The organism is Paenibacillus gorillae (assembly GCF_000513275.1).
In the GTDB taxonomy this organism is placed as follows: Bacteria; Bacillota; Bacilli; order Paenibacillales; family Paenibacillaceae; genus Pristimantibacillus; species Pristimantibacillus gorillae.
The window spans coordinates 57,672-100,704 of sequence record NZ_CBVJ010000110.1 but is presented as its reverse complement, the minus strand read 5'-3'; the positions used below and the strand labels follow the sequence as shown (position 1 = coordinate 100,704).

Genomic DNA, 43,033 nt, shown 5'->3' with positions numbered 1-43,033 from the left:
ATTGTTACAGATTACCAGTTATTCCCCGAAACTCTGTTTACAGTGAAGTTCGGGCTGCCGCTTTCGCCATAGATGGCTGCAACGCCAGGGTTGTTTACTTTTACATTCGTAAAGCTTGCTGAACCGCGAGCCGGTCCTTGACCGCTCTCGGCGCTGACGACGAGCTTAATGCCATAGCGGGTCGGGTTGTTGATGTTGACGTTCTCAACGCGAACGTTTTGCATCGACAGATTTTCCGGCGATTTGGTTTGGAACATCAATCCGAAGTAAACAGGGTTGTTGATATCCACGTTTTTAACCAAAATGTTCTTGAACGTTCTGTCTCCTCCGAAGAACCAGATCGCGCCAAAGTTTTGGTATTCGTTGATTTTATCGTCTGCACCGACGCTGGTCCAGAAATCTCCGCCAGTCCGGTCCAGCGTGACGCCGTCGATGACGGTATCCTTATCGCCGAATCCTAATGTGTTATAACCAAAGCTCAAGCTGCTGATTGTGATGCCCGGATAAGTCAGCGTATCTGCTCCGTACAGGTTCTGGTACAGGTTATCGGAACCGCCGTATACTGCAAAAGCGGCTGCACGTCTGACGTTGGTAGCTGTCAGGTTGGTGAACTTATTGCCGACATTGTACGAGCCGCCAGAATCGATTGCGCTGAACAAAGCGAATGCGTCATCTCCAGCTCCTCTGGAATAGTTGTTGTCGATGACGTTATAGGAAGAACCGTTTGTCATATTGATGCCGTCTGCAAACGTATTTTTAATCCGGTTGTCTTTGAACGTATTGTAGGAAGAGTTTACACCCCAGTACAAGCAGATGAAGTGCTCAACCCAAACGTTCTGAACTGTTACATTTTGCATACCGTTGCCGTCGATGAATTTACCAGGTCCGTCAGTACGGTATACATAGTTGCCCCATGCGGACAGATCTTTAATTGTGGAACCATTAGCAGCCGAACTAATGTTGAAGCCTACGTCTGTATTGCTTTGATTTTGCGGCGCTACCAGCTTGGTGTGCCATGGGCCAGCACCAATGATTTCAGTTGCACGGCCATAGAGGAAGATTTTATTGTTAATCGTCCATTCGCCGGCTGGGATGAAGATCCCTTTTTTCGTTGCATCCTGTCTGAATTCATTAAGTGCTTGCTCGATCGATTTCGTAGCGGAAACCTGGACGTATTTGCTAGGGTCCGGATTCGTCGCAGCAGGAGCGACATTCTCCGTCTCGATCATATCGACGTAGATCCAAGGCACGTCTCCAGCATCCTTCTGGATTTTAATCTTCGTTCCGGCAGGGTAGACTTGGTCAAGCAGCAGCTGGGAATCCTCATACAGCCAGTAAGCTGTAAGCCCTGCTCCTGGTGAGTTGTCATAGCCAAGACGGCCAAGCGTGCTAGGTGTAGCATATACATAAGAGAATTTGGATGTTACGTTGAACTTGCCTTTGCTCACTCCGTCTGCATAAATACTGATTGTTCCCGACGTATTGTCAGCGATCGCATTCCGCAGGACAAATGCGTTGGCAGCGGATGTGAGTGTGAACTCTACATATTGACCTGTTGCATCGAGTTTAACTGCCGAACGGCCGGAAGCTTCGCCTGCAAAGTCGCCAGGCTTGAAGTTAGGAGCCAGCTTCGTTCCGTTAGTCGTATTGGAGGATGCTTCAGCCTCCAGAATTGTGAATGGCATATTAGCGCCGCGACCGGAGTACAGGTTGGTTGTACTTGTATTATTCGCTTGCTTAATGACGACTTCGTTGGCGTCAGCTGCAACGCTTGTCGTTACCGTGTAGCTGCCATTAACTGCCGTCCAAGTTCCAAGTACGACATTAGCGGAAGCTCCGGCTGCAAGGGAGCCGCTGTAGGAGCCGTTCAATGTTGTAATGGTTGCGCCAGCACCATTCTTGAGTACGAGCGTAATAGGATGAGCGCCGCCCGCAGATGCGATGTTTCCTTCATTTTTCAAATTGACAGTGAAGGTAACAGTATTGCCTGCGCTTGGATTGCTTGGATTCCAAGAAGCCGCAGTAACCAAGTCAGAGCTGGATACCGCAGCCACTGTGAGCGATGTTGCACTTGTGTAGCTGTTGTTGCTCTCGTTCTGCTCAACTACCACATTGCTTTCGTCGACTTTAGCGCTTACTGCATAGGTCGCAGCATTTTTAGGGCCGATATTCAGCGATACTGTGGACGTTGCGCCAGCTGCCAATGCGCCTACTGGAGCAGAGCCGGCAAGCTGTGTGCCGAGATAGAAATTAACGGTCGTTGCAGCAGAGCTTGCAGTACCGATGTTGGCTACCGTTGCACTCAGCGTAATCGGATCGGTCTCAATCGGAGAGGCTGGTGTCCAGGACAAGCCAGTAATCGTCAAATCCGGATTCGGAGCAGGAGTTCCGTAGATTTGGAATTCAGCTACTTGGCCTGCAGGAGCGCCGGAGTTCGTTGTAATGTTCAGCCTTACTTGCTTAGCTGTTGCTGTAACCGGAATTGTTACCGAGTTTCCAGTTGCCGGATTGAACGTATACGATTGAGCGGAAACGATGTTATTGAAGGTGGATGAGTTCTGATCGCTACCCAGCACTTGAATCGTTTGTGTGCGAGTGCTCCAATCATTCCCCGGATTCAGCTTGAGAACGATGGAAGTCAGATTGTGGTTGGAGCCCAGATCAACAGTGAGTGTGCTTGGATTGCTTCCGCCTTCCCAGTATGTAGCCGTGCTGCCGTCATTGGCATTAGTGGCTACGAATGTGAAGGTAGAGGAAGATGCGGTAATAGCTTTGCCAATCGCCAGATTGCTGCCAGTTGGAGGTGTAGCTGTTGGTGTGGCGGTTGGTGTAGGAGTCGGTGTAGGTGTAGCTGTTGGAGTAGGTGTTGGAGTAGGTGTTGGTGTAGCTGTTGGTGTAGCTGTTGGAGTAGGCGTTGGAGTAGGTGTAGGAGTAGGTGTTGGTGTTGGTGTTGGCGTAGGTGTTACTGTAGCGCCGTAGATTTCGAACTCGGAAATCTGACCGGCTGGCCAGCCATTGTTAGCCGTAAAGTTCAGACGAACATAGCGGGTATTCGTGGCGGCGAAGTTGATCGTCACCGAGTTGCTGCTGATCGACGGATTAAATACGTAGTTTGCAGAGCCTACAATATCAGAAAACGTCGAGCCGTTAGTGCTGCCTTGTACAGACAATGTTTGCGTACGTGTTCCCCAGCCTGTAGGCAGCTTCAGTACGATTTGATCAATATTTGTGCTTGCGCCAAGATCGATTTGAAGCCATTGCGGAAAAGCATTGTTCGTACTTTCCCAATAGGTACCCTGGTTGCTGTCATTTACATTGCTTGCTACATAGACATCTGCATGTCCGCTGGCTGTCACCGTTTTGCCTGTTGCGAGGTTAGGTCCGCCTGCCGCAGAAGAGTGCGAAGGGTACAGCGTGAGCTGTGACAGCAGAATCACCGCCGCCAGAAACCAAATAACGATTGGATTGCGTTTGGATTGCCTCATTAAAAACATAAACATCCTCCTAGTCATTGTTTTAACCAAGAATTAATGCGCTTACATTATGAGCAAGCCTGTGATGCTTTTTTCTAACGCCTCCTCTCTTTAAGGGTAACAGTCTCATTCAATCGATATCGCCATATCGCACAATGCAACAAAACCAATATTTAGCAAATATTGGTTTACGGATTCACGCTTCATCATGGCGCTATCTTGTAGTTGTGAACGGACTTATGAACTCAGTATAAAACGCTTACATTTTTACCTAAAGATGTAATGCTACGATGATTATGTGTATTATTATGAATGGAGAAAACTTATGATCGCATGCAATGTTTCGTCAGGTTCATGCTATAATAGATCGCATCAGTACGAAATTCAATTCATCATTTGCCGGGTGCGGCAATGATTAAGGAGATTAAATGTTGAGTAACCATAATGTTGAAGACGTTAATGAACAACAACCGGACATTTTCGAGGAGCTGAAAAAAGCAGTTAATCGCAAAGGAAGCTGGCGCGACCGATTGAACGCTGTAAATGAGCTCAGCCAGATGGATACTGATCCATCCATTAAGCTGCTGCAGCACGCATTGTCCGGCGATCCTGTATTTCAAGTACGGGAAGCTGCTTACCGCAGTCTGAAGAAGCTTGGTGAAGCGGTGCAAATGCCTGCCAAAACGAAAGGCGAGCTGTTCAAAGGGACAAACAAAATTTTGCTGCGGATTAAGAAAAGCTTGCCGGAGGGCCACACCTTCGAAGAGTTTAAGGAAAAACTGCAAAAGACGCGTTCGGATATTTACGATACGTATGAGGGCGACAAAGGCGACGAATTCGATGCTTGGCTGAAAGCGATTTGGGAAGCGCCGTCCAGAAAATAGCAGCAGACTAACAACAAAGAGAGCGCAGCATAGGCCTGCGCTCTCTTTGTTTTATACTTGTTCCATTTACTTTTTGCTTTCAAAAGCTTTCACAATATCGTCAATGGCATAGGTATCCGCTAATGGAGACATGCCTAGACTAAACCATTCCTTGCCTCCTACGACGTACACATGGTCGTTCTGAACCGCGGTCATGTTTTTCCACAAGGAGCTGTTCACCATTTCTTTGTACCGGTTCTGAACCGCTTCACTTGATTCATCATCCAACTGCAGGATCAAATGATCCGGGTTGTATTCCGGTATTTTCTCCAATGAAATGGAAAGGCTAAGCTCGGTTTGCGGAAAATCTTCTATCGGCTGCAAATCTAATGCTTTGTGGATGAAGATACCGCGATCGCTGTTAATCCCATAGATGACAATTTCCTTATCCATAACCATCATATATAGGACGGTCTCATCTCCAACGATGGAGTGGAGCTTCTCTTTCGCTTCTTTTTCCTTCGTCTGCAAATCTTGAATTACTTTTTCCGCTTGCTCTTTTTTGCCGAGGACATCGCTAATATCCCGCAGCTCATCACGCCAATTATCCCGCTGGGGCAACAGCACGGTTGGTGCGATTTTGGACAGCTGGTCGTAATCTTTATCGGCCCACCAAGTAGGGGCAATAATAAGGTCCGGCTGAGAGTCGAGAATCGCTTCGAAATCTGGCGTTTGAGCAAGGCCCATCTTTAACGTATCTTTAAATGCTTCCTGCAAGTAGGAAGGGAAATCGTCGTGATAGTTTTGTACAGCTACGGGCGTTACGCCAAGCGCATACAAAAATTCCGGATAAACGACCGATAACCCGATAACCCTTTGAGGCTCTACAGGGATGGTGAGATCTCCCTTTAGGCTTGAAAAGACACGTTCTTCTTTTTCCTTAGCCCCCGCATTCGTTCCGCCGTCATTCTCCTTTGCGGCATTAGGTTCTGTATTATTAGCTGCGCAAGCAGTGCTTAGCATGACTAACAGTACGATCACGATACTTGTAATCCAGCTTTTGTTACGTTTCATTCCCAGATGCTCCTCCTGAAATACTATTTTAATAATGAATACTTGAACTGATAATCATTATCACATATGAGGAGTATAGTTGAATTCGCTATTTTGGAATATACACGATAGGGACAATATTTTATGCACGATACCGCCATAGCTTCAACACTTCTTCGAGCAGAAGCTCATAAGTAAAAGCCGTGTATTCTACCCAGGGATACGCGGGAAGGAAGTCGATCCGATTGTTGATGACGGCCGTTAGACCACGCCAAATCTCGGAGTTAAGCAGTGCACGCCAGTTGGATTGCGAGAGAGCATCATTACCTACGATAATCAAAAGCCGATCTGCCTCAAATTCGGGCAATTGATTCAAGCTTATCTCTTGAGCAGGATTCAAGCGGTCAATTCCAGCAGCAGCCCTGATTCGTAAATCTTCGTAAAAAATCGGCACCCAAGCTTCTGTCACCCAGAACCTGATACAGATTCCCGGAAATTTGCAGAATGAGCAGACGGTCATCCTTCAACGTCTGTTTTACTTCTTCGCTTACAAATTTCGCTTTCCGCTCGTAACTGCCGAGCCATGCTTCTGCAGAAGCTGACTTGTCCAAAAACTTAGCGATGAGACGCAGATGTTCGCGCCAATCATGCTCCAGCCAAGGTACAAAAAATACGGGTGCGATTTCCCGGAGACGATTTTGCTCCTCTGCAGACACAAGAATATCGACACCGATAATAAAATCTGGTTTGGCGAGCTGAAGCTGCTGGTGCCGTTCCGCTTCATCGGCACTTAGCGCCAAAACGGTATTCAATTGATATTTTCTTTTGTAATAATCGGTCCAGGGATGATCGGCAGGCGCGGCGCAAGGCGTAATCTCAAGAGCGAGCAGCTGTCCAATATTGGGAAAATGATAGGCAGCGATTTTTTGTCTGCTGTTTTTCATAAACGCTGCCGGTGGAACCCCTGTAATTTGCTTGAATTTACGCCGGAAATAAATGTCATCTTGATAACCGACATGTCTGGCAATATCCTGAAGACGATTAGGGCCACCCGTGCTCATTAAACGCTGAGCTTCCTTAATCCGGTAGATAGCCAAATAATCAATGGCCCCGCAGCCATACCCTTTTTTTAAATAAACGCATGAAATGCCGGGAGCTTACTCCTGCCACTTTGGCCAAATGCTCAATCGTCAGGTCTTGGTGGTAGTGCTGCTCAATATAGGATTTAATGTGATCCAGCGAGGCTTCAGCATCGTTATCATATTCATGCAAGGACTCTTGCAGGATGGTATGCAGCAGTTCATGAAACGAGATCTGAGTGCGGAATCGCTTTAATGGATCTTCATCTTGAAAGCTGTGGAATATGTTCTCACATAAAGCATTAACGGATATCGGAGAGGCGAGAATGACTTCTCCTTGAACCGGAAAAAGGCTTTTGTGTTTTAAAGCGGTTGTGGTGTCATCAGAGGCAGGGTTGTCCTCTATCACATCGAAGCGCAGAATGTATAATCCGCGTTCATCCAATGAATAGGCAGCGGCTTCGATAAGCTGACCGGATCTGCATAGGTATACATGGCCTTGCCGCAGTTCGGTAAACTGGCCGTCAATTGTCAGCCATCCATGGCCGCTCGTTGTTGCTAGAATGATGTGAGATTCGATAAACTGCAGCCTTAATTCCCACTCTTTCGTATGGGGTTTAATAAATTCCATCTCCCGAAGTTTGAAAAACATGCCGTCGAGCGAGTGATATTTATCATATTTAGGTTTGTTTCCGTTAGACATGCAGCAAGCTCACCGCCTTTAGGTCTGGTAAGGAACATTCTAGCCCAACATCATTGTCATCGCAATTTCATGATGCAGCAATCCGAAGGAAGGATAGTCAGGGTCTCCTGTGAAATTATATAATTAATGATTAAAGGGAAAATCACCAGCTTTTGATTAGGGGGCTCTTATGAACCGTAAGCGTTGGATCTCAAATATGTTTTTTGTGCTCATGCTCCTATTAACAGCATGCAGCAGACCTGTTGAAGAGACGCCGAGCCTTGTTCAGGAAACGGAGCATGGTTTATTCTACAGTCCGGATTCTCAAGAGAATACAGAGCCTGCTATTTCGATTTTGGCGGCAGCGTTTGAAGAGAATTATAAGAGAATTGCTGAAATGTTCCAATTCCAGCCCTCGAATAAGACCGTGATTCATGTATATACCGATAAACCAGAATTCCAGAGAGTAATGGGCAGAGAAACAGAAGGAACCTATGATGCTTCCGACAAAATCATTAAAGTATTTACGCCTTCGAATCTGAATGAGCCAATCGTTCAGGCCCACTATACAGACCAAATTGTCCACGAGTTTGTCCATGCCGTTATTCAGCAGATTAATTCAGATATTGGTAAGGTGAAGTGGCTGGATGAAGGGCTTGCCTATTATGCCTCCAAACAGCTCGAGCAGGAGCTTCAGCAGAAGCGCACCTTCGGTGACCTTCCAACATGGGAACAATTTGCCGCTTCCGATTATTTTGACCAAGCGGGCGGGGATGCTTATTTCTACAGCGGGATGCTGGTTCAATATATAATTGAAGTCTATGGCATGGAGACCATGAACGAAGTGATTCGGAATCCTAAGAAAAAACGAATAGAAGGCGTGTCCATTCAGGAGCTGTATGAGCAATGGAGAACCAATTTGCTTAATAGAGATTGATAGTTAAAGAAAATTGTTCCTGCTTCGACAAAAACCGCGAGGGCTTGATGCCACGCGGTTTTTTGCTGTTTTCGCATGCCTGTCTTTCACTATTCTTTTATTGGCCGTTGCTACAATGATAGGCGGTGGATTAACCATTTTTGAGAGGAGATCAAGATGAGAAAAACTGCTCTATGTCTATTAGTCGTTCTAATCACCGTCTGTACTTCATTTTCACAAACTCCCCGCATGTATGCGCTTGGAGATACTGATTATACGTACACGATTGCCAACAATGAAGCAACCATAACGGATTTCGTTAGAGGAGCGGGTGTCGATATTACGATCCCAGCCGTCTTAGGAGGGGTGCCGGTAACTGCAATTGGAGACTCTGCTTTTTATGTCACTGATCTTACGAGCGTGGTGATTCCTAACGGGGTAAAGTCAATCGGCAGTGATGCGTTTGGCTACAATTTTCTTACAAGCTTGAACCTCCCCGGCAGCGTGACGAGTCTCGGGCAAAGGGCTTTCACCAGCAACAAGCTGACAAACATCTATTTACCGGATAGCCTGACAAACATGGAACAGGAGGCTTTTTCGAATAATTTACTGACCAGTGTCCGGATATCGGAGAACTTGACGGAAATCAGTGATTTTGCATTCAGAGGCAATCAGTTGACAAGTGTTGTGATACCGGCAAACATAAGGAGCATCGGCGGTTATACCTTTCGCTATAATCAGCTGTCCAGCATCGTTGTGATGGGCAAGACCGTAACGATCGAATCTAATTCCTTCAATAACAATCAAGCCGTTGCAGCGGATTTGAAAATATTCGGTTATGCGGGCTCAGCCGTACAAACCTATGCGAGAAATAAAGGATATACGTTCGTAGACGGGAAGCCGTTGTTTGAAACGATCGCTTCGGCCAAACAGCTGCTGAAGGACCATAGTCCAGGCCCAATGGTAGGCCAAGTGCCTCTCCATGCTCATGTGGCTTTGACGAGTGCAGTTGGAGATGCCAGATCATTCATTGAAGCTATCCGGAATACCAGTACGGCTGCGGATTTGAATGGGGCGGGGGCTTTATTGCAAACCGCTATTCAAACGTTTAACGCGGCGATCATACAGCCTGACGCAACGGCTTTGCAAGCTGCGCTGACGGATGCCAATCAGGCGCTTACGGATCACCCGGCAGGAACCGGCGTCGGTGAGACGACGACAGCGGCGCGTTCGACCTTGCAGGCGGCTATAACAACGGCACAGCTTGTTGCCAATAATACGGGCAGTCATACGCAAGGGCAGATTGATACGGCGGCTGCCGTGTTGCGAGCAGCAATTACTGCTTTTGAAGGTACGCTGATCCAAGCGGGGGACGCATCCGATCTGGATGCGGTACTGGCTGACGCGTATCAAATGCTGGCGGATCATCCGGAGGGTACAGGCGTTGGTGAAACTACTGGAGCCGCACGCGCTGCCCTGCAAGCGGCAATCGATACGGCGCAGGCTGTCTCCGATGATGCCGGGCATCAGACGCAGGTTCAGCTTGATGGTGCCTCTGCTGTACTGCAATATGCGATAACTGCATTCGAAGATACGCTGGTTCAAGCGGGTGATGCCGCAGCACTGGAGGCTTTGCTGCTCGAAGCGCTTCAAATACTGGCAGCCCACCCGGAAGGTACAGACGTAGGCGGAACGACGGGTGCTGCCCGGGCTGCAATGCAGACAGCAATCGACGCGGCGCAAGTCATTGCTGACGACGCTGCTAATCAAAGTGAAGCGCAGTTCATTGCGGCTATTGCTGCTTTAAATCAAGCGTTGGATCAATTTGAAGCGACATGGGTTCAACTGGTGCTGCAGGCTCCAGCTAGCGGGCTCTACGGGAAAAATGCGGCCCTCACACTTACCGTTCATTATGGATACATGGTTACCGTAAGCGGAACGCCAACGATTCCGCTTATGATTGGCTCCGGCGGGACGACCAAAACTGTCTATGCTGCCTATATCGGAATGCAGGATGTGCCGTTGAACAAACTTACTTTTGTATACATTCTGGAGGAAGGACTTGAGGATGATATTACCGCTTCCTCTGAGCTCGTGCTTCCGGCCGGTGCAAGCATTACCCGGTTAAACGGAGCACCAGCCGCGATTGATTATGTTGTACCGGATATGAGCGGGGTCATTATTGCCTCAAAGCCTCCTGTTCTTACTCTGAGTGCGGGCAATGTGAGCAGCTCTGGCGCAGACGTGACGGTGACAACAGGCGTATCCGGGGGCTCGAAAGGCAATACATTGTCTGCGCTGCTGTGGCTGCCGGACAGCCGAAATGCTGCTGAATTTGCTAGAGGTGCAGGAGCGGGGAATGATATTATCGCCTCGGAGAAATTCCATGTCACTTCAAACGGTATTTATACCGTTTATGCCATTGACGTATTAGGCAATGAAGCAGTTCAGGAGATTACTGTCTCCGGCATCGGGACATCTTCACCTGGTACTGGCGGGGAAGGCTCAGGCTCAGGCGGATCAGGTGGCGCAGGAAATGCTGGCACGCCTCTCCTGAGTACAGCGAAGATCACCATTGGCGGTGTCTTGACGGAGGTGCGTGCAGTGAAAGAAACATCTGCGGATGGTGTATCTGCCATAAGACTCTTCCTAACCTCGGAGCAAATGATTCAGGCCTTCTCTAAAGGGCAGCAACAATCGGTTATTGCAGTTGAGGGATTGGGTTCTGCGGTGAAAATCGATATGCCAGTGGATTCGTTGCGCAAAGTATGGGGGAGCCAGAAGGATGCCGGTATTATAGTGACGCTGGACGGCAACAGCCTGCACATTCCGCTTCAATCTGCTGCGGGCTTGCGGGAAGGCTCAACGCTAACGGTAACAATTGCGCAGCCAACCGCTAAGGCAGGCGGCAGCTTACAGGAAGCGATCAACAAACAGGGCTCGGCTGCTGTTCTTAAGCATCCAATTGTCGTTGCCCTTGATGCAAATGGTCAGACCCTTAATAACTGGCAAGGTGTTTACTTGCAGCGAATGTTAGATGTGACAGCCGCTAAGCTTGATCCGAACAAAGCGACTGCCGTATGGCTGGATGCCAATAACCGGTTGCATTTTGTACCTTCGGTATTCGAGAGCGATGGGAAAGCAACGATACAATTGCATCGTGCTGGTGTCTATACAATCATTCAATCCAATCGTAGCTTTACAGATTTACAAGGGCACTGGGCGCAAGCAGATATTGAACTGCTCGCAAACAAATGGATTGTAGGCGGCTTGCCGGATGGCAGCTTTGCACCCAATCATACGATTACCCGTGCGGAATTCGCCGCATTGCTGGTTAGAGCGCTTGGATTGCCTGAAATTAGTGCAGATGCAGCATTTGGTGATGTGAAGGCTTCCGACTGGTATGCCGGAGCGGTTGGAGCAGCTCAACAAGCGGGCTTAATAGGAGGCTATGAGGATGGCTCATTCCGTCCAAATGCGAATATTACCCGCGAGCAAATGGCTGTTATGATCGCAAGAGCGCTTGCTTATGCGGGGAATACGCCACAGGCGGAAAGCGGTGCGAATGCGCTGAAACCATTCGCTGATGGCGAGGCTGTTGCGGCTTGGGCAGTTGATGCAACGGAACAACTGGTCGGCTTAGGCATCATCCAAGGGATGACCGATACGGCATTCGTTCCTCAAGCTAATGCGTCCAGAGCGCAAAGCGCCGTCATGCTGAGGCGTATGCTGCAATACTTGCACTACATTAATTAATGACGTGAAAAAACCTTCGCCTTCCTCAAATAAGGGGGCGAAGGTTTTTGTTTGCTTTTACAAACTGTCCGAGCTTGCTGTTTGCTTGAATGCGACGAAACGAGCCGTTAGATCGGGGTCCCATTGGGTGCCGCGGCCATCTTCCAGAATGGAGAGCGCCCGCTCGCGGGACATTCCCTTCCGGTAGGGGCGGTCGGAGGTCATCGCGTCGTAGGCGTCTGCAATGGCAATAACACGGCCAATTAGAGGAATGATTTCACCAGACAGGCCGTCCGGATAACCCTTGCCATCATAGCGCTCATGGTGGGAGCGGATACCAGGAAGCAGCTCGGCCATCGCATCGGCAGGCTCGATTTGCTTCAATATTTTTTCTCCCAGCACAGGATGCTGCTTGATCTGATCGAACTCTTCATCCGTCAGCTTGCCTTCTTTGAGCAGGACGGCGTCTCTAACGCCGATCTTGCCGATATCATGCAGCAAAGCGGATCTATACAGAATCTGAAGGGAAGCTTCATCCCAGCCCGCCAGTTCGCCGATCTGCATGGAGTAGCGCGCGACGCGCTCGGAATGACCAGCCGTGTAAGCGTCTCTGGCGTCCAGCGCGGCAGCGAGTGTGAAGAAATAGCTTTGCAGCAGCTGATTGTTGCGCTCTTCGCGTTCTTTTAACCCCGTGACCATATGATTGAAGCCTGCAACAAGCTTGGAGAATTCATCCGAGTAAATATCGTCAGCGCGGGTATTTAAATTGCCGGCCTGTACGCTGCTCATAGCAGACTGAATCGTATGTATCGGGTCTTGAATGTTACGGGACAGCAGTGAAGCGCCCAGGATGGAGAAGGATATGCCGATTATCAAAATAATGACGGCCCATTGCCAGTACGTTCCGCTGCCTGCACCTATCGTTCCGTCAAGACGGATTTGGGAGGCCAAGGTGAACAGGATCAATGGAAGTGTCCCGATCAGAAACGCGCTTAGCTGGAACTTGGTTCGTATAGATACTAGCATCTCGCCGCCCAGCGATAGATCTTGTCCATACAGCTCCACATGGCGGCTGCGGATAAAAGAAACGACAGGACGAATGGCGGTCGTCGTCAGAAAAAACTCAATCATCGCATGCATGCTGGCGACCATTAACGCTCCGGCTCCTGCGATCAGCAGGTAGTGGTAGGGGATAGACACTAGCCCCAACCGAATGAACAGCATGCACAAAATAATGGCGGGGAAGGACATTCCCAGAAAATGAGGCCCAAACGTTCGTTTGACGGAAAGCGTGGGGAAACGATGGGTTTGCCGGTAAGCGGCTTTCAGCTGCTCAGAAGTTGGCGTACCCGTTTGGAAAATCGCACGAATCGGCTGCAGATGCCGATTGAACACGTAGATTTCACACAGGAGCATAATGGCGAGTGATGCAAACAGTACACCGCTGAGCAGCCCTATTTCCCGTATTGGTATGTTTAATGTGTTAAATAGAATGACGCCTCCGAAGCCCAGCACGGCTACTGTCGAGCCAAATAAATAGTTGCGCAGCAGCTGCTTGAAGAAGGAAACATACAAGGGATGTGATTTAACGGCACGGTGCCGAATAGGATTCATAGCGTTCATGACAGGCGTCCTCTTTTCAGGGCTAATACTGAGATATTATGGTTATCTACAGTGTACTGTGCATGCTAGGGGAAGTACATTAAAACTATGGAATAATTTATAAAACTGCCATTAAGGAGAAAGAGCCTTCGGAATGTTCAAGTTCCGAGGCTCTTTCTTGGTAGAGGTGTGGTCCTCTATTTGGTATAAGGGATAGGAGATTAACCAGCAGCCCATACATCCAGCTCGATTTTCAGCTCAGGCAGGCCCAGTGCTGTAATATAAGCAACTGTCATGGATGGCGGGGTGGGGCCGAATACACGGTTCCAAATTTCATAGAAGTGGTCCCAGTCGATCTCTTGCGTAGCCCAAATATTAACTTTAACGACATGATCGGGAGTCAAATTTTGCGAAGCCAGAATGTGAACAATATTGTCCATCGTATGAGTGACCTGCTGATTGAAATCATCGGGTATTACATTATTTTGATCGATGCCGATTTGACCGGAAAAAACGTACATCTCGGCGTCTCTGCTTATTTTGGTAACATGGCTGTAGCTGCCTACAGGTTTGGCAAGGCTTTCTGGATTATATCTTTGAACGATCGTATTGGCTGAGTTTGTCATATGAGAACGTCTCCTTATCGATTAGGAAGTTCATAACGGAATGCCGTTATGATTCCGCTGTATTTTTGTAGTTTCATTCTTTTGGACAGACCTGCCCCGTCGAAATGGATTCTAGAAAAAAACAGCGGTAGAGTACCCGATGCCAGCAGATAAAAACGCGATGGATCTCTTTTTCATCAGGTAATCCTCCTTCGTAAGATAAGTAACGTACATCAAAAGGGTAGCATCCCTAGAGGGGGATGTCCAATTTAGCAGCCGTTTTGTTCGTTATTTATTGATTTTATGCAAGTTTTCTTTTAATGGCTAGTGCTGATGATCTAGGGCTTGTCCATTGGATTATAAGCATAGTAAGCAGTGGATGCGAATATGAATTTGACAGCAAGGCTGTCTTCGTCGAATGAAAAAGAAAGAACATACTTGTTTTCAAAGCCCGAATACCGGTTCGTAGAGGAGTAATTGTTAATTGGCGTAAACGATCCGTCTACATTTTTCGAATAATAATAGCTCGCTATTCCTTTCCCGATATACCCGACTGTCCCGTATTGCTCTAAAACGTCAATTAACGTGCTCTCCTCTACAATAATTCCTTTATTTGTACGCAATCGTGGATTTGTACGTGAGACGTCCCCGTCTTCATCCTCAAAGTATCTGACAGTCCATGCATCCAATTGTCCCTTTTTATTGAAGTGGGCAGAGAAATCCGGGTAACTGTACTGTGAGAACATATCTTTTTCCTTAGAATATCCGAAAAGATCATCGATGGATTGCTTGGATGCTCCCCATTTCACTGCCGGAAATGGATCGGCTCCCAGCAGATTGAAATCTTCGCTTCCAAGTGGGATTTCACTGAAATCCGGCAATGTACCGATTGCTGAAGCAGGCAGGGAAGGAAGCAAGAGAGGATCACTAGGAACCTTCGGCCTTACTTGGATGGACAGCATGCCTCTAAGCGCGAGCTGTCTAATCCACTGAAGGGCCTCTGCTCGGGTAAAGGTATCGTTGCCATGAAAGTCGCTTGGGGTTTTGGCGCTGCTGTTGGCCATTCCGTATCCGATCAAGTAGGCAACAGCATCTTCACCGTTATAATGAACCCCGTTGGCAGCGCTAATGATCTCTGCTGCGTGCAGCTTGGTAATGGGCTCCGATCTAAGCTTTTGATTTACTACACCTTGGGGAGCATGATTGAAGTAAGTTGCCATTGAATAAGGGCCTTCAGTCCAATCAGTGCCGGGCCTCGGTCTGGTTGCCGTTGGAATAGCGATACCAAAGGCTCTATACAGCATTTTAAGAAATTCAGCTTCAATAACGAGTTGATCGGGTTTATAGCTGAAGTCGGGATATCCATCAATGATATGTTCCAGTTCAGCCCATTGGAACAGACGCTCTGCAGGGTGGTTCGTGATATCCGTTTCGGGAACATACATAAATACTCCATCATCTTCATCTTCGTCCTCTTCCTCAATCACGCTTTGATTGAGGGGGGCGGCATAAGCGGCCGTAGCGCTTAACAAACAAGAAATTACAATTAGAAATGCGGCAACACGCAGATGGTTCACCATGAGATTACCTTCATCCTTTCAAATAGCGGAATATATCTCCTATTTATTGAATCACTACCAATTCTATATCGGCTGAGGGCTGTCCTTAATGGATAGCGGAATACATCAACAAAAAAACAGCCACTCCTTGATATATGTGTGGCTGATTTTTTTTGGAGCGCGTCAATCTTGGGCAGCTACTAGTTGTTTGGAGTGAGTAACCCGGTCCCGGCCGCTGCTCTTGGAGGCATATAGCGCCGTATCTGCTTGATGAAGAAGTGTCTCATCAGTGTCTCCATGGCATACAGTCGAAGCTCCGATACTAACGGTTATCGTATGCTCGCCGCAAGAAGAACTGGCGATAGCGGACCTGTATTTCTCTGCCGTTAAGATGGCATCGTCCTGATCGGTGCCCGGAAGAATGACGACAAATTCTTCGCCTCCGAAGCGGGCGATTATGTCGGGTTCACGCGCCATCGACTCCAGCAGTCTCGCTAAATGGACAAGCACGGCATCGCCAGCCGGATGTCCGAATGTATCATTAATGCGCTTAAAATGATCTATATCAATAATTAGCAGGGAGAAGGGTTCCCCCGTTTCCCGGAAGGAAAGCAGCTGGGTCAACAGACTAACTTGGAAAAAACGGCGGTTATGCAGTCCGGTCAACGGATCGGTGGCGGCCATCGTTTCCAGCTGCAAGTTGATTCGTATCAGCTCTTGCTGCTTAAGCTCATATTCTTCATGCAAAATCTCAAGCTTCTGATTCGCTTCGTTCGTAGCCTGATACAGTTCTTCGAGCTTTGTTTTGGAATGGAGAATATCGCGTTCATGCTCGATTCGTTTGCGCATCACAACGGCTACGCAGTCAATGACAGTTTCTCCATCGCGTTGCTGGCGAACCCCGTTCAGAAGAACAGGCAGATCCTGCTGAGCATTTGTTCGAAGCGAGATATACATCTCGTTAACATGGCCATGCATCTGAATGTACGGATAAAAATAGGTATGGAAAAAAAGCTTGTTCGTAACCGACATGACGGACTCAATATGCCGGCCCAGTAATTCATGGCGTTCGTAAAGGAGCATATCCAATAACGTTTGATTTATGGTCAAGATGCTGCCGCTGTCTGATATGGAGAAGTACCCGCAGGGTGCTTTATCTAATTGAATGTCCATATGCCGATCCTCCAGATGCTACTTGCTTGCCAAATAAGCTTTAATGAGCCGGGTCGTCTCGTCAGGATGACTCAACTGCGGGTAATGGCCTTTTGCCGCCATTTGTTGAAGGGTACTGTTCTTAAGATGAGCATGCAGATATTGACCGACTTCAACCGGAGCGATGCTATCCTGCGAGCATTGCAGGATAAGTGTCGGGACCGTTGCTTCCGAAAGACTGCTTCTGCAATCGGACAAGAAGGTGACTTCCGCAAATTGGCGGGCTATACGAGGATCTCTGGAGCAGAAGCTTTGCTCTAGTTCCTCTGTGAGCTCCTGTCGTTCGGGATTTTGCATGACGATAGGTGCCAGATAGCTAGCCCAGCCAATAAAATTCAGCTGCATCATTGTAAGCAACTCGTCAATATCGCTTTTTTCGAAGCCCCCATAGTAGTCGGGGAGGTCGTTCATATAACGTGGTGAAGGTCCAATCATGACGATTCGCTCGAAATATTCCGAGCCGCCGCGCAGTGACGCAAGCAGGCCGATCATGCTGCTGACGGAATGCCCGACGAAAATCACATTTTTCAGGGCCAACGCATCCAAAATCTCCAATACGTCTTGAGCATAGCCTTGCAAATTACTATATTTTACAGGGTCATAATCGTTAATCTGAGATTGTCCGGAGCCTACATAATCGAATAGTACAACCTGGTAGTCTGATATGAAGTTGGGAACGACATGGCGCCACATCGTTTGATCGCATCCGAAGCCATGTGCGAAGACAATCGTTTGTGTACCTGTTCCTATCACGTTTACGTTATTGCGTACGAGGATGTTGTCGGTCATATGTATCTCCTTTTTAACTATGTGAATGTAGTAGATGAATTAATAATAAAATCATATTTCTTATTTGTATTATATCGGAAATGCTCGAAATTGGGAGAATCATCTTGTCGATTTGCTGGAAAATCATAAAAATAAATACGCATTCATGCCAGAACGTTACAATTTTCTGTTGGTGACGACAAAAACTCTTCTTGCTTAGCATACTATTCTCTAGTTCGAATTGTTTCTTAATGAAAACTCAGATTTCTATCATTTCAATTTGTTTACAAATATAATAGAATGTAATATTCTATAATTTGACAGTGTTATAGGTCGATTGGATTATTTCGTAGGCCAATTATCCTATTATAAAAACTGAAAAATACGGAGGTAACAACATGAGACTGAAGTTCAAAAAAACTTCAAAAAAAGTGTTTGTTTCTATGCTCACTTTAGTGGCTCTGCTAGTTTCTTTACTAGGCAGCAGCGCGGTATCGGCAGATCCGGCTCCTGATACGGGGACGGTTACGGGGGTTATTAATGATCTGGAAACCAATGGTCCCTTGAGCGGTGTGTCGGTCAAACTATTTGCTGGTGCGGATGGTGCAGGGGGAGAAGAAGTAGGTTCGATTATTACCGGAACTGACGGTGTATATACGTTTGACAATGTTCCTACGGGCAAGTTTTACTTGAATATTGTGAAGGAAGGGTATCTATCTTCAAATTTTATTCCTAATGGCAATACGGCAGTTGCAGGCGAAGTTGTTACAGTGATGCCGTATTTTATGGAAATTACTCTTGTTCACGGTATAGTGAAAAACACGCAAGGGGCTGAAATTGGTGGTGTTGAGGTTCAAATAATTGGTCAGCCATATTATGTTGTTACTCCGGAAACTTCAGGTTATTTTCAATTTTCAAATGTGCCTCATGGAGTGTATACATTACTCATCTTAAAACCTGGATACCAGGATCTGATAGAAAGTTTTACGGTACTTCCAGGTGAAAGAGCAAGGGTCTCTTTAGGGGATATTACACTTCTTGCTGATGGTGAGACACCACCACCACCCAAAACAGTTATCGGGTTAAGTTCGAATCGACAATCAGTTGAGGTTGAGGCTGGTCAAATGGCAGTGGCATTCATCACTGCTCATTATAGCAATGGTTCCTCGGCTGATGTGACGTCGCGGGTAAGATGGACTGCTTCTAATCCTGAAATCGTACATGTAGCTAGTACTGGTGCAATTATTGGGTTGAAAGAAGGAAGCACAACGATAACCGCTGCGCTTGAGGATAAGGAAGTTGCGATTCCCGTTGTGGTGACTGCAAGACCTAAACCTATCGGAACAGGAACCGTAACAGGGGTTGTTAATGACTTAGCAACCAATGCCCCATTAAGTGGAGTTGAAGTGAGATTGTTTTATATTCCTGGCGGTGGGGGAATTGAAGTCGGTTCAATTGTCACTGATTCAGATGGTACATATACGTTCAAGAATGTACCAGAAGGGGGGATTTTTTTATTGTTTAGAAAAGATAATTATGTTCCGGGCAATTGGATGACTGACAAGAAGTCCATAAACGATGAGACCGTAACTATAGAGCCGTATAACATGGCATTTTCACAAATCTCTGGTTCAATCAGGGATACACGAGGCTTTGAAATCGGAGGCGCTACGGTAACAGTGACAGGTACTGAATATCAAGTAACTACACCAGAACAATCAGGGTTTTTTCGACTAGATAATGTGCCCCTTGGTATGCATACCCTGACTATTACCAAGGAAGGATATGAACCTTTGGTTACCGAAAGTTTTTCAGTTGTCCGAGGTGAGTCTGTTTATCCGAGCAGACTCGTTCTTGTAGAAGAGGGGGAGTCGAATCCCATGACAGTTCTCTTTTTGACGGCTGATCCGAGTCAACTGGAGCTCCAAGTAGGTAAAACAACAAAGGCAACGATTAGGGCTTTCTATATTAACGCAACCTATGGTGATGTGACTTCAAAGGTTAGCTGGACCTCTTCGAATCCCTCGATTGTGGATGTCTCCAGTACTGGTGAAATCATTGGCGTGAGTGAAGGAGAAGGAGTGACAGTAACAGCAAAACTGGGTGATAAAACGGTCTCTATTCCAGTTATGGTAACGACGGCACCTGGCTCGCAGAAGACAGGCACCGTAAAAGGGAAGATTAGAGATTTGGCAACGGGAGAGGAATTATCCGGTGCTTCAGTAGGTATATATACCGGTGAATATCCTGGTACTTTGTTCGAAACGGTAGTAACTGATGATAATGGCTTATTTGTAAGCGAGAACGTACCTGCGGGATTATTCCATCTATCTGTAGAGAAAGCGGGTTATGTTTCATTTCACACTACAACATTTAGCATTGTGGTTAAAGAGAATGAGGTGACGTTAGTACCAGACATCTCTGCTTTTTATTCACAAGTATTAGGAACAGTAGAGAACGAGAGTAACGAGGCAATCGGTGATGCCATTGTTAAAGTTAACGGAACAGATATCGTGTCAGCAACCTTTCCGGGTATCGGTATTTTCTCGATCTTTAATATCCCGGACGGTACGTATACGTTAACAATCTCAAAACCAGGCTATAAAGATCTGACTACGGATCAATTCACCGTGGAGAAAGGCAATTTGTACAATTTGAACACACTTCGCATGGTTGCAACAGGAAACGGCGGCGGTAACAATGGTGGAGGCATCGGCGGTGGCCCTGGTGGCGGTACGCCGCCAGTAGCAACACCAAGTCCAAGCCCGACACCAACTGCGAGCCCATCGCCAACACCATCGCAGAAGCCAGAAAAGCCTGCTCTAGACGAGAAGCTTGTCAAAGCAGAAGCAGTGAGGGAAAAGGTCCAAAAAGCTGCTGATGCCGACACCACGGTTTCATTCTCAGACGTTAAGGCAAATAGCTGGAGTTCCTCTGCCATTGAGCTGGCTGCTAAAATCGGTTTTGTCAGCGGCTATGAAGACGGCTCCTTCCACGCAGATGCTAGTGTTACAAGAGCTGAGTTTGCGAGTATGCTAGTTAAGGCACTGGGCATCGAGTCCGCAGGAGATGCTTCTTTTGCCGACACTCAAGGTCACTGGGCTGCTAATGCGATAAATGCTTTGAAGGCGAATGGTATTATTGGCGGGTACAAAGATGGTTCATTCAAACCAAATAATGAGATCACCCGGGCAGAAATGGTTGCCATTCTCTCTAAGCTATTGAAACTAGGCGAAGCCTCAGGCGATTCCAAGTTTAAAGATGTGACGGGAAGCTGGGCGGAAGCTCAAATTAACCAACTTGCAGAAGCCGGCGTCATTAGCGGTAAAAGCGAGGGCAAGTTTGATCCAAACGCAACAGCCACTCGTGCAGAGTCAGTTGTTATGATCCTCCGCTTGTTGAATATTACGCTGGATTTGGGTCTCAAGCTGTATTAACTATAGATAGATTAAAACTCGAAAGGCTGACTTAGTGGATGCTGAACGCCTTTCGATATGGTGGTCTTTTTGAATGATTTTACAACAACAATTAGTTAGAGAAATTAGTCATAACATCATCATTTTTGTATAAGTAATTTTAGAAAGCGGAGGATTTCAAAATGAGAGAGAAGTTTAACATAGTTTCAACAAAAGTAGCTTTATCTATTTTTACTGTCGTTGCTCTTCTATTTTTTTTAGTAGGCAGCACGGTATCGGCAGCACCAAATACGGGAAGCGTTACAGGTTCAGTAATTGATCGTGAAACAAATGGTCCTATGAGCGGGGTTAAGGTGACGTTGTATACTGGCGGAGAATGGGGTGCTGGTGGAGAGGAGGCAGGTTCGACTTTTACTGGCAACGATGGGGTTTACACGTTCAACACGGCACCTGAAGGCGATTTTTATTTACAGTTATCGAAACCGGGTTATCTTTCTTCAATAATAATTCCTAATAACAATACAGTAACTGCGAACCAAACAGTGACAGTGATTCCGTATATTATGGATTTTTCTTATATCTATGGAACAGTGAGAAATACACAGGGGGCTGAAGTGGGCGGTGTTACTATTCAAGTAACAGGCCAACCGCACTCTATAACGACAAGTCAGAACTATGGACATTTTATTATATCAAATGTTCCTTATGGTACGTATACGCTAACCCTCTCAAAAACAGGATACCAGACTCAAGTTACAGAAAGCTTTGCTATTGTTCCGGGTGAACGGGTTCCTTTTGGTGATATTACACTTCTCGCTGATGGAGAGAGCACTCCCCCTCCTAAAACGCTTGTAGAGCTAACTGCGAATCCACATTCTCTCGAATTAGAAGTTGGTCAATTTACAGGTACAAATATTACTGCTAACTATAGCGATGGTTCTTCAGCTAGCGTGTCGCCGCTTATAAGATGGAATTCTTCCAACTCTTCTATTGTATCTGTTTCTAATAATGGCTTTATTTTTGGGGTACAAGAAGGCAACGGGCTGATAACGGCTACGCTGCAAGACAAAGAAGTAACGATTCCTGTCGTTGTTACTGCGGCAACCCAGCCTCACGGAACAGGAACTGTTAAAGGCAAAATTGAAAATCTCGCTACGAGTGAGGGGCTATCTGGTACTTCTGTAAGCATCTATCTTGGTGCGTATAATGGCACATTATTCGATACGGTTAACACAGATGTAAACGGTAACTATCTCTTCGAGAATGTACCTGTTGGACTCTTTCATTTAGTTATAGGGAAGACCGGTTATGTGACGATTAATACGACGCCAAACCAAAATATCGTCATGAAAGATTCAACGACGGATGTTCCCGTAATTACTGCTTATAACTCTCAAGTATTTGGTACAGTTCAAAATCAGAATAACGAAGGAATCGGCTATGCCAGCGTGACCATTAACGGAACAGACTTCGTTACGACAACCTACGCAGGCAGCGGTATGTTCTCTATTTTTAATATTCCGGACGGCACATACACAATAACGGTATCAAAACCAGGCTATAACGATTTTACGACAGAAAGCTTTATCGTAGAGCAGGGCAATTACTACGATCTAAATACGCTTCGCATGGTTGTCATCGGAAGTAATGGAGGCAACGGCGGTACAGGTGGAGGCAACGGCGGTACAGGTGGAGGCAACGGCGGCGGTACTGGCGGAGGCGGTGGCACCGGAGGCGGTATGCCGCCAGTAGCAACACCAAGTCCAAGCCCGACACCAACTGCGAGCCCATCGCCAACACCATCGCAGAAGCCTGAAAAGCCTGCTCTAGACGAGAAGCTTGTCAAAGCAGAAGCAGTGAAGGAAAAGGTGAAAACTGCGGTTGATGCCGATACCACGGTTTCATTCTCAGACGTTAAGGCAAATAGCTGGAGTTCCTCTGCCATTGAGCTGGCTGCTAAAATCGGTTTTGTCAGCGGCTATGAAGACGGCTCCTTCCACGCAGATGCTAGTGTTACAAGAGCTGAGTTTGCAAGTATGTTAGTTAAGGCACTGGGAATTGAGTCCACAGGAGATGCTTCTTTTGCCGACACTCAAGGTCACTGGGCAGCTAATGCGATAAATGCTTTGAAGGCGAATGGTATTATTGGCGGGTACAAAGATGGTTCATTCAAACCAAATAATGAGATCACCCGGGCAGAAATGGTTGCCATTCTCTCTAAGCTATTGAAACTAGGCGAAGCCTCAGGCGATTCCAAGTTTAAAGATGTAACGGGAAGCTGGGCGGAAGCTCAAATTAATCAACTTGCAGAAGCCGGCGTCATTAGCGGTAAAAGCGAAGGAAAGTTTGATCCAAACGCAACAGCTACTCGTGCAGAGTCGGTCGTTATGATCCTCCGCTTGTTGAATATTACGCTGGGTTTGGGTCTCAAGCTGTAACTTAGAGGGTTATTGTCAAGCTGACTTCTATCCCGCGAATTTCCCAGAGCACAGCAACCAACCGGATGCGAAACAACTCCACAGGCTGTCTCTCCGGGCCAAATGAGAAACAAAATGTAAAAGTGCATGCTGATTAGTCCCAAAAGGTCCAAAATAGCGTTCAAAATGCAAAAGTGCATTTGAAATCATCGTAATTCGCGCTATTTCCGCTTTTTAGGACAATCAAACTGCTACTTTTGCATTTTGATGGGGAAAATCGTCGGAAAAGCGGCTGACAACCTGCAGATTTACATTTTGATTGGGTAGCAGCCACTCCACCATAGGAGGTGAAAGAGTCTTGTTGAACCTGGTCGTTTCGTTTGTTATGCGCCTTTTATTTTACCGGATGCCTCCGGCTTCATTTACAGAAGATGAAGTCCATACATTCGAGCGGATCTATGCCGATGCGATTTTTCATGAAAGAGAGATCAGGTATGAAGGTCCGTATTCCAAACACCGGTTCTGCCAGTATATTGCAATAAACAAGCCCGTCATTCTGCATGGCTCTAACGATAAAGAGATTAGCGAATTCGAGACGAGAAGGCAGACGCGCTATAACGGGCAGTATGTGGAAGCTGTATTCGGAACCAAAGATGGCATCTGGCCTCTATTTTATGCTGTGTTTGACCGGAGCAAGCTGTCGGGAAATTTTCGTAATGCCTGCTTCAAGGTAAAAGGAAATCGGCGTTACTATTTTTTCTCTTTAACGCCTGAGACGATAGCCGCAGATCCTTGGACGGACGGGATGATCTACTTTCTCCCCCGGCAATCCTTTGATAGCCCCTCCAACTCACTCGTTTCTTTTGATGAATGGATCAGCACGACGCCAGTTGCGCCCATCGCGAAACTAGAGGTCACATCTCAGGATTTTCCTCTCAAGGACAAGGTGGCACGCCACCGGCAAAATGAACCAATTGTTGTCTCATGGCTGCTCTATAAACTAAGGATAAAGCGAAAGTAATACGGCCATTACTCGTGCTTACTGCTCCAGCATCGATTCCAGCCTGATTCTAACATCAGGCCATTCATCATTCGTAATGCTGTACATGACGGTGTCACGCACATAGCCGTCGTGAAGAATGCGGTGTTTGCGCAAAATGCCTTCTTTGACGGCACCAATGCGTTCAATGGCTGCTTGGGATTGAAGGTTGCGCAGATCGGTCTTTATCTGCACACGCAGCATATCGAGATGTTCAAATGCCTCGCGCAGCAATAAATATTTGCATTCCGTATTAACCCGGGTACGCCAGACAGATGGGTTCAGCCATGTGCTGCCGATCTCCAGGCCGCGGTGCTCCGCGGATAGATCGAATAGGCGGGTGCTGCCGACGATTTTTTTTCCCTGCATGATCCCAAATAACATAAGGAATGCATGTACCAGCGGCCTCGTCTTGTTTGGATTTGCTGATGAAATACTGCACGTCGGCAAGCGTTTGAAGTGGCTTCATGTATAGGGACCAGTCTGCCATACCCTGTGCCGCTTCAAGCAAAGGTTCGGCATGATGCTCGTCCATTCGAAGCAAATCGACTCGTTTTCCTTGCAGTCTCAGCGTATCTGTCGTCATTCTTATACACCTCTTGTTTCATATCGTTAATGAACAGTATAGAAGTGAATGACTGGCTGAAAAAGATCCAATTTCTTTTGTTTTTAGTAAACCAGTTTGAGAATAGACCAAGACTGAAATGGAGGCATATATCCGATGATAATAGAGAAGGCCACAATGGCGGACTATGATTATATTTTGGATAGAGATCAACATCTGCTCCAGCACTTAATCGTTTCCAAAATCAATGAACAAGAAATTTATATGCTGCGCAGCGAGGAAGGCAGCAGCTTCGGATGGCTGAGGTACGGTTATTTCTGGGACAATACGCCGTTTATGAATTTGCTTTGGCTCGACGATGAGTACCGGGGAAAAGGGCTTGGTAAGCAAGCAGTTCTGTTCTGGGAAGAGGAAATGAAGCAGAAGGGCTCGAAGCTTGTGATGACATCGACGCTGGCTAATGAAGAAGCACAGCATTTCTACCGGAAGCTGGGCTACAAGGACGCCGGCTGTCTATTGCTGGAGAATGAGCCGCTTGAAATTTTATTAACCAAGATTATCTCATGATTTAGAATGTGAAAAAAGGTCAATGGAGGTGCTGGCATTCGCCATGCGTTCTCTATTGACCTTTTTGTTGCCTGTTGATACCTATTGCTACTAATGCTACTTTTTATCCGATGATAGATCCAGCCAATTCCGCTCTTCCGGGCTCAAAACAATTCGTGAGCCTTCGTCGCAAGAGCGAAGCTCTTCCAGCGATTGGGCGCCAATTAAGGCGCTAGTCGGGAATGGCTGGTTCAGTACGTAAGCCAGTGCAATTTGAATGGCGGAGACGTTTTTACGCTCGCCTAACTGCTTGGCCCGTTCAAGACGCTCCCAGTTGTCTTCGCTGTAGAAGACGCGGACCAAATCTTCGTTCGACCGATCCTCCGGCGAGAATCTTCCGGTGAAGAAGCCTCTGGCTTGAGAAGACCATGAGAACAAAGGGATCTGATTCTCCTCATGCCAAGCGCAAGTCTCTTCGTCGGCGGAGACGCAGCCTGCCCAGAAAGGCTCATTGGCTTTCGCCAGGCTGAGGTTCGGGCTGCTGAAGGAGAAGCCAACCAAGCCATTAGCTGCAGCATATTCATTGGCTTCCTGAATGCGCTGCCAGCTCCAGTTGGATACCCCAATCGCTCTTACAGCGCCGGAAGCGATATGTTCGTTCAGTGCATCAATGACCTCGCCCGCCGGGACGGAGGGATCATCACGATGCAGAGCATACATATCAATGTAGTCGAATTGCAGACGTTCCATGCTGTCCTTCAAGTCGCTTCGGATCGCTTCGCGGCTCACGCGCGGGCCATTCTGGTCATGGTGCGCGCCTTTGGTCAGCACGACCCACTGCTCGCGGTTGCCCCTTTCTTTCATATAACGGCCGATTACTTCCTCGCTTTGCCCACCGCAGTAAATATGAGCGGTATCAATGGAGTTGCCTCCAATCGCAAAGAATGCATCCAAATTCGCTGCCGCTTTGTCGTAAGCGTTGTGGTAGAAATAGTCGGAGCCCTTCATCAGGCGCGACACGGGTTTATCGAGTCCTTGCACATGTAAATATTCCATAGCCATGCTAACCTCCTCGTTAAATATTACTGCCGTTAAACATCCGCTACTGTGCCTATTTGCGAGCGCTTACGGTTTCAGTACGACTCTTGTCCGCTCACGTGCCGACAGCAAGCAGGCGTCAATGACTCTCATGTTAAGAATGGCATCCGAAGCCGGGAACGGCAGCGGTGTACCTTCCGTGATGGAGCGGGCAATATGGTCAGCTTGCGCAGTATAGGCATTCACATAAGGAACTTCGATCTCTTTGCGCTCACCGTTTGCCGTTAAGTAAATCGTGCCGCTCTCTTGCGATGGTGTTACAAAAGCGGATGGAATCTCGATGATGCCCTCGCTGCCCAGCACCTCTAGCGGGTTGCGGAAGGCGGACCACATGCCGCAATCGAAAGTCAGCGCTACGTTTCCTTCGAATTCAAGCAGGCCGGAAGCCATCATGTCTACATCATCATGCTCAGGAGAGAACTGTGCGTTCACCGTAACGGCTTCCGGTTCTTTGCCAAACAGCATGCGAGCTGCGCTGATTGGATAGCAGCCAACATCATAGATGGAGCCGCCGCCCCATGCCTTGCGGTAACGGACATTCGCTGTATCCTTGGCATTGTTGAACGTGAAGGCACCGCGTATGCCTCGTACTTCGCCGATTGCCCCGGAAGCGATCCATTCTTTTATCGTCTCATAGCGAGGGTGATAGCGGTACATGAAGGCTTCGGCGAGAAGAACACCGGCTTTGTCGGCCGCTTCGACCATTTCCGCTGCTTCGCTTTCTGTTAAAGCGAGCGGTTTTTCGCATAAAATATGCTTGCCTGCTTCCGCGGCACGAATGGCCCATTCTTTGTGCAAATGGTTCGGCAGCGGAATATAGATGACGTCGATCGAAGAGTCCGCTAGAAGAGCCTCATAGCTGTCATATGCAACCGGAATGTTCATTTCCTCTGCCGTCCGTTTTGCTTTATCGCCATCGCGGCTTGCGATAGCGGCTACCTCATTCAAATCCGATAATTGCAGTCCCGGAATGACAGCTCCCTTAGCAATTCCGGCACAGCCTAGAATACCCCATTTCAACTTTTTGCTCATAGTTCACCCTCGCTTTTTTATTGGTTTTATGATTATATTGCGATTATAGGGGATGGGAATTAAAATTAAAATAATATTATTTTGCTTATAATTGAAACAATATTGTCATCGAGGTGTGTGGAGATGCAGCGTCACAGCTTGTTGCTTACGTTACCTAATATGCCATACTTTTGCTTCCCCGAGTCGGTTGGCCAATATCGCGACCATCCGGAGCATACCGTATCGAGAGAAGCGGGGGCGCTTAACAATTTCAATATTCATTACGTCGTTTCTGGAAAAGGTTTTGTGGAGCTGGACGGCGTCGTCCACGAGTTGCATGCGGGGGAAGCGGTGCTTTATTTCCCGCTGCAGAAGCAGCGGTACTACAGCAGCCAAGATGAGCCGTGGGATGTCCGCTGGCTGCATTTCTACGGAGGCAGCGGGCTTCACGACTATTTGCTGGAGCAAGGGTTTCACAAAAGCCCGCTGTGGACGCTTCAGCAGCCTGCCAGCTTGATTCAAGCTCATGAGGAGCTGCTGGAGGAAGCTGAGACGCATCGCATGCTGCGCCCCAGCCATTTGTCCATGCTGACGTATGCCGTTCTGACCGCATTCGTTGAGCAGGCTGCTGCACTTAATCGCGGCAAAGCGGCCACCTCTGCAGACCGGATTATGGAGCTCCTGCCGCTTATGCAGCAAGAAGCGGTTCAGCCTTTTGTGCTGGATGAATGGGCGGACAGGCTTGGAGTGACGACCTATTACTTCTGCAAATTGTTCAAAAGCGCAACGAGAATGACGCCAATGGCGTTCATTACCCGATGCCGTTTGCAGGCTGCGAAGCAGTGGCTCCTGGAGCGCGAGGATATCTCGATTGGACAAATCGCCGAAGAAGCCGGCTATCCGAGCGTCAGCTATTTCAACAAACGGTTCATGGAGCATGAAGGGATGACGCCTACGGCTTATCGCAGATTATATGCGATACGAGGCAACCTCTAGCTTTTGGCCACAGGGTAGGGCTGCTGTTTCGAGCTTGCATGGGTTAGAATGATGTGACCTGCCGCCACCCAACTCTATAGCTCCAGTTATGAACTGCTTGCTCCCAATGACAAACAAAATGTAAAAGTGCATGTTGATAGGCCTTAAAATGCCCAAATCAGCGTTCAAAATGCAAAAGTACATTTGAAATCGCTCAATTTCCGGCTATAGAGCTCTTTTGGTCGAATCAACCTGCACTTTTGCATTTTGATGCGGAAAATCGCCGAAATTCCGGCTAACAACCTGCACTTTTACATTTTGTACCCTCCGTGTGCGCCGTGGCGATGCAGGATGAATGATGGCCGACCAGTTCAATAGTCGTTGTAGCCTTAGCGGGTAGCAGACAGCGAATTTGACTTTCTTACACGAGATTGATGCGAGCCTAGTGAAGTAGATTCTAGCGCAAGAGTGAGGTATAGCTGCGAGTGTTTTTCTTGTTGTTCTCTGAACTGATATGTCTTGCTCTGAGTTGTTTGTTCTGATCTTTCTGCTCTAAGAGAATGCACGACTTGGGGAGAGCGGAGCGTTTTGAGTTCAGGATGCTTTTTTGAAGATTCACTCCATTTACTATCGTTTAGCGATAGGTACAATGGGATCAAGAATAGCGGCATGAACCAAAACGCGCAGCGACCCCGGAAACAACGGGAACACGATGCTTTCACGTTAGCAGGGCTCAAACCGAGTTCTGTTTTGCACCTCTTAATCATCGATTAAATCTATTATAATAATAGAAACAATAATATTTACACATGATAACTCCGGGATTATACTTTGTTCATCAAGCAGCAACACTAAGATTGACGAGCTTTACCATTTGAAAATTAGGGAGGAAATTGCAATGACTACTACAATCGCCGATATCAAAATCCCGGACAGCAAGCTGGCGCTGGGCGCCGCTGAGCTGCTTCGCGAGCACGGCAATGATCTGCTCTGGAACCACTCGCACCGCGTCTACTTGTTTGGAGCTCTGCAAGGCGCCAATAACGGGGTGAAATATGACAGCGAGCTGCTGTACATTAGCGCCTTGTTCCATGACCTCGGTCTGACGAAGCATTACAGCAGCCCGGACAAGCGTTTCGAGGTGGACGGAGCGAATGCTGCGCGTGATTACTTGCGGAGCCATGGCGTTCCTGAGGAATCATCCCGTCTTGTATGGGATGCGATTGCGTTGCACACAACGATTGGCGTAGCCCAATACAAAGAGCCTGAAGTAGCCCTGATCTACTCCGGCGTCGGTTATGACGTCATGGGCGAAAACTTCGAAAGTCTGACTGAAGAAGTGCGCGGGCAAGTGGTCACTGCCTATCCGCGTAACGGATTTAAGAACAAAATTTTGCCTGCTTTCCTGGAAGGCTTCAAGCACAAGCCGGAAACAACGTTTGGCAATATTAAAGCGGATGTATGCGCAATGCTGCTGCCTGGCTTCAAGCCAACTAACTTCTGCGAATGCGTCTTGCACTCGCCGTGGCAAGATTAAGCCCGAATAGCGAATGATAGCAAGCGAAAAGCCAGTATCGTTGTGAACTGAAATACAGTTCAATACCGGTACTGGCTTTTTCACGTCTACGCTTTTAACTAGCGCTTAAAGTAAATGCGCGGAGCGCCATAAGTGGCAATCGAATTGGAGAACGGCGCGGCAGAGGTGCTCTTGATCAGCTCCAGACCACCCCATTTGGAGACGATCTCCGTTGGATTGCCGCTTGCATCCCAATTCGTTACCTTGGCAAAATGATAATTCGTGTAATAAATCGCATCGGGGAAGGCGATTGGCGTCATGGATGAGGTTGAGTAGCTGATACCAGGACGAGAAGCGTGAGCGCCCTGCTTCTTCATAAAGTTGATAATATCGGTGTCATTGCCCTGCTGCGGGGAGCCGGTGTAAGAGGTATCCGAAATATCTGCGACAAAATGATAGCAGGTAAATGCGCTCGTCGCAGCGCCTGCAAAGCTGTTATCTGTCGGCGAGTTGTAGAACCATGTGGAGTCGTTACGCTGGTAGTAGTTGTAATCCATCTCTGTTACGTAAATGGGCTGAGAAGCGACGACGACAGATGCGCCGCGAATATCGTTCGGGTAGGTCGCCGTTATTTTAAGCGTAGGCTTCTGTGCGTTTCGGGTGTCGTAATGCTCATTGAACGTATAGTCCAGCTTATAGCGGCCGATCGTGCCGGGAACATAGGACAGATTGCCGAGAACGGTCGTGCCCGTGCTTGTTGTAACGGAAGCGACAACGGAGCTCGGTGTGCCCTCCACATAAGTATCAATGGTATGCGTGCTGCCTCTGAGCAGATAAGACGAGCCTGAGCCGGCGAAATAGCCGGAGGTGTAGGAGAAGGAACCGGGGCTGTAGATTCTCACTTCGCCGGGAGTAACTGCACTGACCTCCAGCTGGGAGAGATTCAGGTTGGAAGTGCCCCCGGAGAAATCATACATGTAGATGTAGTAGTCCCCGTCCAAATAATTGGAATAGGAGCTGAAGCTGTTCAACTGCTGCTCATACATGGACATGCCATCTGGAAACTCAGGGGTGATCTTGGCAATAGCGAAATAAAAAGTGGTGCTTGCGGAGCTTCTGAATTTATAGCGGTATTTGTCAAAATGAATTTTGAACCGTTTCTCATAGCTGTTGTAACGGTTGGGCGAATGAGGCGTATACGCGCTGCCATTGAACGTCTCTGATCCGCTGTAGCGGGTAATGAGGGTGGAGCCGCTGTAATAAGAGATTTCCCCGGGAAGCGCGAATCCGAGTGCTGGAATCGAACTGACCCCCAGCAGCATTGCCATTAACAGAACACCTCTTCGTAACCATTTCATTATAATGCCTCCTTTGAGGGACAAGTGGTGAATCTCTTACAGAATATACTAATTAATGGCAGATTAATAGCGGCTCCGTGAAAAAAAGACAGCCCTATTATTCACATGAATAATAGGGCTGTCCAGTCCTGCTAGACTGCAGACGTTGTTTTATACACTTCGCGGATCGCGTCCTCAATGTCCGGTTCTTTGACGCTTAAATCTTGAATCGGCAGTTTTTGCGACAGGTCAGAGATTAGCTCTGCGGCGAATATTCGCTTCTTCTCGAACTGGTACCAGATTTTCAGCCCATCCTGCTTAATGATGGTTGCTGCCGGATGAACGAGATCCTCGCAAGGCTGTTTCAGCTCAACGACGAGCAGGCGGTAGGGTGCCAGTTTGTGAATGATGGTATCGATAGGACCATCTTCTACGATTTTGCCATGATTTACGACAACTAAGCGGTTGCACAGCTGCTCTACGTCATCCAGATCATGCGTCGTCAAGATGACGGTTACGCCGCGCGTCCGGTTAATTTCTTTAATGAAATTGCGGATGGCATGCTTGGCATCCGCATCGAGGCCAATGGTAGGCTCATCTAGAAACAGCACCGACGGTGCATGCAGCATGGCCGCAGCCAGATCGCCGCGCATCCGCTGTCCTAACGACAGCTGGCGTACGGGCGTATCCATGAACTCATCCAGCTTCAATACATCCCTCAGAATAGCGAGTGTCTCTTCGTAAGCTGTCATATCGATCTGATAGATGCGTCTCAGCAGCTCGAAGGATTCGCCTAACCGCAGGTCCCAATAGAGCTGAGTACGTTGTCCGAAGACGACGCCGAGCTTTCGTACCACCGATTTACGATCCGCTTGCGGTGATATGCCGCATACTTTAATCGAGCCGGAGGTTGGATGGAGGATGCCTGTCAGCATCTTGATCGTCGTACTTTTCCCCGCGCCGTTTGGGCCGATATAGCCGACGATTTCTCCTTTTCCTATCGAGAAGCTAATGCCGTCCACACCGTTCACTATTGTCTTCTTAGGGAAGAGCAGGCTCTTAAGCGAGCCTCTCAGTCCGCTTTCCTTCTTCGTAATCATATATTCCTTCACTAAATTATTAACCTCAATAACGGTTTCTTTCATGCCGGATCACTCCCCGCTTGTCTAAGAGCCAGCGCTCTCGTAATTTTTCATTCCGATTCTGAAAATCCAGTGCGCCAGCAGGAAGCAGACGAGTCCAATAATAGGCGTCCATAACGCCAAGCTGAGCGGCAGGTGAACCATGCTGCTATCCTTGCCGAGAAACTCGACTGCGGGATAGAAGCTGATGAACCCGATCGGAATCAGGAACGTGAACAACGCTTGCAGCGCAAAGGGATAGATGCTAAGCGGGTACATCGTGGCGCGCTCCAGCATGGAGAGGGCGAAGCCGACCATTGAGCCGTTTCGCTTCGTCCAGAAGGCAATGGTGCCCAGACTAATAAACAAAGCAGCCCGCAGAAGAACGCCTCCCAGCAAGACGAGTATCAGCTTCACAATATTGAAGAAAGACCATTCGAAGCCGACGAGTTGACAGCCATACAGAAAAATAATGATGCCGGGTATGCAATCAATAAGTCCGATGAAATTGACATAACTCGCCACGAGTTGGAAGAACACGTTCATCGGGCGCAGCAGCAGGCGGTCGAAGCCGCCGTTAATAACCATATTGTCGATATGCCAGGTGTTGATGAAGAAGACGACGAATATGCCGTGGCTGACCAGCCCAAGCCCATACAGAAACGTCAGCTCAGGGAAATCCCAGCCGTTCAGCGGCTGAAAGCGGTCGACGATGATTTTCAGCATCCAGATCCCGGAGAAATATTGAATCGGAATCATGAGCAGCCAGCTGAACAGGAACAGCGGATATTCCAGTTGCCGCTGTACGGCGAGGCGCGCGAAGCAGGATGCGACGGAAACATAGTGCCGAATGGATGACATCATAGCTGCTGTCTCACCCTCCTTGAATTAAAGTTTTTTTCTTCGTGCGCTTCCAGCCTGCTGCAAGCAGAAGGAACAGAAGGATGACCCACACGGCTTGAACGGCTAACGCTGTCAGAGCTTCCTTCGTTCCAATGTTGCCAATATAGATGCCAAGCGGCGTCTGATAGGTGTACTGGAACGGCAGAAACTTGGAGACCGTCTGAACGCTTTCCGGGAAAAACCAGAGCGGCACGATGCTGCCCGACAAGACGCGCACGATGCTGTCCTTGACCATCCCCATGTTGCCGAGCTCCATGACCCAGAAGGCGATGAGGCCAACCAAGGCGCTCAGCAGCCATAGAATGCCGTAACTAAGCAGGCAGCTGGGGATGAAGAGCAGGAAGTTCAGGAGGAACGAGGGCCATGGTATTCCGAAGAACAGGGAGGCGAATACGATGAGCGGCAGCGCCTTATTAGCCAGCGAGCTGAGGCTGCCCCCGATATCGTCGGCCAAATAACAGGCGAGCAGCGGGATCGGGCGATAGAAGTCGGTGACGATCTGACCCTCTCTAATTTTGTAATAAATGGTATTCTGCACATCGCATACGAACATCGAAGAGAGAATAATCGATAGAATCGTATAGGTCGTCAGGTCTTGCAGGCTAAGTGATTGAACGTTTCCGATTCCGCCTCCGTAAGCAGTCTGCCATAGAAAGACGGATGCCAGCATGATGATTAGATTGGTTCCGACAGAAGTGAATACCTCAAACCGGTAAGCCAGATTGGTGAGCATTCTCATCTTTGTTATGTACCAATAGGCCTGTAGCATGGTGAACCCCCTCGAAATGTCCGAATTTGTAAATTCATACAATTATAGATTCGATCTATTAATTAGGCAATACTTTCCTGAAAGACGTTTTTTACCTATCAGATCTAGAATGTAATAGCCCCTATTAAAGCGGTTTCAATATCGGTTTCCTGTGCTATAATCGAATACACTATGCTGATAGATAAAGGGGGAGCCTTATGTTGTGGAAACGCTTTATGGTACATCGTAGAAGCGTGATGATGACATGGCTGCTATCGTATTTGGCGATCCTGACTGTTCCTGTCTTGATAAGTATTTTTGTGTATGTGCAGTCGCAGTCTATTCTGAAAAGCGAGATTTATCGCGCCAACAACGTCCTGCTGAAAGAAGTGCGGGAAACGATAGATAATCAAATTCAGCTCGCGGAGCGGCTGACTACTGAATTAACCTGGAATGTCCGGATAAGGGGCTATCTCTATTCCAATCTCTACAAGACACCGGATAGTCTGGATAATGACTTATACGGCCTGCATAAGACCGTTCAGGAGATGGCAATCTACCAATCACTGTATCCTTCTTTCAAGACGTATTATGTCTATTTCAGAGACCAGGATCTCGTGCTGGAGCCGGGTGTCTACCGCAGCAGCCGTCTGTCCTATGAAACGGTTCATGAGCATCAGACAATTTCGTATCCGGTCTGGCTCAACATTATGCAAAGCAACAATGCAGGCAAGTTTATTAAGTTGGAAAATCGGGATGAGACCAGCAGCACGCTGGCCTATATTCAGTCCTTTCCGGGCAATCGTCAGGAGCCGCCGCCGGGAACGGCCGTTGTACTGCTTGATACGGCGCGGCTGATGGAGGTCATTCAGAATGTGAGCGAGTACAGCAGCGGACAAGTAATGCTGCTCAACCCTGATGGGCAGATTCTGTTGTCTACACAGCAGACGGACGGGCCAAGCTTCCTGCCGGGTCCTGAGCTGACGGGCGATTCGGGAACCTCTTATACGGAGGTGAACGGGCAAAGATCGGAGTTTCTCTACATCAAATCACAAAATTCCGAGCTGATCTATGCCACGGTCATCCCGAGCAATCTGTTCTGGAATAAGACGGATTATTTGCGGAAAATAACGTACTTAGGCCTTGGCATAAGTGTAATTGGCGGTATTGTACTTGCGCTCGTCTTCCTGTACCGCAACTACAGTCCGGTGCGGTCGCTGCTTCGCATGCTCAAGCAGTCGCAGGGCAAGACGGCAAATACCGATAACGAGTTTATGTACATTCAGCAGGCGATCTCCGACACGTTAAGTGAACAGGAGAAAACGCAGTTTAAGATGAAGCAGCAGTCCAATCTGCTCCGCTCCAATCTGCTTTCCAGATTGTTCAAGGGAAGGATGGAGCATCAGATCGGCCTCGATGAATCGTTATCTGCCTTCAATGTCCATTTTCTGTCTGATCAATTTGCGGTAATGCTATTCCATGTCGATTACGAGCGGTTCAGCATGCATGTGGACGAGCTGCCTGGCATTCATGACAAATCGAGGCTGATGCAGTTCATTGTGGCTAACATTGTAGAAGATATGGCTGGTGCTTCCCATCGCGGCTATGTGAGCGAGATTGACGATCATATCGCTTGCCTCATCAGCCTGAATGATGGTGATCCGGAGCAGCATAAGCGGGAGATTAGGGCGCTCGCGGAACAGGCCCGCGAGTTTCTCGGCCAGCACTTTAATATCCAGTCCGAAATTTCAATCAGCCGCATTCAGCAGTCTGTGGAAGGAATCGCACTCGCTTACCGCGAGGCGCTGGATACGATGGAATATATGATGGTCGTAGGTCAGCCGGGCATCCTGATGATTGATGATATTGCACGCAATCCGGAATCCGGGCTGCAGTATACCTATCCGATTCAATTGGAGCAGCAATTGATTAACGTCATTAAATCGGGGGACGGCGATAAGACAAAGGCGATGATTCAAGCGGTCATTGCGGAAAGCATGGAGCAGCAGCTCACACCGGATCTGCTTAAGTGCTTGATGCTCAATTTGATCAGTACGCTTGTACGCATCATCGCTGAGGTTGGAAGCAATGAAGAGGTGCTGCCGGTTAATAGTCCGGACTGGATTGCACATATTATGGACGGAGAATCCATTATGGAGATGGAGCAGCGCCTGCTGGTTATTGTCAGTGATGTGTGTGCCTATACCGCTGATAAGCAAAAGCAGCTGCAGCAAAGCTCCCGAACCCGGACGCTTCAGCAGCTTTCAGCGGATATTAAACGATATCTGGACGAGCATTATCAGGACCCCAACATCAATATTGCGATGATTGGAGAGCGGTTTGGCCTGACGCCAACCTATCTGTCTCGGCTGTTCAAAGAGCAGACGGGAAGCGGTCTGCTGGATACGCTTAACTTGCTTCGAATCGATCAGGCCAAGCTGCTGCTTCGTGATTCAGACAACAGCATTAAGTCGATTGCGGGCCAAGTCGGCTTTCATGATATTAATACGTTCATCCGTATTTTCAAAAAGTATGAAAGCATGACGCCTGGGCAATATCAAAAAATGATATAGATTTATGCTGAAAAAGAGGCTCCTGCAGCCTCTTTTTCGTATTTGAAGACGCGATTCTGCTATTTGATGATGCCATTTACCGCTTTCGCGATGCATTTCCCGTTTTTGAGGATTGAGAAGGCGCTGTCCAGAGCTGATAATCGAAATTGTGAAGGGCGCCCCTTAAACAACTATGTTATACGCATTACGAAATTGAATATGCAGGGTTTGCTTACAACAATATTAGGAGGGTTACACGTCATTATGAAAGTACAAAGCGGCAAGTTCACGATTCGATATACCGCATCCGCAATCGCGATTATGATGCTGGTTGCTATACTGTCGGCCTGCAGCGGCTCAAATGGCAATGAGACCAATAAAGGGACTGCATCCCAGCCATCGCCTGCGAGTTCGAATAATGCGGCTCCGGCCGGTGAAGCGTCCTATCCATTGCAAACTACAGATACGCTCACGTACTGGGCCGAATACAATTCCTCCAAGTCGACCATTGGCGAGGTTCCATTCTTCCAAGAGTGGCAGAAACGGACAGGCGTACCGCTCCGCTTCATTAGTCCGCCATCCGGACAGTCAACCGATTCGCTCAATATCATGCTTGCATCGGGTGACCTGCCTGATTTAATCGAGTATGACTGGTTCAATTTCCCGGGCGGACCGGAGAAAGCGATCGCAGACGGCTACATTTTGCGGCTTAATGATTATATTGATCAATTTGCTCCAAACTTGAAGAAATATTTGGCGGAGCACCCGGAAGTCGACAAGATGATTAAGACCGATAATGGCAGCTACTACACATTCCCGTTTCTGCGTGGGGACCCCATGCTGCAAGTGTACCAAGGGCCGATTATTCGTCAGGATTGGCTGACCGAGCTTGGGCTGGAAGTGCCGGAAACAATTGCAGAATGGCATGACATGCTCAAGGCATTTAAGGAGAAAAAAGGTGCTGAAGCGCCGCTTTCCTATATGTTCTCCCCTGAATTTCTGAACAATGGCGCATTCATTGGCGCATTTGGCGCAAGTCGCACTTGGTTCCAGCAGGACGGCGTTGTTAAGTATGGTCCGATGGAGCCTGGCTACAAAGAATTTCTGTCCACGTTCCGTCAATGGCGTACAGAAGGACTGTTGGATAAGAATATCGCGAATGTTGACGGCAAAGCACTTGATGCCAACATGACCAACAATCTGACAGGCGCAAGCGTTCTGAACTCCGGCAACGGCATCGGCAAATGGACACCGCTGCTGCAGGAGAAAAACCCGAATGCCAAGTTGGTTGGCGCTCCGTACCCGGTGCTTAATAAGGGCGAAGTAGCGATGCTGGGCCAGAAGGACCCGATCTATACGACAGGAACGAATGTCGCGATCACAAGCAAAGCTAAAAATGTCGAGCTAGCCGTACGCATGCTTGACTGGGGCTATAGCGAAGAAGGGCATATGTACTTCAACTTTGGTCAGGAAGGCGTAAGCTATACGCTGGATAGCAATAATCAGCCGATCTATACCGATTTGCTGCTGAAAAACTCCGAAGGGTTGTCTCCTTCGCAGGCTATGACGTTGTACATCCGTGCCAACTATGGCGGCCCATTTGTGCAAGACAAACGCTATATTACGCAATACCTGGCGCTTCCGGAGCAAAAGGCCGCACTTGAGCAGTGGACGAAGACGAATGTCAGCGACCATAAGCTGCCGCAAATTACGCCAACACCGGAAGAAGCTTCGGAACTGGCGCAAATTATGAATGATGTTAATACGCTCGTCGATGAGATGACGCTCAAAATCATTTTGGGCAATGAGCCGGTGGACGCCTACGACAGCTACATGGCGAAGCTGAAATCTCTTGGCATTGATCGTGTAATTGAAATTCAGCAAGCTGCGTTGGATCGTTATAACAGCCGTTAATTGATGGGATAGACAACAAGCGAATGAGGCGTCAGCGCTTGCTGAGCCTCATTTTGCCGCACGAGGAGTGAGAGGAATGAACAAACCCGCTTTTGGCCGGTTTTTGATCAAGGATCTGGTCGGAAACCGATACTTGTACATAATGATGCTGCCTGTACTTGCTTATTATTTGATCTTTCATTACGCGCCCATGTATGGGGTGCTGATCGCCTTTAAGGATTATTCGCCGATGAAGGGCATTCTCGGAAGCCCTTGGGTCGATTTCAAGCATTTCGAGACCTTTTTCAACAGCTACTATTTCCTGCGAGTACTTAAAAACACCCTATTAATCAGTGTGTATTCCTTGCTCTTTGAGTTTCCGGCACCGATTATTTTGGCTCTGCTCATTAACGAAGTGAGAAGCCGCTCTTACAAAAGAGTCGTTCAGTCCATTACGTACATGCCCTACTTTATATCCATGATCGTAATTGCCGGACTGATTCGGGATTTCACGGACAGCGGCGGCGTACTCAATTCGATTTATATGTATTTTGGCGGGGACGGCACCTCTATGCTGCAAAATGAAGGCCTGTTCCGCCCGATCTATATCCTGTCAGAAATTTGGCAGAAGGCAGGCTGGGAATCGATTATTTATTTGGCTGCATTAGCGGGAATCGATCAGGGACAATACGAGGCAGCCCGTATTGACGGCGCCGGACGCTTGAAACAAATATGGCACATTACACTCCCGGGTCTGATGCCGACCATTGTCATTCTCTTTATTTTAAGGATGGGCAATTTGCTCAATGTCGGCTTTGAAAAGATCATTCTTCTGTATAACCCGGTCATCTATGAGACGGCAGACGTTATCTCCTCTTTTGTATACCGGAAAGGGCTGCTGGAGTTTAACTGGAGCTACAGTACAGCCGTGGGCCTGTTCAACTCGGTTATAAACCTGACTCTGCTCATTTTGGCTAACTGGATCAGCAAAAGAGTGACGAACAGCAGTCTTTGGTAAAGAAACTGCGAAATATTGCAGATTGATTGAGGAGGTATCGTACGAATGAAAACCACGTTATCGGAAAAAACCTTTGTTTCCGTCTTATACGTTTTTCTGTTCATTCTGGTCATCATTACGCTGTATCCGCTGTTGCATGTGCTGTGGGCTTCCTTCAGTGAGCCCAGCGCGATAATCGCACATAAGGGATTGCTGTGGAAGCCGCTTGGCTTCAGCCTGGAGGCTTACCGGCTCGTGTTTAATGATCCCAGCATTTATATCGGGTACCGGAACACGTTGTTTATCGTTGTTGTCGGAGTGGCGCTAAATCTGTTATTAACGGCACTTGGCGCTTATGTACTTTCCCGCAAGCAGGTGTATTGGAATAATCTGTTCATGTTCATCATTACATTTACGATGTTTTTCAGCGGCGGACTGGTTCCCCTCTATCTGGTTGTGAAAGGTGTGGGGCTTAGCAATACGCTCTGGTCGACTATATTTCCTTTTGCCGTATCAACCTTTAATCTGATCATTATGCGAACTTCATTTGCTGCTGTTCCGGACGACTTGGAGGAATCGGCGAAAATGGACGGGGCGAACCATCTTATTATTCTGTTTCGCATTATCGTACCGTTGTGCTTGCCGGTTATTGCGGTCATGGGCCTCTACTACGCAGTGGAGAAATGGAACGGCTGGTTCTATGCCTCCATCTTTATCCAGAATCATGATCTGTTCCCGCTGCAGATTTTCTTGCGCAAAGTATTGATTCTAAGCTCGACAGATTCAATGACTGGCGGATCGGCTGCAGGTGAACAATTCCAGATTGGAGCAACGATCAAATATGCAACGATTATGGTTGCAACATTACCGATTCTGTTTGTCTATCCGTTTATTCAGCGCTTCTTTGTTAAAGGTGTTATGATCGGCGCGATTAAAGGGTAAGAATGCTGCAGACATGATTGGGATAAGAGGATTTGAAGCAGGCTGCAAGGGGATGAATGACGGTCTCTTTGCAGTTTTTTTATCTTGACGACCCTAATCAATAATGATAATCTTTATCAGTGAATGCTTCATGCATTCAGATCAATAAGACTATCATCATTGGGGGAGTATGGCTTGAAGAAGTATTTGCTCAGTATAAGCTTACTGCTGCTTGTGCTAACGCTCGCAGCTTGCGGGAATGCGAAGTCGAATGGCTCAGGGAATAATGCACCGAAGGAAACCGAGACTCCGCAAACGGAAGCTACAGCACCTGCAACACGGGTATATAAGCATTTTTATGGGGAGACGAGTATCCCGGCGAAACCGGAGAAAGTCGTTACGCTGCAATATGCCAGCCAGATGATTTCCGTTGGCCTGAAGCCAATCGGCGCTGCCAGCCATCTGCTGGAGACGACCGATCCGGCGTTTCAAGGTATTGAAGACGTAGGGCCGCCTGATGATATAAACTACGAGAAAATTTTATCACTGCAGCCAGAGTTGATTATCGCGGGAGACGTTGAGCAGGATGTGTACGACAAATTGTCCAAGATTGCACCAACCGTGGTCATTCCTTGGATGGATTACGATGTGTTCGGACACGTTCAGGTGATGGGGGATATTTTGAATCGCAAGGAAGAAGCTGCTGCCTGGAAGACTGCATTTGATGAGAAGCTTGCTGCGGCGAAGGCGAAAATCGCGGATAAAGTATCAGATGGCCAGACGGTAGCGATTTACCGTGTCGATCCGAAAGAGTTTTACATCTACGGCGTCCGGAACATTGGCTTTACGCTCTACAAAGCGCTAGGCTTGCAGCCGCCAGCTATTGTTCAGAAGGAGATCGATAAAGACCCGAACCTGTGGGGAATACCGATTTCGCTGGAAATGCTGCCAGACTACGATGCCGATTATGTGTTTGTCACTTTGCTGGATGGGGAAGAGACAAGCAAGCGGTTTGATACCATTCAGGCTAGTTCTCTATGGAAAAACCTGAAGGCAGTTAAAAACAATCATGTGTACAAAATCAGCATGGATACATGGCTTGGCTACACACCGCATGATATCGAAGTGCAGCTGCAGGAAGCGGTTGATCTGCTGACGAAATAATGTCAAAGGAATTAACGCCAAAGAACGCAAGGACCGGCATAGCCGGGACATTGCGTTCTTTGTTTATTCAAAGCTGCCTAACGCACCGTCTTCTGCTTGAAGATTTCGTATAGGCCAAGTGTCGCCGCACCCATTGCCGCTCCGTACATTTTCCAATGAAACGGAAGCACTGGCGTATCGCCGTAAGGAGAACTCTCAGCTTGATGAATAACGGCGACAAGACGGTCGAAAAACAGCTTATTGTCTGTAATCCATCCGCCGAGTATCATTTTCTGCGGATTCAAGAGCAGCAGTGCTTTGCCGCAATAATCGCTAATTTCACGAATCATTTGCTCAGCTAGATCATGATAGGGCTGAACGCCATCGAAGGCCAGAGCGACAAAAGTCCGTATCGTCTCTTCAGGCGTCTGACCCTCGAAGGGCTCCGGATTTTCCCGTCTTAACCGCTCGGCCAGCACGGGTGTGCAATAAGGGGAGAAGAAGGGGGTTCGTCCCGCTGACCCTCCCGAGCCGTGATAGATTTGACCGTTGATAACGATGCCTGCGCCTGTTCCATAATCAATCATCAGAAAGATAATCGTATGATCGCCTTTGGCGGCGCCGCTGAACCGCTCGGCGAAGCCCGCTGCATCGAGGTCATTCGTCAGCAGAATCGGAATCGACAGCTCGTCTTCGAGCATTTTCAGCAAAGGGAAGCGGTCCAGCTTTAAGTAGTTGGACGTCATGACGACGCTTTGCGTATCGTCGAGCCGTCCCGGCAGCGAAATGCCGATTCGTTTGATAAGCTCGTATGGAATCTGCTGATTGCGAATAAAGGTACGGATTGTAGCGGGGAGCTCCGAGCGGATCTGTTCCTCGCCGAGGACCGGCTTGAAGGTCTGGTTGGCGATCAGCTCGCCATTGAGATTCAGAAGCACGCAGCGGGCCGGTGCGCTGGATAGATCTACGCCGATTACATAACCGCCGTCAGCGCGGATGTTGAGGAGTGTCATTTTGCGTCCTACGCCGCTGCCGGACGTTCCGGTCTCGTGTACAAGCTTCTCGCGCATCATATCTTCGATCAGAACCGACACCGTTGTAGGGCTGAGCTTCGTTTTGCGGGCCAATTCGACCCGGGATATCGGCCCATGCTCGAATATGGCATGGAGAAGCGTCGAAATATTGATTTCCCGAAGCATTTGCTGGTTTCCTATTTTTATCATATCGATTCTCCATATTCTATTTAGATGGCGTGCTAGAACGGCCTGAACAAGCCAGTCTGGAATCT

The 43,033-nt window shown here is 48.0% G+C and carries 32 protein-coding genes; 14 read left to right on the top strand and 18 right to left on the bottom strand.

The features are described 5' to 3' along the window. Nucleotides 1-11: 11 nt before the first annotated feature. Nucleotides 12-3,494 (bottom strand): discoidin domain-containing protein, encoded by a 3,483-nt coding sequence (locus TY10_RS21035; protein WP_238327845.1) that lies wholly within the window; start codon nt 3,492-3,494, stop codon nt 12-14. A 407-nt stretch (nt 3,495-3,901) separates the two neighbouring features. Here TY10_RS21035 and TY10_RS21030 point away from each other — a divergent pair, with 407 nt between their 5' ends. After that, nucleotides 3,902-4,357 (top strand): HEAT repeat domain-containing protein, encoded by a 456-nt coding sequence (locus TY10_RS21030; protein ID WP_042167825.1) that lies wholly within the window; start codon nt 3,902-3,904, stop codon nt 4,355-4,357. Between the two features lie 66 nt (nt 4,358-4,423). Here TY10_RS21030 and TY10_RS21025 read toward each other — a convergent pair whose 3' ends face one another. The 4 genes from TY10_RS21025 to TY10_RS21010 form a co-directional block, all read right to left on the bottom strand. Beyond that, nucleotides 4,424-5,410, bottom strand: coding sequence for an ABC transporter substrate-binding protein (locus TY10_RS21025; RefSeq protein ID WP_042167823.1), 987 nt, complete (start codon nt 5,408-5,410; stop codon nt 4,424-4,426). Nucleotides 5,411-5,531: 121 nt separating this feature from the next. Next, entirely contained in the window at nt 5,532-5,765 is a 234-nt protein-coding gene (locus TY10_RS21020; RefSeq protein WP_042167821.1) for a hypothetical protein, read from the bottom strand. 28 nt (nt 5,766-5,793) lie between these two features. Beyond that, entirely contained in the window at nt 5,794-6,486 is a 693-nt protein-coding gene (locus TY10_RS21015) for an AraC family transcriptional regulator (protein WP_081735398.1), read from the bottom strand. A 4-nt stretch (nt 6,487-6,490) separates the two neighbouring features. Then, a complete protein-coding gene (locus TY10_RS21010) occupies nt 6,491-7,171 on the bottom strand; it encodes an AraC family transcriptional regulator (protein ID WP_042167817.1) in 681 nt (226 codons plus the stop codon). Nucleotides 7,172-7,340: 169 nt separating this feature from the next. Between TY10_RS21010 and TY10_RS21005 the strand changes: the two genes are divergently transcribed. Both TY10_RS21005 and TY10_RS29105 read left to right on the top strand, forming a co-directional pair. Beyond that, the gene (locus tag TY10_RS21005; RefSeq protein ID WP_042167816.1) at nt 7,341-8,087 is read left to right on the top strand and encodes a gluzincin family metallopeptidase; all 747 of its coding nucleotides are present in this window, start codon (nt 7,341-7,343) and stop codon (nt 8,085-8,087) included. 156 nt (nt 8,088-8,243) lie between these two features. Then, the gene (locus TY10_RS29105) at nt 8,244-11,822 is read left to right on the top strand and encodes an S-layer homology domain-containing protein (protein ID WP_081735397.1); all 3,579 of its coding nucleotides are present in this window, start codon (nt 8,244-8,246) and stop codon (nt 11,820-11,822) included. Nucleotides 11,823-11,879: 57 nt separating this feature from the next. Here the strand turns inward: TY10_RS29105 and TY10_RS20995 are convergent, their stop codons facing one another. From TY10_RS20995 to TY10_RS20975, 5 genes are all read right to left on the bottom strand, one after another. Beyond that, on the bottom strand, nt 11,880-13,424 hold the full coding sequence (locus TY10_RS20995) for an HD-GYP domain-containing protein (protein WP_042167814.1): 1,545 nt from the start codon (nt 13,422-13,424) through the stop codon (nt 11,880-11,882). A 200-nt stretch (nt 13,425-13,624) separates the two neighbouring features. Continuing rightward, nucleotides 13,625-14,029 (bottom strand): RidA family protein, encoded by a 405-nt coding sequence (locus tag TY10_RS20990; RefSeq protein WP_042167812.1) that lies wholly within the window; start codon nt 14,027-14,029, stop codon nt 13,625-13,627. A 317-nt stretch (nt 14,030-14,346) separates the two neighbouring features. Beyond that, nucleotides 14,347-15,588, bottom strand: a complete 1,242-nt coding sequence (locus TY10_RS20985; RefSeq protein WP_042167810.1) for an S-layer homology domain-containing protein — start codon at nt 15,586-15,588, stop codon at nt 14,347-14,349. Nucleotides 15,589-15,750: 162 nt separating this feature from the next. Next, nucleotides 15,751-16,740, bottom strand: coding sequence for a sensor domain-containing diguanylate cyclase (locus TY10_RS20980; protein ID WP_042167807.1), 990 nt, complete (start codon nt 16,738-16,740; stop codon nt 15,751-15,753). A gap of 18 nt (nt 16,741-16,758) precedes the next feature. Next, complete coding sequence (locus TY10_RS20975; protein ID WP_042167804.1) at nt 16,759-17,568, bottom strand: alpha/beta fold hydrolase; 810 nt, start codon at nt 17,566-17,568, stop codon at nt 16,759-16,761. 377 nt (nt 17,569-17,945) lie between these two features. On the opposite strand from TY10_RS20975, the gene TY10_RS29100 reads away from it, so the two are divergent. From TY10_RS29100 to TY10_RS20960, 3 genes are all read left to right on the top strand, one after another. Next, nucleotides 17,946-20,984: a carboxypeptidase regulatory-like domain-containing protein gene (locus TY10_RS29100; protein WP_052350681.1), complete on the top strand. Its 3,039-nt coding sequence runs from the start codon at nt 17,946-17,948 to the stop codon at nt 20,982-20,984. Between the two features lie 161 nt (nt 20,985-21,145). Next, nucleotides 21,146-23,401, top strand: coding sequence for an S-layer homology domain-containing protein (locus TY10_RS29095; protein WP_052350680.1), 2,256 nt, complete (start codon nt 21,146-21,148; stop codon nt 23,399-23,401). Between the two features lie 337 nt (nt 23,402-23,738). Further along, nucleotides 23,739-24,401 (top strand): hypothetical protein, encoded by a 663-nt coding sequence (locus TY10_RS20960; protein WP_052350679.1) that lies wholly within the window; start codon nt 23,739-23,741, stop codon nt 24,399-24,401. A gap of 18 nt (nt 24,402-24,419) precedes the next feature. Here the strand turns inward: TY10_RS20960 and TY10_RS20955 are convergent, their stop codons facing one another. Then, nucleotides 24,420-24,788 (bottom strand): GNAT family N-acetyltransferase, encoded by a 369-nt coding sequence (locus TY10_RS20955; RefSeq protein WP_238327843.1) that lies wholly within the window; start codon nt 24,786-24,788, stop codon nt 24,420-24,422. Nucleotides 24,789-25,140: 352 nt separating this feature from the next. Between TY10_RS20955 and TY10_RS20950 the strand changes: the two genes are divergently transcribed. Next, nucleotides 25,141-25,551: a GNAT family N-acetyltransferase gene (locus tag TY10_RS20950; protein ID WP_042167799.1), complete on the top strand. Its 411-nt coding sequence runs from the start codon at nt 25,141-25,143 to the stop codon at nt 25,549-25,551. 96 nt (nt 25,552-25,647) lie between these two features. Here TY10_RS20950 and TY10_RS20945 read toward each other — a convergent pair whose 3' ends face one another. Next, nucleotides 25,648-26,586 carry an aldo/keto reductase gene (locus TY10_RS20945; protein ID WP_042167797.1) on the bottom strand — a complete coding sequence of 313 codons (939 nt, stop codon included), beginning with the start codon at nt 26,584-26,586 and terminating at the stop codon, nt 25,648-25,650. A 69-nt stretch (nt 26,587-26,655) separates the two neighbouring features. Further along, the gene (locus TY10_RS20940) at nt 26,656-27,660 is read right to left on the bottom strand and encodes a Gfo/Idh/MocA family protein (protein ID WP_042167794.1); all 1,005 of its coding nucleotides are present in this window, start codon (nt 27,658-27,660) and stop codon (nt 26,656-26,658) included. Between the two features lie 123 nt (nt 27,661-27,783). Here TY10_RS20940 and TY10_RS20935 point away from each other — a divergent pair, with 123 nt between their 5' ends. Together TY10_RS20935 and TY10_RS20930 are read left to right on the top strand one after the other, a co-directional pair. Next, nucleotides 27,784-28,635: a helix-turn-helix transcriptional regulator gene (locus tag TY10_RS20935; RefSeq protein WP_042167791.1), complete on the top strand. Its 852-nt coding sequence runs from the start codon at nt 27,784-27,786 to the stop codon at nt 28,633-28,635. A gap of 877 nt (nt 28,636-29,512) precedes the next feature. Further along, nucleotides 29,513-30,151 (top strand): HD domain-containing protein, encoded by a 639-nt coding sequence (locus TY10_RS20930; protein WP_042167788.1) that lies wholly within the window; start codon nt 29,513-29,515, stop codon nt 30,149-30,151. A 98-nt stretch (nt 30,152-30,249) separates the two neighbouring features. Here the strand turns inward: TY10_RS20930 and TY10_RS20925 are convergent, their stop codons facing one another. The 4 genes from TY10_RS20925 to TY10_RS20910 form a co-directional block, all read right to left on the bottom strand. Further along, a complete protein-coding gene (locus tag TY10_RS20925; protein ID WP_042167785.1) occupies nt 30,250-31,488 on the bottom strand; it encodes a hypothetical protein in 1,239 nt (412 codons plus the stop codon). A gap of 131 nt (nt 31,489-31,619) precedes the next feature. Continuing rightward, on the bottom strand, nt 31,620-32,612 hold the full coding sequence (locus TY10_RS20920) for an ABC transporter ATP-binding protein (protein WP_042167782.1): 993 nt from the start codon (nt 32,610-32,612) through the stop codon (nt 31,620-31,622). Nucleotides 32,613-32,633: 21 nt separating this feature from the next. Next, a complete protein-coding gene (locus TY10_RS20915) occupies nt 32,634-33,452 on the bottom strand; it encodes an ABC transporter permease (RefSeq protein ID WP_052350678.1) in 819 nt (272 codons plus the stop codon). Nucleotides 33,453-33,462: 10 nt separating this feature from the next. Next, nucleotides 33,463-34,260: an ABC transporter permease gene (locus TY10_RS20910; protein WP_042167779.1), complete on the bottom strand. Its 798-nt coding sequence runs from the start codon at nt 34,258-34,260 to the stop codon at nt 33,463-33,465. A 197-nt stretch (nt 34,261-34,457) separates the two neighbouring features. Here TY10_RS20910 and TY10_RS20905 point away from each other — a divergent pair, with 197 nt between their 5' ends. The 5 genes from TY10_RS20905 to TY10_RS20885 all read left to right on the top strand — a co-directional run bounded on the left by TY10_RS20905 (nt 34,458) and on the right by TY10_RS20885 (nt 41,766). Further along, a complete protein-coding gene (locus TY10_RS20905; protein ID WP_042167776.1) occupies nt 34,458-36,812 on the top strand; it encodes a helix-turn-helix domain-containing protein in 2,355 nt (784 codons plus the stop codon). A gap of 243 nt (nt 36,813-37,055) precedes the next feature. Continuing rightward, complete coding sequence (locus TY10_RS20900; RefSeq protein ID WP_042167773.1) at nt 37,056-38,705, top strand: extracellular solute-binding protein; 1,650 nt, start codon at nt 37,056-37,058, stop codon at nt 38,703-38,705. A 76-nt stretch (nt 38,706-38,781) separates the two neighbouring features. Further along, nucleotides 38,782-39,702 carry an ABC transporter permease gene (locus tag TY10_RS20895; RefSeq protein WP_042167770.1) on the top strand — a complete coding sequence of 307 codons (921 nt, stop codon included), beginning with the start codon at nt 38,782-38,784 and terminating at the stop codon, nt 39,700-39,702. A 45-nt stretch (nt 39,703-39,747) separates the two neighbouring features. Continuing rightward, nucleotides 39,748-40,623, top strand: a complete 876-nt coding sequence (locus TY10_RS20890; protein WP_042167767.1) for a carbohydrate ABC transporter permease — start codon at nt 39,748-39,750, stop codon at nt 40,621-40,623. 174 nt (nt 40,624-40,797) lie between these two features. After that, on the top strand, nt 40,798-41,766 hold the full coding sequence (locus TY10_RS20885; RefSeq protein WP_238327841.1) for an ABC transporter substrate-binding protein: 969 nt from the start codon (nt 40,798-40,800) through the stop codon (nt 41,764-41,766). Between the two features lie 77 nt (nt 41,767-41,843). On the opposite strand, the gene TY10_RS20880 is transcribed toward TY10_RS20885, so the two are convergent. Further along, on the bottom strand, nt 41,844-42,968 hold the full coding sequence (locus TY10_RS20880; RefSeq protein ID WP_042167759.1) for an ROK family transcriptional regulator: 1,125 nt from the start codon (nt 42,966-42,968) through the stop codon (nt 41,844-41,846). Nucleotides 42,969-43,033 lie beyond the last annotated feature (65 nt).

Excerpts from the sequence above, each read along its gene's own strand:
- TY10_RS20985 (WP_042167810.1), bottom strand. The coding sequence starts at position 15,588 with ATGGTGAACCATCTGCGTGTTGCCGCATTTCTAATTGTAATTTCTTGT.
- TY10_RS20925 (WP_042167785.1), bottom strand. The coding sequence starts at position 31,488 with ATGAAATGGTTACGAAGAGGTGTTCTGTTAATGGCAATGCTGCTGGGG.
- TY10_RS20915 (WP_052350678.1), bottom strand. The coding sequence starts at position 33,452 with ATGATGTCATCCATTCGGCACTATGTTTCCGTCGCATCCTGCTTCGCG.
- TY10_RS20950 (WP_042167799.1), top strand. The coding sequence starts at position 25,141 with ATGATAATAGAGAAGGCCACAATGGCGGACTATGATTATATTTTGGAT.
- TY10_RS20900 (WP_042167773.1), top strand. The coding sequence starts at position 37,056 with ATGAAAGTACAAAGCGGCAAGTTCACGATTCGATATACCGCATCCGCA.
- TY10_RS20980 (WP_042167807.1), bottom strand. The coding sequence starts at position 16,740 with ATGGACATTCAATTAGATAAAGCACCCTGCGGGTACTTCTCCATATCA.
- TY10_RS20935 (WP_042167791.1), top strand. The coding sequence starts at position 27,784 with ATGCAGCGTCACAGCTTGTTGCTTACGTTACCTAATATGCCATACTTT.
- TY10_RS20910 (WP_042167779.1), bottom strand. The coding sequence starts at position 34,260 with ATGCTACAGGCCTATTGGTACATAACAAAGATGAGAATGCTCACCAAT.
- TY10_RS20940 (WP_042167794.1), bottom strand. The coding sequence starts at position 27,660 with ATGAGCAAAAAGTTGAAATGGGGTATTCTAGGCTGTGCCGGAATTGCT.
- TY10_RS20930 (WP_042167788.1), top strand. The coding sequence starts at position 29,513 with ATGACTACTACAATCGCCGATATCAAAATCCCGGACAGCAAGCTGGCG.
- TY10_RS29100 (WP_052350681.1), top strand. The coding sequence starts at position 17,946 with ATGAGACTGAAGTTCAAAAAAACTTCAAAAAAAGTGTTTGTTTCTATG.
- TY10_RS21025 (WP_042167823.1), bottom strand. The coding sequence starts at position 5,410 with ATGAAACGTAACAAAAGCTGGATTACAAGTATCGTGATCGTACTGTTA.
- TY10_RS29105 (WP_081735397.1), top strand. The coding sequence starts at position 8,244 with ATGAGAAAAACTGCTCTATGTCTATTAGTCGTTCTAATCACCGTCTGT.
- TY10_RS20990 (WP_042167812.1), bottom strand. The coding sequence starts at position 14,029 with ATGACAAACTCAGCCAATACGATCGTTCAAAGATATAATCCAGAAAGC.
- TY10_RS20905 (WP_042167776.1), top strand. The coding sequence starts at position 34,458 with ATGTTGTGGAAACGCTTTATGGTACATCGTAGAAGCGTGATGATGACA.
- TY10_RS20945 (WP_042167797.1), bottom strand. The coding sequence starts at position 26,586 with ATGGAATATTTACATGTGCAAGGACTCGATAAACCCGTGTCGCGCCTG.
- TY10_RS20880 (WP_042167759.1), bottom strand. The coding sequence starts at position 42,968 with ATGATAAAAATAGGAAACCAGCAAATGCTTCGGGAAATCAATATTTCG.
- TY10_RS21030 (WP_042167825.1), top strand. The coding sequence starts at position 3,902 with ATGTTGAGTAACCATAATGTTGAAGACGTTAATGAACAACAACCGGAC.
- TY10_RS20975 (WP_042167804.1), bottom strand. The coding sequence starts at position 17,568 with ATGACCGACAACATCCTCGTACGCAATAACGTAAACGTGATAGGAACA.
- TY10_RS20890 (WP_042167767.1), top strand. The coding sequence starts at position 39,748 with ATGAAAACCACGTTATCGGAAAAAACCTTTGTTTCCGTCTTATACGTT.
- TY10_RS21005 (WP_042167816.1), top strand. The coding sequence starts at position 7,341 with ATGAACCGTAAGCGTTGGATCTCAAATATGTTTTTTGTGCTCATGCTC.
- TY10_RS21035 (WP_238327845.1), bottom strand. The coding sequence starts at position 3,494 with ATGTTTTTAATGAGGCAATCCAAACGCAATCCAATCGTTATTTGGTTT.
- TY10_RS20920 (WP_042167782.1), bottom strand. The coding sequence starts at position 32,612 with ATGAAAGAAACCGTTATTGAGGTTAATAATTTAGTGAAGGAATATATG.
- TY10_RS20895 (WP_042167770.1), top strand. The coding sequence starts at position 38,782 with ATGAACAAACCCGCTTTTGGCCGGTTTTTGATCAAGGATCTGGTCGGA.
- TY10_RS29095 (WP_052350680.1), top strand. The coding sequence starts at position 21,146 with ATGAGAGAGAAGTTTAACATAGTTTCAACAAAAGTAGCTTTATCTATT.
- TY10_RS20995 (WP_042167814.1), bottom strand. The coding sequence starts at position 13,424 with ATGAACGCTATGAATCCTATTCGGCACCGTGCCGTTAAATCACATCCC.
- TY10_RS20955 (WP_238327843.1), bottom strand. The coding sequence starts at position 24,788 with ATGCAGGGAAAAAAAATCGTCGGCAGCACCCGCCTATTCGATCTATCC.
- TY10_RS21010 (WP_042167817.1), bottom strand. The coding sequence starts at position 7,171 with ATGTCTAACGGAAACAAACCTAAATATGATAAATATCACTCGCTCGAC.